The following is a 57,671-nucleotide window of genomic DNA, read 5'->3' as shown; positions in this document are numbered from 1 at the left end:
GACGGGGCAAATTATTTACCCCTGCCCGCCTATGGTCGTTACGATATCGAAATCCGTAATAATAGTCAGTCGGCCGATAGCTACAAAATTACCCGCAACCGCAAACAGAGCCTGACGTTATATCCTGGCAATGTCGCCGTTATTGAGCCACAAACAGAATTACGGATCACAGTGTTTGGCCGCCTGTACCGACAGGATGGGCAACCACTGGCCAATAGCCTGTTACGCAGCGGAACACAGCGCAGCTTTACCGATTCCCGCGGCGAATTTTCTATGGATATCGATAAAAAAAATCCCCTGATTCGCCTTGATACCGCCAGCCCTCCCTGCCAGTTCGTCCCTGACCTGCAGGGTGCCCGTGGTGCCGTATGGATTGGTGATATTACCTGCCGCAGTAAGGAGTCTGCCAATGAATCACCCTGATGATTATCTGAGACGGGTTGTGATAAACCGGATGCTGGCAACAGTTCTGCTGCTGTACAGCATAAACAGTTATCCGGTATTACAAAAAAATACCTGGCCGGATCAGCCGCCGATGAAGTTCGTGTTTGTCGAGAACAGTATCAACAATACCTATTTTGTGACCCCCGGCGGGGCGATTGATCCCCGGCTGACCGGCAGTAATCACTGGACCAGTAATAAATATACGGGGTCAGGGGTCATTAAACAGCAAAGCCTCGGTTATATGGATAATGGCCGTAATACCCTGCTGCGCGGCGGCCGCTATTTTGATATGTGGCTGGAAAATATCCCTTTTTCTCACCCGCTGACCGGCTTACGCTGCATTAACTGGTATAAAGGCTGTGACATCACCTCAGGGATGATCCCGCCACAGGCCACTGATGCTGCCGGATTTTATGGTGTCGTGGTTCCGCCCGGCGGCAGTAAGTGGATGCACGGTCTGCTGTCAGACAGTGTGTATCAGTATTTACAGCAAATGCCTATCGGCGGTCAGTTAACCCTGCAGGTAAATACCTGCGAAACGACCATCCCTTACAATGCTGCGGCAGGAGAACGCTGCACTGGCCAGGCCTCCGGTAGCTGGTATCAGACCAGAGTTACTCAGATAAAGGCCGCCCATATCCGTTTTATTCACTCAAGTGCGTTATCTGAAGTTTTCATCACCAGCGAGGGCGTCCCGGTACCGGGCACCGGCCAGAGTGACTGTAAATTACAGTCAGTCGGCGGCGATGACGGTCTCAGTTGTAAGATGGCAACCTATCGCCTGCAGACCTCCGGGCTGTCAAATTCGTCAATCCATATTTTCCCTGCAGTTACTCAGCCGGCACTGGCCGCGGCCCTGAAAGCAAATGATCTGCGTTTCAGCCTTAATGGCCGTAGCTGGCAGGCCATCAGAGGGACGGCAAATTACTATACCTTTGATCAAATGAAGAGCGCTGATGCGATATATATCTTCTTCAGTAATCGTTTTTTTAAAAAACTGGTCAGCCTGGGACTGAGTGACAACGATTCACGTAAATTAATCAGTTTCTATCTGCTGAATACACGGACCCCGGAGTCCGGCTGGTATGAGTTTCCGGCGTTAACGACTTTGCAGATCAAGCCGGCTGATCTCAGTGTCAGTATTACCGCCGATGATTATTCAGCCAGGCCGGAAAAAACAGGACAGGCAGGGGCGGGCCAGCCAGCGCTGGAGTTTGGTTATATTATCACTGCCAGCGGCAAAACAGCCGCCGATAAAGTCACTGTCAAGGTGACCGGCCCGCAGGTGACCCTGGCAGGTAACAGCTATTGCCTGTTCAGTTCTGCCGACGGCACCCTGCAAGTGCCTTTCCCTGGCTGGCTGAGTATGACTTCGCGTAATGGCTCACCACTGCGTTTAGCCGCAGGCTGTGATGGTAAGTGGTATGACATTACCGATGCTCTGTGGCAGCAACGACCGTGGAATGACGGCTACGGTAATCAGGGCATGATCAATGTGACCCGGCTGATTTTTTCTCTGCAGATGGACGATCCCCGTTCGCTGCGCACCCTTAACCAGCAACACTGGTATGGCGATGTCAGTGCCTCCGGAGAAATTCATGTTAAAGCGACATGGAAAAACTTACCTTAAACGGCTGCTGATCCTGATAACAGGCTTCATCCTGTTACTGCCGGTCCGCGTCGCCGGCATAGAATCAGGAAATCTGACCCTGGCTCTCCCGGCTGAACGTAATTTTATTGCCCGACAGGTGCGGAATAATAACCGCAGTGCCCGTATCTATCAGGTAACGCTGTATCCTGTCCGCCGGCCGGCCGAGCATGAGCAGCGTCTGCCTGCGACTGACGGGCAATTGCTGTTTTCACCAAAAACCATGATCCTGCAGCCAGCAGAGAGTGACAATTTTAAGTTCTATTATCGCGGCCCTGCAGATACGAAAGAACGTTACTATCGTATTTCCATTGAAGAGATAGCAACCCGTGACCTGTCGGTTCCCTACCGCGGTGGCGGCCAGATCAGTATGCAACCGGCAGTGGTTCTTGACACATTGCTTATTGTCCGTCCGCGAAAAATACATTTCAGCTATCAGTGGCAGCCGGATAATGGCAGGCTCATCAATAATGGAAATACTTATTTTAAGCTTATTATCAGACCCCGCTGTCAGAGCAAAGAGCAACAGGAACTTGCCTGGTATCTGCTGCCCGGAGAACAACTGCAAAACAAGCAGCTGGCCGGGGCTGCCAGCAGTTATCTTATCTATGATCAGCGCTTTATTACCTTAAACCAGCGCTGTCACTGAAACAACCGGCAAAAGGCTGCAACTAATAATAGCCGGGCTTGCAGGTTTTTATTTATAAAATCGCCCGATAACAGTCACCCGAAATCATGTAATATAGATGGCTGTTGTCAGAAAAATTACGGGAAAAAAATGAACGGCACTGTCTTTAGCTTTATTTTCAGTACAATTTTCTTTGCAGTTTGCTGGGGTCTGATTATGTGGTTCCGCCAATGGAAAAAGGCCGGTGTCAGAGTACCGCGGGCAATCAGTCTGTCTCTTTTTTCGGGGGTGCTGTACGCAGTACTACAGTCGCTGGTACAAAATATGTTGTGAAGTATGGCCGGCTGAGTGGTCGCGGGGCCGAGGCCTCCGGCCCTGGCCGATAACAGTACCAGAGGGAAACAGCGGCCGTAATGTGGCAGGACGGTATAATGGCAGCAAAAAAGTGATTAATGATGCGAAAACTACTTATTTTTATCTCTGCTAACACGGTCCGCAGGAAGAATATTATTCGTTAACGCTTCCCGTGTGGAGATTATTTTCTTGTCAGGAACGACTGAGATTTGTAAGTTATCTGACAGAGTATCGTTATAGCCGCCTGGTGTTATTCCGTCTTTATCGGTTTTATTCTTAAAATAACTTTATGACTGACCAATAATCCGCAGATATTTATCTCTCTGCACACAAATTTATATAAATTTCAATATTTTTATATTATGGCTATTAGTACAGATTACCGCTAATATTATTCCGGTAATTAAAGGAGCCACCGATGAATAGCTTTACACAGGATCTTGTCGACTGGATTGAGAAGCATCTGGAAGGCAAACTGACCATTGACGATGTTGCGGCAAAAGCCGGTTACAGTAAGTGGCATCTGCAACGTATGTTCAGAGAAGATACCGGATTTCAGCTGGCTTCTTATATCCGTTACCGGAAACTGCATAAAGCGGCGTTGATCCTGAAAATGACCGCCATGCCGGCGGTAGAAATCAGTGATTTACTGGGGTTCAGTTCACAGCAAACCTTTACCCGGGCTTTTACCCGCCATTTCGGTATTGCTCCGGGCAAATACCGTGCCACCCATGACTGGCATTTCCGCGGGATGGTTGGGAAAGCAACCCACGACCTGCTGCCAGTACCTGAGCCGGAAATAGTGACACAGGGGCCTGAATTTATCCACGGAACCGGCCTGAGCTATTACTGTGATCATAATGAACTTGAAGATATTGATTACCACTGCCGACAGCGGTTGCAAATTATTCAGCAGGTGCTGAGTATGCAAAAAGGGTTGCTGCACAGTTGTGTGGCCGAAGATTTCGAACCCGACCCGCGCAGCGGGAAAATCCGGTTCACCCTGACCTTTAAGCAGAGCCTGCAGGACCATGAGCTCAGGCAGGACCGGGCTGGCAGCTTTCTGCGTTTCCGTTTTTCCGGCACACAGCAGCAGTTCGTCGATATGCAGGCCAGTATCTATCAGAATGTGATGCCCTTCCGCCCGGAAGCACGCCGTGCCGGGCAGGATGTCTTTATCAGCCAGCAAAACTGCCCGCCAGATCAGCCGTTACCGGACACCTTTTCCGGCTGCTATTACATCCCGGTTTCTGCTGTCATTCCTCCGGCAGGGGAAAATTACCGGTAATTCAGGGTAGCGCTGTCGCTGTCTGCCGGGCTAAGATGCCGGCCCTGAGTTGTTTCTGACCACAGAAAAAACAGATCATCCGGAGAATGCGGTGAAAAAGCTATCGACCATGATTTTCGGCTACCTGACCCTCGGTGCAGCATTTTCGGCCGCGGCCCAATGGCCGCCGGAAACCGGCGCCAAAGTGCCGGGCAATGCCCTTGAGTATCCGACCCGTTTATCCGCAGTAAATGATTCACTGGAACATATGCTGAACCAGGGGGCTGCGGTCATTACTACCTCACCGGGTACTGACGGCCCGATGGTAACAATAAAGAAAGGTAAACATTATATTATCTGTGTACTGAAAGGGGCGGGGACAGGTGCTGATCAGAACGTGGCGACATCAAAATGCTATCAAATGAACTGATACTGTGCTGAGATTCACGAAGATTGGCAGGGACCGGCGCAATGCCCGGCCTGCCAGGTCACCATATTCAGCAATTATTTAAAATCAACTTCCATTAATTCAGCAATCGTTGACCCGCGGGTGGATAAATAGCACCGGTCCAGATAGTCAGTGAATTTTTTCGGCGGAGACATACCAAGATCAATAATTTTTGAATTATCAAATACCACATTCAGCTCAGAAAAATGCCCGTACAGATTCATCGCCCGCAATACAATTCGTTCATTACAGGGACCAAATAGCGAAGCGAATGTTTTTCGGCTGGCTGAAAGTTCCTTATAGGTGGCTTTACGGTAACGCTCAGCGACAGCCTCTTCGCCTGATGCCCTTGCCATCGCCTGATCGATTTCGGCAAAACTGACACTGTTCGAAGACCCGGCCGAAATATGGAAAATAGAGTCATTCAGGTTGTCTGCCAGCAGTAACATCACCAGCGCTTCGGCACAGTAATCGACAGAAATAACATCAATACGATCGCTGAGGTTACACGGGAAACGTCCCAGCATCAGAGCCATACGGAATACCCAGAAAATACTGGAAGAAGGTGTACACCCATATTCAGAGTGGCCAACCACGATGGATGGCCGGGCAATGATCAGCGGTAAATCAGGCAGTGTCTCAGCCATCATTTTTTCAATGGTGGCTTTGCTCCACGTATATTCGACAATATGCTGGTCACGTTCAGTATCGAGTTTATTTTCCGTTACCACCATATTGGGTTCAGGGGCACAGGACATGGCCGTACCAACGTGTAAGAATCGTTTCAGCCCTGCGACCTCACTCATGCGTTTGGCAAACTGTAACGTCCCTTCGACATTGACCTTCCAGATATAAGGGTTTTTACCAAATGATGCCACCGCGGCACAGTTCATCACATGGGTCACCGTGTCCAGCCGCGGATCATCGGCAAACTCCTGCGGAGAGGCTAAGTCACCCGGTAAAATATTGGCCGTGGTCAGGGTATTCAGTACTGACTCTCCCAGAGAAAACCTGGCTAAGTTTTCTTTAATTCTGACCAGTCCCTGTTCCGCGGATGCTGCTCTGACCAGTAACAGTAGCTGGCTTTTCTCTTTCTGTTTTAAAAGGTCAGCGACAACAGCGCCCCCCAGGAAGCCGGTCGCACCGGTAACTAAAATATGATTCATAATATTTAATTATTTATACACTCTGTAACATTTTAAGATCACCTGACAGACAGCACCCTCAGGCAGGAATAGTGGCAACGATATCGTCGGAAAATTGAAAAGCCGGGGTATTCTGGTGCCCCTTATATTAAATATTCTTTAAATAACAAAGAATAATAATTTCAGATTGCTTCTGGTAAAGGAATGACCGATAACACTCTCCTGCGCGGATTTTCAGATAACACAATGACGTTTAATGGTGCTTTTTCCGCAGCCCCTTTCCGTTCAATAATACTTTTCCTCAGCATTATTATTCAGTCAGTGATAATCGCTATTTTAACTTTTCATTTAACTAAGAACCCGAAAAAAAATCAATGCATTTATTATTTGTTTATATTTCTGTAAAAACAGAGATTCATAAGTTCATTAAAAAGTATAGCCTGAATCACTCGCGGTTTAACAAATGTTTATATTTTTCAGTCGAAACTGATATTTTAATTTAAAATAAATAAGTCTGTTATTGATTAATTTATTATTAAAGCCGCATTAAAACACTTTCAGATTATGAAATTAAATATAACACTATGTTTTAAATGGTTAATTTTTAAATTTTTTTATAAAAAAATCACAACTAAACAGCAAAAATAGTAAATCATTTAACAGGTAATAAGGCAATAACAGACACTTGACACTCAGACAGTCTCAGAAAGGCTGACAGATGATGTTATGACTGAAAAACCGCTTACATCCGTCAGCCGATAAACAACGCAGGTTTCTGACAGTCACTGTTCAGAAAAATGATAAGGGTTTCTTATTGTCGAATAAAAGCAGATGCAGAGATTTACAGGCTGTGCGATTCCGTATAATACCTTTAACAACCGGCTTTAGCTGCTGGTCATCCGCAGCACGGTGACTCAGCGCCTTGCGTATTTATCGAAACAATCCGGCAGATATTTTCTGTCTGTGTCGGGTCAGCAGCCCCGGGGGGATAAGAGACGCTGATTATAAAAAACAGCTTAATATCAATATATTATATATTATCTTCCCGGTAATAACAGAGTCTGCAGCGTATCCGTTTCAGAACCAGTGTTTTCCTGTACTGACCGGCAGTGAAACCGGAATAATCACCGGTAATATCGTCAGCCAGTCAGAAATTTATCAGGACAGGTAGTCACCTCTGCAACGCTGAAACTTCCGCGCTGCGGATTTGGGGTTTATCTGCCTTGTGGTGTCCGGCAGCCAGTCCGCAGAGTACAGCCGGCTTCCCTGCGGGGATAATCTACGGCCACAGGCAGAGGACAGAGAAAATTACAACGCGTCTGCACAGGCAGCAGCCGAACTCCAGGCCCATTGAAAATTATAGCCGCCCAGCCAGCCGGTAACATCCACAACTTCACCAATAAAATACAACCCCGGCACATCACGGGCTTCCATGGTGCGTGAAGAAAGCTGGTCAGTATCAACCCCACCCAGTGTGACTTCAGCGGTACGGTAACCTTCAGTGCCGTTTGGTTGTATTGTCCAGCAGGTCAGCTGTTGTACCAGCAGCTGTTGCTGTTTCTGATTCAGTTGCTTCAGGGTAATATCCGGTACTGTCTGCAGCTGTTGCAGTATCTCCGTCAGACGTTTTGGTAAAATTTTTGCCAGGCAGTTTTTCAGGCTGAGATTGGGGTGCGCTGTCCGCTGCGTGTCCAGAAATTCCGGCAGACTGATATCCGGCAATAAATTGATGGTCAGGGATTCACCGGGTTGCCAGTAACTGGAAATCTGCAACATAGAGGGGCCGGACAGTCCGCGATGAGTAAACAGCATCGCCTCTTTAAATAATTGTCCCTGTGCTGCACTCACCGTGACCGGCAGAGCGACCCCGGACAACGTCCGGAGTTGCTCCAGTAAAGGTTTATGCAACGTAAAAGGGACCAGTGCAGCACGGGTCGGAAATACCCGCAGCCCGAACTGCGCGGCCACTTTATAACCATACGGGGTCGCGCCCAGCCCGGGCATAGACAGTCCGCCAGAAGCGATAACAAGTTTGCGAGCACTTACTTCAGATTCGTTCACCTGCAGCAGGTAGTCACCCGTTTCCGTACGTGCAGTACTCAGAATGTCGCTGCGCAGCCGCAGAGTGACATTACCTGCCTGACATTCCGTCAGCAGTAAGTCGACAATCTGCTGTGCTGAGTCATCACAAAACAGCTGGCCGAGGGTTTTTTCATGCCAGGCAATACCATGACGCCCCACCAGCTCAATAAAATCCCACTGTGTGTAGCGAGCAAGTGCTGACTTACAAAAGTGCGGATTATGTGAAAGGTAGGCGGCAGGTTCAGTGTACAGATTGGTAAAGTTACAGCGCCCGCCGCCGGACATCAGGATTTTACGGCCCGCTTTTTTGCCGTTATCCAGCACCAGCACTTTCAGGCCGCGCTGTCCGGCCTGAGCCGCGCAAAACAGCCCGGCAGCCCCTGCGCCCACAACGATTACGTCAAACTTTTCCATACTTCCCCCGCCGAAAAACGGCTGATTGTAGAGATATGCGTGACCCGACTCCAGAATGAAAATTTCTCAGCCGGCGGGATACAACATAACTTGATAATTTTTAAGTGATTTTAAAACAAAATATTCCGCCACCGGCCACTGCCATGTAAAAAAAAGGAGATTTCTCTTTCCTGAATGGACCTCTGTCGCTGATAATGCGCGGGGTTCATGTCCTCAAAAAATGGCGTAACGTTTATGCTTCATCTTTTTGCTGGTATCGATTTAAGTACTGGCCTACTACTGATAGTTGCTCTGCTGTTTGTTTTGTTTTACGAAGCAATCAACGGATTCCATGATACCGCTAATGCAGTGGCGACGGTAATTTATACCCGTGCCATGCGTGCGCAGCTGGCTGTTGCAATGGCGGGGATCTTTAACTTTCTGGGAGTTCTGTTGGGAGGACTGAGCGTAGCCTATGCTATCGTTCATATGCTGCCGACGGATCTGCTGCTGAATGTCGGTTCAGCCCATGGCTTAGCTATGGTCTTTTCCATGTTGCTGGCAGCAATTATCTGGAACCTCGGCACCTGGTATTTTGGTCTGCCGGCCTCCAGTTCCCATACATTGATCGGCGCAATTATCGGCATTGCGCTGACAAATGCACTGGTCACCGACAGTTCACTGATTGATGCACTGAATATCCCGAAAGTCATTAATATCTTTATGTCGCTGATACTGTCACCGATCGTCGGGATGGTACTGGCAGGGGTATTGATTTTTCTGCTGCGGAAATACTGGAGCGGGACGCGTAAGCGCTCACGGATCCATATGACGCCAGCCGAACGTGAAAAGATTGATGGCAAGAAAAAGCCGCCTTTCTGGACACGGATTGCATTAATTGTCTCAGCAGTGGGTGTCAGTTACTCACACGGTGCGAATGACGGACAGAAAGGCATTGGTCTGATTATGCTGGTCCTGATTGGCGTGGCACCGGCCGGATTTGTCGTCAACATGAATGCATCCGGATACGATATTACCCGTACCCGTGACGCGGTTGATCATCTGCAACAGTATTACCAGCAGAACAGTCAGTCACTGCAGTCGATTATTGCGCCGTCGGTAACGCCGGTTGTGATCAGCACGCCGGTGGAAGAGTTCCATTGCAGTAATGAACGGGCACTGGAAGCTGTTGCCCATGCCCGTGCAATGCTGACAAACCTCAGCAGTTATGACCAGCTGACGGTCGAAAACCGTGCCCAGATGCGACGTTTGCTGCTGTGTATTTCGGATACCGCGGATAAAGTGGCCAAACTGCCGCAAACCAGCAGTCAGGATCGCCGTTTCCTTGATGATTTACGCCATGACCTGCTCGGAACCATCGAGTATGCACCGGTCTGGATTATCGTTGCGGTTGCGCTGGCCTTGTCACTGGGCACCATGGTTGGCTGGCGTCGCGTCGCTACCACTATTGGTGAAAAAATCGGCAAGAAAGGCATGACATACGCACAGGGGATGGCGGCGCAGGTGACGGCGGCTACCTCTATCGGTATTGCCAGTTATACGGGTATGCCTGTATCGACCACCCATATACTGTCATCATCCGTTGCCGGGACGATGCTGGTCGATGGTGGCGGCCTGCAAAGCAAAACCATCAAGAATATTGTGATGGCATGGGTCCTGACTCTGCCGGTCTCTATTCTGTTATCGGCGGGCCTTTACTGGATTGCGCTGCATATTATTTAATCAGCCACGTAAAGTTATCGCGACTAAAAGCTGCCTCTGCCGGGGCAGCTTTTTTTTCCCCTGGCCGCCGCTAATGCCAGATAATCAGCCCTGCCAGGCTGATCACTATAAGGGCACACAGGCTACTGGTCAGAATAAACTGCCGGCGCAGCCGTTCACAACGCCGGATAAATTCCTCATCATGGTGATCCAGGTAACGTTTTTCATAGATATAGCGTACCAGTCGCATCTGCTTCGAGGGCTGGCCATGTGCGGTAAAAAAACCGCCACCGTCCACAAACTGATACAGTAACGGATCACAGCCACGCATCACCACCAGCAAGGTACGTAATGAAGAAACATACCTCAGCATATTAATGACACAGACAATACAGAGCCCGATAAAAAGTGCCGTTGTGTTTATCATCATTCCCCTCTGCCTGTCCCCTTGTCACACCGCTATATCATACAGCTGGCCACAGCCGTGATGACTATTGATTAGTACAGATAATATTTTTCCGTCCGGTAAGTGAATATTCATTATAACCCGGGAGGAAAAAAGCACGCTGCTTTGACCCGTTTCATCGCTGGCGTACTGCCAGACAGGCGATAATCATTCTATACTCACTTCTGCCGCCCTATGGTAGGATAAATTCACAGCACACAGTAGAAAATCGCCATAGTGGTCAGCAACCTGTCGTTGATATGCCTTTGCTGATCCCTACCTTTTTCGTATTAAGGAGTCTGTCATGTCTTATAAACATATTCTGGTCGCCGTTGATCTTTCCCCGGAAAGTCAGCTGCTGGTTGAAAAAGCGGTCTCACTCGCCAGCCCTTACAATGCTAAAGTGTCATTAATTCATGTCGACGTTAATTACTCTGATCTTTATACCGGTCTGATTGACGTTAATCTGGGAGATATGCAGAAACGTATTTCCGAAGAGACTCAGTCAGCACTGACTCACCTGTCAACCAGCGCCGGTTATCCCATCAGTCAGACCCTGAGTGGCAGCGGCGATTTGGCACAGGTACTGATTGATGCGATCCATAAATATCATGCTGACCTGGTGATCTGTGGTCACCATCAGGATTTCTGGAGCAAACTGATGTCCTCGGCCCGCCAGTTAATCAATACCGTACATATCGATATGCTGATTGTGCCGATGAAAGACGAAGAATAACCGGTAACAGTCACAGGCCCTGATAAGGGTGTTCTCTGTCAGACGACAGTGACCGGAGAGTAAGTAATTACTCACTCTCCGGTCAGCAAATTGCCGGCTGGCCGGAAACCGTTACTCTGCCGGGGCCAGTGACGGATAGATATCAAACCGATGACTTTTGGTAACTACCGCCGAAGAGGTTGCAACCCCGTCGAGAGGTTCAGCATAGTCAGGGCGCTTCACTACAATACGTTTTTTGGCCAGTAACCGGGCCGGAGACAGTAACCCGTCAGCGTCTTCATCTGCCCCGACCAGAGACTGAAACACCCGCATTTCTTTCTTTACCATGGCACTTTTCTGCCGGTGCGGATACATCGGGTCCAGATAGACCACATCCGGGCGCGGGGTGATGTCGGCCAGGGCCTGATGACTGGTGGCATGGATCAGGGTCAGCCGCTGCCGCAGCCAGGGACCGATTTCCGCATCACGGTAACCGCGTTGTAAACCATCGTCCAGCAACGCCGCCACAACCGGATGACGTTCCAGCATTCTGACACGGCAGCCGGCAGACGCCAGTACAAAAGCATCACGTCCCAGTCCTGCAGTCGCGTCCACCACCTCCGGCAGATAGTTGCCTTTAATCCCGACGGCTTTGGCTACCGCCTCACCACGTCCGCCGCCAAATTTACGCCGGTGGGCCATGGCGCCGGATACAAAGTCGACATAAATGCCGCCCAGCTTTGGCTCATCACGTTTACGTAATTCCAGGTGTGACGCCGTCATCACCAGCGCCATCGGCGCCTGCTGATCATGGGTCAGTTGCCAGCGTTCAGCTAAAACAGATAAGGCGCCGTCTCCGGCGCCCGTTTCATCAATCAGACAAATATTCACCCGCGGGTTATCCCTTAATCCCGTAGTGTTCCAGCATCGCATCCAGCTGTGGTTCACGGCCACGGAAACGACTGAACAGCACCATCGGTTCTTCGGAACCGCCACGGCTCAGAATGTTGTCGAGGAAAGACTGTCCGGTCTCACGGTTAAAAATACCTTCCTCTTCAAACCGCGAGTAGGCATCAGCAGCCAGCACATCCGCCCACAGATAGCTGTAGTAACCCGCGGCGTAGCCCCCGGCAAAGATATGGCTGAAGGCATGCGGGAAACGCCCCCATGAGGGTGACGGTACTACCGCAACCTGTTTTTTCACTTCCTGCAAGGTTTCCAGCAGACGGGCCCCTTTGGCCGGGTCATATTCCGCATGTAACCGGAAATCAAACAGCCCGAACTCCAGCTGACGCAGGATAAACATGGCTGCATTATAGTTTTTCGCCGCCAGCATTTTCTCCAGCAGCGCTTCCGGCAGCGGTTCACCGGTTTCATAATGGCCGGAAATAAATGCCAGCGCTTCCGGTTCCCAGCACCAGTTTTCCATAAACTGGCTTGGCAGCTCTACGGCATCCCAGGGAACCCCGTTAATACCGGAAACCCCGGCGGTGTCGATTTCGGTCAGCATATGATGCAGGCCGTGACCAAATTCATGGAATAAAGTGATCACTTCATCATGGGTAAACAGTGCCGGTTTACCCTTCAGCGGACGGTTAAAGTTGCAGGTCAGGTAAGCGACCGGTTTCTGTAAGGTGCCATCGGCTTTACGCATCCGGCCAGCACAGTCATCCATCCACGCCCCGCCCCGTTTATGCTCCCGGGCATACAGATCCAGATAGAAGCTGCCCCGCAGTTCACCGCGTTCATCGTACAGTTCAAAGAAGCGGACATCCGGATGCCAGACATCAACATCCTTACGTTCTCTGGCGGTAATACCGTAAATACGTTTTACCACTTCAAACAGGCCACTGACGGCTCTGTCTTCAGGGAAATAAGGGCGCAGTTGTTCGTCGCTGATGGTGTACAGGTACTGTTTCTGTTTCTCAGCATAGAAGGTGATATCCCAGGCTTCCGGGTTCTCCACGTTATAGTGCTGTCGGGCAAATTCCCGTAACCGGGCCAGCTCTTTTTCACCCTGCGGGCGGGCACGTGTCGCCAGGTCTGACAGGAAATCCAGTACATGGCGGGGAGAGGTTGCCATTTTCGTTGCCAGTGATTTTTCGGCAAAAGAGCCAAAGCCCAGTAACTGAGCCAGCTCATGACGCAGGGCCAGTTCTTCTTCGATCAGCGGGCCATTATCCCATTGACCGGCATTCGGTCCCTGGTCAGAAGCGCGGGTGCTGTAGGCACGATACATTTCTTCACGCAGGGCCCGGTTTTCGCAGTAGGTCATTACCGGCAGATAGCTCGGAATGTCCAGAGTCAGTAACCAGCCCTGTTGCTCTCTGGCTTCGGCCTGCGCTTTCGCCGCCGCCAGTGCACTTTCCGGCATCCCGGCCAGTTCGGCTTCATCGGTGATCAGCTTACTCCAGCCCATGGTTGCGTCCAGCACATTGTTACTGTAAGCCGCACCAATTTCTGACAAGCGGGAAGCGATTTCGCCATAGCGTTGCTGCTTCTCTTCCGGCAGACCGATACCGGATAACTCGAAATCACGCAGTGCATTATCGACAGCTTTTTTCTGCGCAGTACTCAGGGTTTCATAACTGTCGCCTTCCTTCAGGCTGACATACGCCTGATACAGCCCTTTATGCTGCCCTGCCCAGGTGCCATATTCCGATAATAAGGGCAGAACCTGCTCATAGGCCTGACGGAGTTCAGGGCTGTTTTTCACTGAGTTCAGGTGACTGACCGGCGAGAACAGGCGGCTCAGCCGATCATCGCTCTCTGCCAGCGGCTCACATAATGTTTCCCAGCGATAAGGGCCGCCCTGTGCCACGACTTTTTCGACCGTGGCACGGCATTGCTGTAAAGCTTCAGTAACGGCCGGCACCACATGTTCAGGCTTAATCAACGAAAACGGGGGCAGTGTGAACGGAGTCAGTAACGGGTTAGTCATAACACAATCCTGTTGATGTTAGGGGGCGCTCAGCATGCGCGATAGGATCAGGATGGGGGCGGACCGACAGAAAATCAATGTCCTGCCGCCAGGCAGATCACGGAATTTTATCTGCAGACGCCCTGAGCGCCCGGCCGGCCAGCGGTGACCGCCGGATAAATAACCGCCCTGACTACTGTGCGTCAGCCAATACTGCTATACTCGCCGCCCGGCCGCATGACGCTGCCGGACAGGCTGAAATTTGTCTCTACCGTGAGGGTGTGACGATAGCCGGGTTTACATCTCACAGAACAAAAAATCCCACTAAGGTTAATAACATGCTGAGCTATCGTCATAGTTTCCATGCAGGTAATCATGCGGATGTTTTAAAACATACCGTACAGAGCCTGATCATTCAGTCACTGCAGGAAAAAGAGAAACCTTTCCTCTACCTGGACACCCATGCCGGTGCCGGACGTTATCTGCTGAACAGCGAACATGCTGAACGCACCGGCGAATATCTGGAAGGGATTGCCCGTATCTGGCAGCATCCGGAAGCTCCGCAGCAACTGGCCCCTTATCTGGCCGCGGTCAGTGCACTGAATCCGTCAGGTCGCCTGAAATATTATCCCGGCTCGCCACTGATTGCCCGTCATATGCTGCGCGGGCAGGATACGCTGCAACTGACCGAGCTGCACCCGTCAGACTTTCCGTTGTTGCGTAATGAGTTTCTTAAAGATGAACGTGCGCGGGTGTCCCGTGCCGACGGCTATCAACAGCTGAAATCAAAACTGCCCCCTCCTTCCCGTCGCGGGCTGGTGCTGATTGACCCGCCTTACGAGCTCAAAACCGATTATCAGGCCGTGGTGGCCGGTATTCAGGAAGGCTATAAGCGTTTTGCGACCGGGGTTTACGCTTTATGGTATCCGGTGGTATTACGTCAGCAAATCAAACGGATGCTGAACGACTTACAGGCGACCGGCATTAAACGGATTTTACAAATTGAACTGGCCGTGCGTCCGGACAGTGACCAGCGCGGCATGACCGCATCAGGCATGATTGTGATTAACCCGCCCTGGAAACTGGCATCCGATATGGAAGCGGTTTTACCCTGGCTGCACAAGCAACTGGTGCCCTCAGGCACCGGACACACCCTGGTTAACTGGGTCGTTCCTGAATAACCCTCGTTTTAAATCTCAAAAACCGCAAAATCATATGCCAGTTCGGTCGCCGGAAAGACCGACTGGCATTCTGCCAGTAAACGTGGCATATCCCCGGTACCGTAACGTGAGCTGAAATGGGTTGCGATCAGCCGTTTAGCGCCGGCATCCCTTGCGGTACAGGCTGCCTGAACCGTCGTCGAGTGGCCACGGCTATTGGCTTTTTCTGCCATCGCCGCCTCCAGTGTGGTTTCATGTACCATCACATCCACGTTTTCTGCCAGTAACCGGCCAGCGGCTGACGGGGCAGTGTCACCAAAAATAGCCACTGATTTGCCTTTAATCGCCGGCCCCAGATAGTCACGCCCCGCCACATGCCGTCCGTCCGGCAGAGTAATAGTCGCGCCCTGCTTCAGTTGCTGAAACCAGGGACCGGAAGGGATGCCTTCGGCTTTCAGCCGCGCGGCATCCAGGTAACCGGGTTTATCATATTGTTCAATACGATAGCCAAAGCAAGGCACCACATGGCTGAGGGGAAAGGCGGTCACCCGGTACCCGCCGTCATCGAAAATAACACCTTCATCAATTTCGATAATCTCCAGCGGGAAACTGACCCATGAGCCACTGAGTGACAGGGCATTATCGATAAATGCCCTGATACCGGCCGGACCATAGACAGTCAGCGGCTGGCTGATACTGCTCATGGAGCGGCTGGTCAGCAGGCCGGGCAAACCAAAAATATGGTCGCCGTGCAAATGTGTAATAAAAATCTTTTCCAGCTTGCCGGGTTTTAACGCACTGCGCATATATTGGTGCTGCGTGGCTTCACCACAGTCAAATAACCAGTCGCCTGCCGCTGGCAGCGTCAGCGCAATCGCGGTGACATTACGCTGCAGGCTGGGTGTGCCGGCACAGGTGCCCAGAAAGGTGAGGTACATGCTATGCTTCCGGATATTCAGTCAGAACCAGCCCGCATCCTATCACAACTATAGGTGCAAACTTTGCGGCATTTACCAGAGTCGCGTTACACTGGTAGCAATGAATACAGCACAGCAGAAACAGCCGCAGGCGCCCCGCAGTGGTCTGCATAACCGAATCACCCTCTGCGTAACCCGAAAACGGACGGACATTTTCAATGACTAAACATTATGACTATCTTGCCATTGGCGGCGGCAGCGGCGGCATCGCCTCAATCAATCGCGCGGCCATGTACGGTAAGAAGTGTGCCCTGATTGAAGCCAAAGCACTGGGCGGTACCTGTGTTAACGTCGGTTGTGTACCGAAAAAAGTCATGTGGCACGCTGCACAGATTTCTGAAGCCATTCGTTTATATGGCCCTGATTATGGGTTTGATACCACCATTAATCATTTTGACTGGGCAACGCTGGTCAAAAGCCGTACCGCCTATATCGACCGCATCCATACCTCTTACGATAACGTGCTGGGAAAAAATAACGTCGATGTGATTAAAGGCTTTGCCCGTTTTGTTGATGCACATACGGTCGAGGTGAACGGCGAACAGATTACGGCTGACCATATTCTGATTGCCACCGGCGGACGCCCGGCGCATCCGGATATTCCCGGCGCTGAGTGGGGTATTGATTCCGACGGCTTCTTTGAGCTGGATACATTACCGAAGCGTGTTGCTGTGGTCGGTGCCGGTTATATCGCGGTGGAAATTGCGGGGGTGGTCAACGGACTGGGGGCCGAAACGCATCTGTTTGTCCGTAAGCAGTCACCTTTGCGCCAGTTTGATCCGCTGCTGTCTGACACCCTGGTGGAAGTAATGAACGCCGAGGGACCGTCACTGCATACTCAGGCAGTGCCGAAACAAGTCGACAAAAACAGTGATGGCAGCCTGACCCTGACCCTGGAAAACGGCGAACAATATACGGTTGACTGTCTGATATGGGCGATTGGCCGTCAGCCTGCCACCGATAACCTGAATCTGCAGGCCAGCGGTGTGGCACTGAATGAGAAAGGCTGCATTGTGGTGGATAAATTCCAGAACACCAGTGTCAGTGGGATCTATGCGGTCGGTGATAATACAGGGGCCGTTGAACTGACGCCGGTCGCGGTTGCTGCCGGTCGCCGGTTATCCGAACGTTTGTTTAATAACAAACCGGCAGAACACCTGGATTACAGTAATATCCCGACAGTGGTCTTCAGCCATCCGCCTATCGGGACGGTCGGATTATCCGAACCGGAGGCACGCCAGCAGTACGGCGATGACGCGGTGAAAGTCTATACATCGTCATTTACCGCCATGTATACCGCCGTCACCCGCCATCGCCAGCCTTGCCGGATGAAACTGGTGTGTGTCGGTGCCGATGAAAAAATTGTCGGTATCCACGGTATTGGGTTTGGTGTCGATGAAATGCTGCAGGGCTTTGCCGTGGCACTGAAAATGGGTGCCACCAAAAAAGATTTCGACAACACTGTCGCTATCCACCCGACCGGTGCAGAAGAGTTTGTTACCATGCGCTAAAGTGGCCTGGCCGGACGATGGCTGTCCGGCCGCTACTCAATACTGAAGCCTGTTACCGGCTTTCAGTATTGACGCCACCTGCCGTTAGCCGGTTATATCACCCGGATATCCGCAGGGCGTACACCTGGTCGCAACAAAGCAATAAAACATCCTGTTTACCTGCCTGCCTGATAACAACCTTCGTCTGACGCTTTTTCGGGACGCCGGACCGGAACAATATCCCGAAATCCTTTTTACCGCGCTGGCCGGCGGACCGCCACACCTTGTCACTGGCCGAATTTTACAGCGTCGCTGCGGGTAAGTTCGCTAGTCAATCTGATGCAGTGCCTGACCCACCGCGTCAAACAGACGATCCAGCTCCGCTGGCCGGGTATTAAACATCGGCCCGAATTGCAGGGTATCCCCGCCAAAACGTACATAGAATCCGGCTTTCCATAGGGCTATTCCCGCGTCAAATGGCCGGATTACCGTATCGCCATCACGGGGTGCCAGCTGGATTGCACCGACCAGCCCGCAGTTACGGATATCAGTCACATTCGGACAGCCGCGCAACGCATGGAGTTTGGTTTCAAATACCGGAGCCAGCTCAGCCGACTGCCCCACCAGCTGCTCTCTTTCCAGTAATTGCAAGGTGGCAAGTCCGGCCGCACAGGCGACCGGATGCCCTGAATAAGTATAACCATGAGCAAACTCTGCCGCGTGTTCCGGTAATGCCTGCGACATATAGGTCTGATAGATTTCATGGCTGGCAACCACACCGCCCAGCGGAATTGCGCCATTAGTGATCTGTTTGGCAAAATTCAGGATATCCGGCGTCACACCAAAGAACTCAGCACCGGTCCAGCGTCCCATACGTCCAAAGCCAGTGATTACCTCATCAAAAATCAGCAGGATATTATGCTGGTCACAGATATCACGCAGCCGCTGCAGATAACCCTGTGGCGGAATAATCGCCCCGGCAGAGCCGGACAGCGGCTCAACAATCACTGCCGCAATATTCGACGCATCATGCAGTTCAATCAGCTTCAGCATTTCGTCAGCCAGTGCGACACCTCCGGTCGCCGCCATCCCCGGGGTAAACGCATGACCCGCCTGTAAGGTATGAGGTAAATGATCAGCATCCATCAGCTGACCGAACATCTTACGATTACCGCCGATCCCCCCGAGACTGCTACCGCCGACATTCACCCCATGGTAGCCCCTGGCCCGGCCGATAAATTTAGTTTTTGACGGCTGACCTTTAGCACGCCAGTATCCGCGGGCCATTTTGATCGCCGTATCGGCCGACTCCGATCCCGACCCGGTAAAAAAGACATGGTCCAGTGTACCGGGCATATGCTCTGCTATTTTCTCTGCCAGCCGGAATGATAAGGGATGGCCATATTGAAATGCCGGTGCATAGTCGAGAGAAGCGAGTTGTTTTGCCACTGCCTGCTGGATTTCACTGCGGCAATGGCCCGCACCACAGGTCCATAATCCGGACAGGCTGTCAAATAACTGACGCCCTTTATCGTCAGTCAGCCAGCGTCCGTTCGCTGAGACAATAAAACGCGGATCACGCTGAAAATGACGGTTAGCACTGAAGGGCATCCAGTGGGACTGCAAATTAAGACCGGAAGTTGCTATCGATTCAGACATAGTGGTTCCTCATAACAGGGATGAAGAACAGTGTGCAGCCAACCCGGCGTCAGGTTAAATGCATATTAGCGAACCTTTAGTTATCAAAATACTCATCTATATTAAAAACTTATCTCTTTGCCCCTGCAGGGAGATTATCATCAGATAATCCCCCTGTTGCCCGGCACAGACCCGGCGGTGCCGGGAACCGATTATCCCTGATGATAGACGGGGATAGCACCAAAGAGAATTCCGCCAGCCAGCAGCATCAAACTGATAAATATTCCCCATTTGATAGAAAATCGCTGATGATCACCAATATCCACTTTCGCCAGACCGACCAGCAGATAGACAGAGGGTACCAGCGGACTCAGTAAATGGAACGGCTGTCCGACAATCGAGGCCCGGGCAATTTCTTCCGCTGAAATACCATATCCGGCAGCGGTCTGGGCTATCACCGGCAGAATGCCAAAGTAGAAGGCATCATTAGACATAAAGAAAGTGAATGGCAGACTGATAACCGCCGTAAATACTGCCAGGTAAGGGCCAAAGCTGTGGGGTATCACCGACAGCAGACTTTTTGCCATCGCATCCACCATGCCGGTACCGGATAAAATACCGGTAAATATTCCGGCGGCGAAAATCAGTGACGTGACTGCCAGCACATTGCCCGCATGGGCGCTGATACGCTCTTTCTGCTGCTCCAGTGACGGATAATTCAGCATTGCCGCAATAGCAAATGCCAGCATAAATAATATCTGGATCGGTAACGTGCCCATCACCAGCATCACCAGTAATACTGTGGTCAGAATAAAATTAGGCCAGAACATTTCAGGCCGCCGGTTAGCCGCGCCGGCAGTTTCATCACCGGTGTCGGGGCTGATATTCCGGTTATCCGGAACGGCAACGGTGATCATGCCCAGCCGCCGCCGTTCTGCCAGACCAAACCAGACGGCAAGCCCGACCAGCGAACAACAGGCCACCAGCATCGCGGGGATCATCGGAATAAAAATATCCAGCGCATCAATACGTAAAGCTGCCGCGGCTCTTGCTGTGGGTCCACCCCATGGCGAAAGATTCATAATACCGCTGGCAAGGTTCACCAGGCAGGTCATCGCCAGTATGTTCATGCCGAGCTTACGATATAATGGCAGAAATGCGGCAATAGCAATCATATAGGTGGTTGAACTGTCGCCATCCAGCGAAACCAGTAAGGTCAGTATTGCGGTTCCCATCAGGACTTTTAATGGGTCACCGCGCACAATTTTCAGAATAAAACGTACCAGCGGGTCAAACAGGCCGGCATCAATCATCAGGCCGAAATACAGAATCGAAAATGTCAGCATCACACCGGTGGGTGCCAGTTTTTTCACCCCGTCCAGCATCATATCTCCCAGTCCATAATAAAACCCGCCTGCCAGAGCAAACAATGTCGGCACAATGATCAGAGCGATCAGCGCAGACATCCGTTTGGTCATAATCAGGTACATAAAGCAAACGACCATCGCAAAACCCAGAATCGTCAACACGCTGCTACCCTCCGGCATTGTTCAGAATAAAAAAATCTGCGGCGGTTATCTGTCAGCCTTTTCCGGGGCTGACCAGACCCTTTTTTCCACCGGCAAAGAAGAAAGTTTCTTGTTTTATCTGAACACAGCTAAACACAAAACCAGCTTACTAATTAACATTTAATAAACATTTAAATCAGAAAATCGATATACATCATGTTTTGCTTTTTTCGGCGAATAATTTTGTGATCAGAATCGGATAAACACCGGAGAGACGGCATTCAGAGAACCGGCCGGACAGAAAAGAGAGCCTGAAGGTATCAAAGCGGGGAACGGGAAGAAACAATAGCGCCCGGACAAGTCCCTCCGTCCGGTATTACTGTCATCTGCTTTATAATGATGCTGCCGTGGTAATACGCTGCTACATACCGTGATCAGTTGCTCTTTCTCAGCCTGATACGGCAGGCTTCAATCACCCAGGCAGAAAAGTTTTCGCTGCTTTCTTTCTTTAATGATTCCTGAATATCACTCAGGATATGGTGTGGAAAACGAATATGTTTAGCACGTGTTTTCGAGGTACTCATTTTCATTGTTTATAACTCCTTTAATTCTTCACTCACTGTAACTCAATCGTTATAGCCAAAAATAAAACCGGTACACCATTCTTTAAGACACGGCTGAGATCCTGAATAGTCAGAAAATCACCGAAATTAACAGCAAATGCCATCTTCTGGTAAACAATTACAACAGAATTTTATATTTCGATTAATGAAATTTTGTTCCAGAGGGTGTTTTACGCTGTTTATCTGCTGTGCGGTGCCTGACAAGCCCGCACGTTTTTTCAGCAATACAGCACAGGGACGGAAAACCGGACAAATTACATGGATAAAAATAGCCGGAGAGCGCTGTACCCACCGACAGGCGGCCAGAGAGTCTTAATAGCAGACTGTTTTATTCTGCCGGGGCTGAAAAACAGAAAAAATAATCTCAGAAATGAAACATAAAATAAGTTTTCTATTTCCGGTTCAGGTGAAAACTTATAAGTATGCTAAAAAAATACGCCTGAAATTAACTTATAGTACCTTACTTATACATTAATTTAACCTGCTGCCAGATATAAAAAATAAACACCGCCGATTATCCCGCCGTCAGAAAGCCTTAATTTCCGGAAATCCGTCCTTTGCTGCAAGACGCAAAATAAAAAAACCATTAATTTCATCAAGATAAAATTTATCAGCCATTGGCACGCCCGTTGCAATAGATAACCAGGATTAGCAAACGCGTTATTTCACTGGTTTTATTCTATTGTTTACAGGAGCTATATCATGACTATGGAAACAATTTCCCTTTCAGGCATGGATTTACTGCATAACGCAGCAGGGAATAAAGGCACTGCATTCAGCGAGCAGGAACGTAAAAGTAAACATCTGGAAGGGTTACTGCCACCGTCCATAGAATCACTTGACCTGCAGGTTCAGCGCGTACTGAATCATCTGGACAGCAAAAAAGACGACCTGGAACGTTATATCTATCTGATTGGCCTTGAAGAACGTAATGAGGTCGTCTTCTATAAAACCGTTATGTCCGATCCGAAACGCTTCATTCCGATCCTGTACGATCCAATCGTTGCCGACGCCTGCCTGGAGTTTGGCCATATCTATCGTCGTCCGCGCGGTATGTACATTACCCGCCATATGAAAGGCCGTATGGCCGAAGTACTGAAAAACTGGCCAGTCAAAGATGTTCGATTTATCTGTGTCTCTACCGGCGGACGTATTCTTGGCCTGGGCGATATCGGGGCGAACGGCATGGGGATCCCTATCGGTAAACTGCAACTGTATACCGCCTGTGCTGCTGTTCCTCCGGAATGTTTACTGCCGGTACTGTTCGATATCGGTACCACTAACGAAAAACTGCGTGCTGATCCGCTGTATCTGGGTACCCGCGAAGCACCTGTCAGCGAGCAGGAACTGAACGAACTGACCGAAGAGTTTGTGCAGGCAGTTCAGACGGTGTTCCCTGGTTGTTGTATTCATTTTGAAGACTGGAAAGGCACTGATGCGATCCGTTATCTGGACCGCTATAAAGATAAAGTGCTGTGCTACAACGATGATATTCAGGGCACCGCCAGCGTTGCACTGGCCGGTATCGCCAGCGCGATGAACATCACCGGTTCCACCCTGACAGAACAACGGGTGCTGTTCTACGGCGCAGGTTCTGCCGGTATCGGTATCGGTAAACTGATTTGTGCAGAGCTGCGTGACCTGGGCCTGTCAGAAGAACAAGCCCGTTCACGCATTGCCTACATGGATATCAACGGTCTTATCGAAACCTCCCGTCAGGATCTGAGTCCGGAACAACAGAAGTTTGCTCTGGATGCGAAACCTTCCCGTGATTTAGTGCAGGTGATTGAAGATTTCAAACCGACCATTCTGTTTGGTGTCAGTACCAGCGCCGGTGCCTTTACCCGTGAGGTGGTAGAAAAAATGAGTGAAATTAATCCGCGGCCAATTATTTTTGCTCTGTCTAATCCCACCAGCAAAGTGGAATGTACAGCTGAGCAGGCATATACCTGGTCCGGAGGTAAAGCCCTGTTTGCGGCCGGTGTCCAGTTCCCGGAATTTGATATGGACGGCAAAACCTTCCTGCCCGGCCAGGCAAATAATTTCTACATTTACCCGGCCATTGGCCTGGCAACCTACGCCGCCAGACCGCTGCTACTAAACGATGAATGCTTTATTGTGGCCGCTCATGCAACCGCTGAGCAGGTGACCGCCGACATGCAGAAAAAAGGCATGCTGTATCCGAGCCAGGACAATATTCTGGAGACCGAAATCACCACCGCAACCCGTATTGTCGAATACATGTTTGACAGCGGACTGGCACAGGCTGAACGTCCGGCGAATATCCGCAGCTGGATCGAAGAGATGCTTTATAAACCTCACTATTAATTCCCCGACTGAGGTTTATTTCAGGGACAGTATTTCAGGGGCGTTTACCCGCCCCTTTTTTCCATCAGGAGAAAATCATGAACTTCTTTATTTCCACTCTGCATGAGAATCCCGATATTGCGATTTACCTGACCCTCGCATTAGGCGCATGGTTTGGTACCTTTACCTTCGGAAAATTCAGTCTTGGGGTGGTCACCAGTACATTAATTGCCGGACTACTGATAGGTCAGCTCGACTTACATATTTCCCCGGTCATGCAATCGACGTTTTTTGATATGTTCCTGTTCGCCGTCGGTTATGCGGTGGGCCCGGAATTTATTCGTGCCCTGAAAAGTGACGGTCTGCCTCAGGTAGTGTTTACGGTAATTATCTGTCTGTCAGGACTGGGAACCGCCATTCTGTTAGGCAAAATCTTCCACTATGACAGCGCGCTGACCGCAGGGTTACTGTCCGGGGGATATACTAACTCGACGGTGCTGGGTGTAGCGTCCAGTGTGATGTCCCAGAATGCCGCGGCTGCGGCTGCATTACTGCCGGTCGCCTATGCGGTTACCTATCCGTTTGGTACCGCCGGTTCTGCCTGGTTCCTGGCAACCCTGGGCCCCAGACTGATGGGAATTAACCTGCCCGAAGCCTGCCGTGACTACGAAAAAACGCATAGCCGCCACCAGGAAATTAAAGATTCTGCGTACATTGCCCATGTCGCCAGAGCACTGACTGTGCAAAACCCCGATTTTGACCAAAAAACGGTCGCGCAGGCAGAAGATATGCTGGGACATAAAGTATTTATCCGCCGTATTCGTTATCAGCCACAAGGTCCGGTGACACAGTGCGAAGCCGATACCCTGCTGACTCAGGGCGCGGAAATTATTGCCTCCGGCAGCCTGCAGGATATTGTCGCCAGTCAGTCGCTGATTGGTCCGGAAAGTGCCGATATTAACCTGCTTAATTTTGCCACTGAGAAACTGGATATTGTCCTCAGTAAACAGGCGGCACGCGGTAAAACCCTCGGCGAGCTGGTCTATACCGAGTTCAGCCGTCCCGGCCATGGTATTTTTCTGCTTTCCGTCACCCGTGCCGATGAAACACTGCCGCTGGATATGGATTTAGCCCTGAAACCCGGCGATGTACTGACCGTCAAAGGTGAAGGCAAAGATGTCGCCGCCCTGGCCGCAAAAACCGGTTATGCTGACCGTAACAGCAATACCTCTGATTTAATGTTTATGTGTGCCGGTATTGCCATTGGCTGCCTGATTGGTGCCATTACTATCCATGTGGGCGGCATTCCGCTTAGCCTCGGTACCAATGTTGGTGCCATTGTTGCAGGGGTTATTTGCGGTTATATCCGTTCGGTCAAACGGACTTTTGGTAAAATAGCCAATCCGGCTATCTGGTTATTAAATAATCTGGGTCTGAATGGTTTTATTGCCATTGTCGGGATTAATGCCGCATCAGGATTTATTGGCGGACTTAAACATTACGGGTTGCCCTTATTTATCTGCGGGATCATTGTTACACTGGTTCCCCTGATCCTTGGATTGATATTAGGACGTTACGTTTTCCGCTTTCATCCGGGAATTTTATTTGGTGTCTGTGCCGGCGCCCGTTCCACCACGGCAGCCCTCGGCGCAATTCAGGATGCGGCCCAAAGCAGCGTTCCGGCCATCGGCTATACGGTAGGTTATGCGGTGTCGCGCTTAGTGATGGCAGTACTGACTATCGTGCTTCTTAATATTTATTAAGGCGCGGCCTTACTCTGAAACACTGATCCGGATCCGGTCGTCAGAAGAAGTGCTGCCGCCCGGATCCCCGCGATACAATCAGTAAAGCAGGAAAATGAGCAATGTTTCAGAAAGAAAACAAAATCCCCCCCGCCAGTGGTTTTTTTAACTTTTCGCGTCATAGTCTGTTACTGGCCGCGAGTATTATCCTTGCGGTATTGCTGACTGACTGGCTGAGTTACCTCTGTCTTCTGCCGCGAGCGCTGGCTAAAACCGAGGCACAGATTCAGCGAAGCCTGAAAAGTAAAATAAATACGTTCGAACGTAATCTGGATAAATACCGCTATCTGCCACTGACCCTGGCAATGGACAGTGACCTGCAAAATTATCTCCTCACTCCGCAACGCGTACCCTATACCGTCATCAGTCAGAAACTCAGAAATATCAGTCAGGTGATTGGTGCCGGTCAGGTTTTCCTGGCCTCACAAGCGGGCATTATCATCGCCTCAGAGCAGTCTTGCGGGCCGAATGCACTGCGCGGGCACGATATTTCTTTCCGGCCCTATTTTCGCCAGGCAGTGAGTGATCATGTGATGGCATTCTATGCGGTCGGCACCACAGAAAATATGCCCGGCTACTACCTCTCGACCCGGATGACGGCCGGAGGAAAAGATATCGGGGTGCTGGCACTGAAAATTAATATGGACCATTTATTCGTCGCCGATGCGCCGCTCAGTGAACCACTGGCCCTGTCAGATGCCAGCGGGATAATCATTGCTTCGAATATCCCGGGCTGGAAATACCATACTCTGGGGATTGCGGAAGCCGAAGACTTACAAACCGCAGTGAATACACGGCAATTTGGCGGTTATAAGATCACTCCGCTGCCGGAAGTCCGTGCTGACCGGCATCCGGCAGGTTTCACGCTTATGACGATTGCCGGTCAGCATTATCTGGCCGCCCGGGCGCCGATCCCCGGTACCAGTATGTATTTAACCGGTATGTTGCCGGCAACGCCGGTTTACCGCGATATCTGGCTGCGTATTGCGTTAATCGACAGCATACTCAGTTCAATTATTTTCTTCGGTTATTTTGTCAGCCAGCGTATGAAACTGGTCCGTAAGATTGCCGAGAATAACAACGCGATCAGGGATGCTTATAGTCAGCTGGAAGTGCTGGTCGCAGAGAGAAGCCGTGAACTCCGGACCAAAAATCTGGAGCTGGAAAAAGAAATTACCGAACGGCTCGGCTTTGAAGAACGGGAGCGGAATCTGCAAAAGGAGCTGATTCGTACAGAAAAACTGGCAGTTATCGGCCAGCTCTCTGCCGGACTGGCCCATGAGATTAATCAGCCACTGGCTGCTATCCGCGCCTATTCTGAGAATACGCTTATTTTTCTGCAACGCGGCAACCTGAAAGCCACCGGTGAAAATCTGACCCGGATCTCAGCACTGGTTGACCGTATTGGCGTGCTGACCGGCCAGCTGCGTTCTTTCGCCAGGCCCTCCGATGAGAGCATCAGCCAGGTACGCCTCAGCCACTGTATCGATAATGTGATGATGCTGCTGAAACACCGGCTGGAAAAGAAACATATTACGCTGCACAAAGTGTTTCCGTGTGACGAAATTTATGCGCAATGCAACGGCTTACGTCTCGAACAGGTGTTGGTAAACCTGCTGGCGAATGCGATTGATGTCCTGGATAACCGGCCATCCCCGGAAATTTCGGTGCGCTTATTCCGTTTCTTTTCAGAAGCGATTATTGAGGTTTCCGATAACGGTCCGGGGCTGGCCGCCGGGATTATCGAACATATTTTTGAACCCTTTTTTACGACCAAAAAAACCACCGGACTCGGACTGGGGCTGGCCATTTCGGCAGATATTATCAGAAGCTTTCATGGCAGCCTGAGCGCCGATAACCTGGCCAGCGGCGGGGCCAGATTTACCATCCGATTGCAGCTCAGTCCGGCACAGCAGGAGAATCTCATTGGCTGATTACCATGTATTAATTATCGAGGACGATGAGTCCGTGCGCACCAGCTGTATTCAGTCGCTGGAGATTGAAGATATCCCCGCCGCCGGAGCCGGCTCAGTTGAGGAGGCACAGAAAATGTTGCCCCCCGGTTTTAGCGGCGTGGTGGTGACTGATTTACGCCTGCCGGGCCTCAGTGGTATGGATTTTCTGCAGCAAATGCAGTCCGTCGCTCCTCAGGTTCCGGTGATTATGATCACCGGTCACGGCGATATTATGACGGCGGTCGAAGCTATGCGCAGCGGTGCCTACGACTTTCTGCCTAAGCCCTTTTCACCCCAGGTATTAATCCAGCAAGTACGCCGTGCGCTGGAAAAGAGAAAACTGACACTGGAAGTTGAGAAACTGCGCCAGAAACTGGCCCATGTCAGTGACCTGGATAGTCGTTTTATCGGCCATGCACAACCGATGTGTGAGTTGCGTGAAACTGTGAGGAATATCGCAGCAACGCCCGCGAATGTCTTGATCCATGGTGAAACCGGTACCGGTAAAGAGCTGCTTGCCCGCTGTATTCATGACCTCAGTGGCAGGCCCGGTAATTTCGTCGCCCTCAACTGTGGTGGTCTGCCGGAGACGCTGTTCGACAGCGAGATTTTTGGCCACGAACGCGGCGCATTTTCCGGAGCAACCCAGAAACGGATTGGTAAAATTGAATATGCTCAGGGCGGGACGCTGTTTCTCGACGAAATTGAAAGTATGCCGATGGCTATGCAAATCAAGCTGTTGCGTGTACTGCAGGAGCGAATGATTGAGCGACTCGGTTCCAATCAGGCGATTCCTGTGGATATCCGGGTGATCAGTGCCACCAAAGCCGATTTGGGATTGCTGGCAGAACAGGGACAATTCCGTGCTGACCTTAATTTCCGCCTGAATGTCATTGAACTGCCTATCCCGCCACTGCGTGAGCGCCGTGAAGATATTCCTCTGTTATTTAAATATTTTTCCGAAACCGCAGCCACAACCTTTGGCCGTGAGGTACCGGTAATTGATGTAATAAAAATGCAGAACTACCTGACCTGGTCCTGGCCCGGAAATGTGCGTGAACTGAGGAATGAAGCCGAACGTTGTGTCCTCGGTATGACCGGGGAAGCCGGGCGTCACAGCTCCGAGACAGTGCTGACATTACCGCAGCTGGTTGAGCATTTCGAAAGAGATTTAATTATTTCCGAACTCAGCAAACATCACGGTAATGTTTCCCAGGCGGCAGAAGCTCTGGGGATCGCAAAAAGTACACTGTTCGATAAAGTAAAAAAGTACGCACTGCAATAACCTGACGGCCACTGTCGGGCTCACCGGCCGGGCCGCCATTACCGCAGTACGGTAGATTCAGAAACGATAGTCAGCGCCTATCTGCCAGCTGCGATCCCGTCCTATCCAGCAATAGCTGCTACTGTAACAGGTATAGGTCATTTTATTGGTCAGGTTCTGGGCACCGGCTTTCAGTGTCAGCCCTTGCAGTGACTGACTTAATACCCCCATATCGTAGCTGACCGCCAGGTCATACTGCGTATTACCGCCAATCGCAGGTAACGCATTGTCCGGAGTGATTTCACTTTTACCGTAATAACGCATACCAGCCCCCAGCATCAGTCCGTTAAAAATGCCCTGCTCAAAGGTGTAGTCTCCCCACAGATTGAGGCTGTTTTGCGGAACCTGCGTCACCCGTTTGCCCTGGTAGAGGTCATCTTTCTTATTTACCGCATCGGTATAGGCATAGCTGGCAATCAGCGTCATATTGTCCTGCGGGCGGCTGACAATACTGAGTTCTGCCCCGTCGGACCTGACTTCACCGGTTTGACGATAATTCAGTAACCCGCCGGCAGTGTAGGTATAGTCAGTCGTCAGCACATTTTTTTGTCTGATCTCAAAGACCGATGCGGTCAGTGTAGTCGCATACTCAGACAGTAAATATTTTACCCCGCCTTCCAGTTGTTTACTGGTAGTCGCTTTTGCCTGGCTGGCCGTCAGGGTGCCCTGCGGCGCTACCGGCAGGAAACCTTCTGAATAACTGAGATAAGGTGCCAGGCCGTTACTGAACTGATACAGAACACCGAGCCGTTTAGTCAGTTTATGCTGGTCAATCGATGATTTACTGCCCCCGCTCAGGTAATCGGTCGTCGATGACTGATAATCGTCATAACGCAGACTGGCCAGCACATTCAGGCCACCCCGCGTCATTTGGTCCTGGAGATAATAACCGCTCTGGTGAAAACTGAGCCGGTTATTCGTCGAGGTATACAGCCCCGCATTATCTGTTGTTACCTGATCATAATCGGGGTTGAGCATATTAATGCCGGGGTTACGGGTGGCATAACGCCAGGTCATATCAGAGTTAAGGTGCTGATAATCAAAACCGGCCAGCAGATGATGCTGCCAGCCTGCCCATTCCAGGGTTTTGGTCAGCTGATTATCAAGGTTAATACTGTCAACGCTTTCATCTGTGGTATAGCCAAAGCGTGACAGTTGTGTGTCACTGGTGTCGGTGCCGGTGGCGTAAATGCTGCGCTGGTGACTGTTCAGGGTAAAATAACGGGCCCGCTGTACCACACCCCAGCCACTATTAAACTGATGTTCAAAACTGTAGCCGATCATCCCCTGCCGTTGTTTAAACCCATTCCAGCGGTCACCGGCATATGAGCGGCGTGACGCATAACCGCTGCGCAGGTAAGCCAGTGGTAAAGGATTTGACGGTGTCAGCCCGGGTTGATTCTCATACAACGCATCCAGCGTAAGGCGGGTATCTGAATCAGGCTGCCAGCTCACGGAAGGTGCTATCAGATAGCTTTCATGTTTGGTAGTGACCGGCTGATCACGGCCTTCACTGCCTTTCCCTGCCAGACGGTAATTCCAGTTGCTGTCAGCAATAGGCCCGGTCGAGTCCAGATAGCCTTCTTTCAGCCCCCGGTTACCGGTAGTCACACCAAGACGGGTACTGCTGTGTGACAGGGGTTTTTTCCCTACGATATTGACCAGTCCGCCGGGTGAGGCATTGCCATATAATACGGATGACGGACCTTTCAGAATATCCACGCGGTCAATCAGTAACGGGTCGATAAACGCTTTGGTATTGCCGACCACATTATAGGGGAGTGCCAGACCATCATAATATTCATGGTCTGCCGCAAAACCGCGGATTTTATATTCACTCATATAGGTAGTGGAGCCGCGCATTTCGGAAGCCACCCCCGCGTCATAGCGTAAAATTTCGTTCAGGGAATTCCCATGGCGCATGCCGATTTGTTGCTGGCTGATTGAGTCAACCGTCTGAGGGGTCCGGGTTTCCGGCACTGCCGATTTCGTCGCACTGTTGATATACGGCGCGACGGTATTTTGTTGCCCGCCCGCTTCCCCGCTGGCAGTCACCACCAGCGTCTCTGTCGCTGCCCATAACGGCGATGACAGCATCAATGCTGTACTCACTGCCAGCCGGTAACCACAGAGCCCCGGAGCGGTTTTTTTCATCTGCCTTGCCATAAAAAGTATTACCGTAATTTATTGATTTTCAGGCTGCTATTATTACGTTTTTCAACAGGATGACGCCTATGCCAGGTGACATGTTGTGTATGAAAAACGACAAAAGACAGACGGCAGGCGCACCGGTCATATACGTGACGCGGGGCTGCTGCACAGATGACTGGGGCTGATACCATAGCGACGCCGAAAGGCAGTGGAAAAGTTAGTAGCATGCTGGTAGCCAGACATCCATGCTGCCTGCTGTACACTGTAGCCCTGCTGCAGATAACGTCTGGCCAGTGCCAGGCGACAATCACGTAAATAGTTAAAAACAGAATCACCATAAGCCTGACGGAATTTAGTCCGCAGACTGCTGCTGCTCATGGCTGCTGTTTTTGCCAGGGATTCGAGAGAATGGTTTTTTTCCGGACTGGAGGCCAGTAACTGACGAACAACTTCCAGCCGGTGACGTTCACCGGGCAAGGTTCGTGTATTCTGCTGCCAGTCGGGGGGCGTTATCATCGTCCCCAGTAACTGCAGCATCAGTCCTTCCAGCATCAGTTCACGGGCAGCGGCCGTCGACTGATAACCGATAGCAAAGCGCATACTGGCCAGCAGAGAGTCGGGCAAATGCCAGACCGTAAACGGGGTACCGGTGCGTGGCCCGCTTTTCAATACCCTTGCCAGCGGAGACTGTGGCGGGGAGGAAACCGGGCTAAATCCGAGGGAAAGAGTGATTAGCCGCTGATCTTTATGATGACGGGCAGAGAGAACCGACGTTTTTCCCAGCGGGGTACTCAGCACCCTACCTGCTGACAGGCTGACGGGCTGACCATTCAGTTGTAAATCCACATGGCCTTCCAGTACCACCAGCATATACAGGGGAGAACTGCCCGCCGATGTTGACTCATAGGGATGCAGGATTTGTAAGTCAGAATGGGTCACACTCATCCCGGATGACAGTCGCCACTCTTCCACCCGCCCTCTGACCAGTTCGGTAGTATCGTCACCGCCGGGAAAACGATAATCAATCCCATAGCGGCTGCCGAATTCACGAAAATCCGCGACTAAAAATGAGCGCTGATTGATTTCAGACGAAAGACTGTTCATAGGGAAAGTTGCCGGTAAAGACGGAAGAGGCCCCGCTGATGAATTATTGCCCGGCATATTAGCATTGAGAATCACAGCGAGTAAATTAAATGATACTCATTTTCATTTAATGGCCGGTAACAGCACCCCGCGGTCAGTCAGTAAATCAGTAAGAAAGGCAATACCGGGAGCAGCGCCTCCCGGTACTAATATTAGTTATGCAGGTGGCGGCTGCATAAACGCACCACCAGAGCCAGCACCGCCGCAATCACTGACAGGATCACGACACCATTCCAGCCCCCGTGGGTCAGTGCCAGGCTTCCGAGGGCGGAACCGGCCGCCATACCGATAAATACGACCGTAAATAGCAGTGCATTCAGGCGGCTGCGTGCTTCCGGCGCCAGCCGGAAGACCAGGGTCTGATGGGCGACCAGTGATGCCTGGATCCCGAGGTCAAAAATAATGGCACTGACAACAATTATCCCCAGCTTCCCTTCTGCCGGGAATAACGGCATCAGCAGCATCAGCCCGAACGCAAAAATAACCAGTCCGGCACCTAACTGAGTGACGCGGGCAGGACCAATACGGTCCGCCATTCCCCCGGCTAAAGGTGCTGCCAGGGCGCCCGCGGCCCCTGCCAGACCGAATGCCCCCGCCACCGCACTGTCCAGACCAAAATCCTGATACAGCATCAGCGCCAGCGTTGACCAGAAAGCACTGAAAGCGACAGATAACAGACCTTGCGCAATCGCAGCACGCCGCAGTGTCGCGTGTTGATGCCACAGCTTCCAGAGGGAGCGCATCAGTGAAGTCCAGGGAACCGCTGCCGATGGACGAAAAACCGGTAATACCCGCCATAGTGCCAGAGTAATCAATAATACCGATGCCGCAGCAATAAAATACAGACTCCGCCAGCCCAGATATTCACCGATAATCCCGCTGACTACCCGTGATAACAGGATCCCGGTGAGTAGCCCGGTCATTACCGTGCCGACGGTTTTCCCGCGGCTGCGTTCCGGTGCCAGAGCCGCCGATGCCGGGACAATATCCTGTGCCATGGTCGCCGCCAGCCCGGTCAGCAAGCTCGCGACCAGTAATAAATTCAGTCCCGGTGCAACCGCACAGAGTATCAGTGCCGCAACCAGTAATAATCCTTTCACGGCGATCAGCTTACGACGATCAAAGCGATCCCCCAGTGGCGTCAGCAACAGGATCCCCAGTGCGTAACCTGCCTGAGTCAGCATCGGGATCAGTCCCGACTGGGCGGTAGTCGCATTAAACTGTTTTCCCATCAGTCCCAGCATTGGCTGGCTGTAATAAATAGCAGCAACACTTAGCCCGGCACCGGCGGCCAGGGTAAACAGTAGCGGGGCTGAAAGGTGTTCATCGTTTGTGGTCTGCTCAATTGCTGACATTATTCTTTCTCCGTATCAGGGTTGAGTTAAGTAAACCTGAACTCTTTAATGCATGGTAGACTCGGATTACACAAATCTGTTATGCGTGGTACGTATGAAAGTCGTCTCGTCCGGCAGTATTGACCGCATTGAATTGATGCAAACCTTTATCAGGATTGTGGAAAGTGGCAGTTTATCGGCCTGTGCACGGCAGCTTTCGGTCAGTCAGCCAACGGTCAGCCGCCGGTTACAGGCATTAGAAAATATGCTCGGCCAGAAACTGATTATGCGCTCAACCCACGCACTGAAACTTACCGATGACGGGGAACGCTGTTACCGCAGGGCCCGGCAGCTGGTGGGTAACTGGTATGCGCTGGAAGATGAACTGACTAACAGCCACGATGAACCGGTGGGTACACTGCGGGTGCGGGCTCCCCATGCCTTTGGTCAGGACCAGATGATTGCGCCACTGGTTGACTGGTTACAACAGTCCCCGGCCCTGAATATCGAGTGGATGCTGAATGATCGTACCCCTGATTTTGTGGCCGAAAATATTGACTGTGCTATCCAGGTCGGTGCGCTCAGTGACCCGGATTTAGTCGCGATTCAAATCGCCGAAGTCCCCCGCAGTCTGGTTGCCACACCACAATTGCTGGCCAGTGTACCGCCGCTGGAAACACTCGACCATCTGGCGGCCCTTCCGTGGCTTTCCCTGAGCACTTTTTATCGTACTGAAATTACCCTGAAACACACTCATCATGCACTCAGTCAGACCATCACCATCAGTCCCCGCCTGCTCAGTGACAGCATTTATGCTGTAAGAAAAGCGGCGGTGGCGGGAATGGGGGTCGCGCTGGTATCGTCCTGGCTGGTGGCTGATGATCTGGCGACAGGCCGTTTACTGGAACCTTTGCCGGAATGGCAGGCTCCGCCACTACCGGTCTGGCTGACTTATCCGTGGGCCAGCTATTACCCGGCCAGGCTACGCCATTTTTTCAGCATGATAAAGCAGGTGATGCCCACCCTGACAGGTACCCGCCCGGCGACAAAATAGTCTGTTCCGGTGATCCGCGGATCCAAACCGCAGGCTGGCAGAGAAGAAAACGGCCCCGTCAGAAAGCGGAGCCGTTGCAGCATCAGGTTAACGGTAAGGACTAATGGGCTGATTTGCCATAACGTGACATTTTATCCAGGTATCCCATCACAAAGGCTGACAGTACAAAGGTCAGGTGCAACAGGATATACCAGAGTATTTTGCTGTTATCGATACTTTTCATTTCCATAAATACTCTGAGCAGATGAATCGAAGAGATGGCGACAATCGAGGCCGCGACCTTATTCTTCAGCGAGCCGGAGTCCATTTTTCCCAGCCAGTTCAGCTTTTCTTTATGCTCATCAATATCCAGCGCTGAGATAAAGTTTTCATAGCCGGACAGCATCACCATAATCAGCAATCCCCCCACCAGCGCCATATCTATCAGCGATAATAACAACAGGATAAGTTCATTTTCGGTCACCGAGAGAATATGCGGCAGAACATGCACAATTTCCTGAAAGAATTTGATCGTTAATGCCAGCAGCCCGAGCGACAGTCCTAAGTAAACCGGCGCTAACAGCCAGCGAGTGGCATACATCATATTTTCGATAAAACGTTCCATAACAACCCGCAAAATATTAAATATATCCCGGCAGTATACCCGACTGGAGATTCAGCCTGTAACCCCGTGGTTGTTTTTCTCTGCACCGGCGGGCAACCCCGCCTGTCACCGCCGGCGGTTAATCTGTGCCGACAAAACCGCCGGTTTGTCGCTGCCATAAGCGCGCATAGACGCCCTGTTTTTCCAGCAACTGCTGATGATTCCCCGTTTCTGCAATTTTTCCCTGTTCCAGCACAATCAGCCGATCCATCCGTGCGATGGTCGATAGACGGTGGGCGATGGCTATCACCGTTTTTCCGGTCATCAGTGATTCCAGGCTTTCCTGAATTGCCGCTTCGACTTCTGAATCCAGTGCCGAAGTCGCTTCGTCCATAATCAGAATCGGGGCATTTTTCAGCAGTACCCTGGCAATCGCAATACGCTGCCGCTGACCGCCGGAAAGTTTTACCCCCCGCTCACCGACATGTGCATCCAGCCCGTACCGTCCCAGGGAGTCAGACAACTGAGGTATAAATTCTTCCGCCCGCGCCCCGCGGATAGCCGCGGCGATTTCAGCATCACTGGCATCAGGACGGCCATACAGCAGGTTGTCACGGATAGAACGGTGCAGTAACGAGGTGTCCTGGGTGATCATCCCAATCTGACTACGCAGACTTTGCTGGGTTACCCCGGCAATATCCTGCCCGTCGATACAGATACGGCCTTCATTCAGGTCATACATCCGCAGTAACAGGTTCACCAGGGTAGATTTACCCGCTCCGGAAGCACCAATCAGACCGATTTTTTCTCCGGGTTTAATTGTGATATCGATATCCGACAGAATTGGCCGGCCATGACCATAGCGGAAAGAGAGGTGGTCGAAGTGAATTTCTCCGGCAGTGACCTTCAGTTCCGGGGCTGCGGGCTTATCCTGAACACTCAGTGGTTGTGAGATAGTCGCCATACCATCCTGGACCATACCAATATTGGCAAAAATACCGTTCACCACCCACATAATCCAGCCGGACATATTCACCAGCCGGATCACTAACCCGGTCGCGAGTGCAATAGCGCCGACCGAAATTAACGACTGAGTCCATAAAATTAACGCCATACCGGTGGTACTGACGATCAGTGCGCCATTCAGTATCGAGAGCGTAACATCCATGGCGGTTATCATTCGCCCGGCATGCTGCGTTTTCACGGTCTGGTTATGAATCGCCTCGCGGGCCTTATTTTCTTCCAGTGAACTGTGGGCGAATAACTTCAGGGTCGCAATATTAGTATAACCATCAACAATAAAACCCATCAGTTTCGACCGGGCCTCAGAAGATACCACTGAACGTTGTTTTACCCTCGGGACAAAAAATAATAATGAGGAAACGTATATTACCATCCAGATAATTAACGGAATCATTAATTTCCAGTCTGCGGCCGCAAACAGTACCAGGGCGGTGATGGCATAGATTAAGACGTGCCAGATAGCATCCACCAGCTGTACTGCAGAATCACATAATGAATTACCGGTCTGCATAATTCGCTGGGCAATACGCCCGGCAAAATCATTCTGGAAAAAGGTCAGGCTCTGCCGCAGCACATATTTATGATGCTGCCAGCGTATCATACTGGTCATCCGCGGATTAATCGTCTGGTGGATTAACAGATCATGCAAGCCAATAAACAGCGGCCGGATGATCAATGCAACAGCCCCCATCCAGCTAAGTAATATCCAGTGGTCAGTGAATAAGGTCGCCGGTTTTGAGGCATTCACTAAATCGATAATCTTACTCAGATAGCCAAACAGCGACACTTCAATCAGCGCGCCGACTAAGCCAACCACCAGTAACCCGGCAAAAGATGGCCAGACCTGGCGCAGATAATAAGCGTAGAAGCGGCCAATGGTTTCAGGAGGAGAATCGGAAGGTGCTTCACGGAAAATATCGATAAATCGTTCAAAACGTTCAGATAGCATAGCGTATGACCCGGAGCTGAAGAATTAACCGATAGCTTAGTGCAAAACGCACCATCCTTCAGCATGTCAGCGGAAAACGGGCTGATGCCGCAGATCGGCGGCGGCCACAGGATCCGATCACGCGGATCCTGTGGCCGGACCGGCAATTCATCTCACCGGACCGGCCGTGATACTCTGCTACCCGATGAGGGTAATCAGTGTAAAGCCGGCAAATGTCATCAGTAAAGTACCGAACAGATGAAGGCAGGCACTGCTCATTGCCCAGAAATACTTACCGGATTGCAGCATGACCATCAGTTCCGCCGAAAAGGTCGAAAAGGTTGTCAGACCACCACAGAGTCCGGTAGTGATTAATAGTTTCCAGGCAGGATCCAGCTGAGGATGGCGAACAAACCAGGCCAGAGCCCCGCCGATAATAAATCCACCGGCCAGGTTGACCAGTAACGTGCCGAGCGGTAAGCCCGGAAATACCGGATTAAATCTGACCGAGCACCACCAGCGTAACAAACACCCGGCACCACCCCCGAGTAACACAGCCATAAAAGACTTCAGCATACCAGTTTCCTGAATATTATTATGCCGCGGGGAGACATGACCGGTGACAGGGGAAAGCACCTGACACAGCAAACTCCCCGCCAGGCGGGTTAAGTTTTATGTCAGGCGTCATCAGCTGTTCCGGTATCAGAACAGCGGTTGGTTGAGGCGGAACACCATCACCCCGCAGTGGCAGTAAAACGGCAGATCATGATGATCTGCCGTCACTGTATATACTGCCGGAAAATAATAGCCTGTGAAGGCGGATCAGACAACATGCCTTTGCTGAATACTGCCGGAAAGGCAGACCCGGGGAACCCGGTATCAGCTGAATATACCCAGATGTTCAGTAAGGATGGTACAGCCAATGCCTATCAGCACAACGCCGCCCAGAACTTCAGCCCATTTCCCAAGGATAGGACCGATAAACCGGCCAACTAAGACTCCGGTGGTTGCCATAATCGTCGTCGCCGCTCCGATAGCCACTGCGGTAATAACTATATTCACCTGCAGAAAAGCCAGCCCCACGCCTACGGCCAGTGCATCCAGGCTGGTGGCGACTGCTGTCATCGCCAGCACCATAAAGCCATGACGCTCAGGGGCAACACACTCCTCAGCGGCGCCATGCCGGAAGCCACCCATCACCATTCTGCCGCCCAGTATCGTCAGCAGGAGAAAAGCAATCCAGTGATCCCACGCCATCACATACTGGCTGGCCGCCAGGCCAATACCCCAGCCAATCAATGGCGTCAGCATTTCGATACCACCAAAGATAGCACCGGTACGTAATGCCTCTTTCATTCCCGGCCGTTTAAGTGCTGCGCCTTTTCCCAGCGCCGCGGCAAAGGCATCCATCGACATGCCAAAGGCAAGAATAATTGTAGTAATTACATCCATCAGGTTTATCGCTCAGACTTGTCTCTCAGGACAATTAAAGTTGCTCTGACTTCCGGCAACCGGGTGATGCGCAGTCTACCACGAAGGGATGGATTAAAAAAGACAATAAAATCATGGGGTTAGTTATAGCAAAGGCTATAACTTATAACATTCGCTAAGTTTATGCTAACTCAATGGAAAATAAGCAACTTCAGAAAGATCCTGCTGTCTGCAGGCATAAGTTCCGCCTTATGAATATCCCCTGATGATGATTGAAACCGGCCAGCAATTCCCGGAGAATGTCAGGCACTCTTCTTTTCCTGTTGCGGATCATTATGAAAAACCCTCTCGAAAGCTTGCTTATTCCCTGTGGCATATTATTAGCGGGGTTCTTATCAGCCTTACTGTTGCCGGCACCGGCATTCGGGTTGCCTGTCGCCAGAGCGCTGATGTCTGCACTGCATATTATGGATTTAAACCAGCTGTATACCATCGTCTTCAGCCTGTGGTTTTTGTTACTTGGCAGCGTGGAATTTTTTGTGATTCGCTTTCTGTGGCGTCGTTTCACCCGCCACTGAAATAAGCCTGCATTCCCCGCGATGCCGGGGAGGATAACCCGCAGAGGTGATACACAATTAAATAACAAATAACATACAAATATTGATCTTTATATCTCTTCCTCCTCTAAACAATAACAGAATAAATATATTTTATTATCAATTAGTTGAAAATTTTGTTTTTTTGAACTTCTTCACACTTTCTTTCAGACCGTTTATTTTTCCTTCCGCGAAGAAAAATATATAAACAGTTGAAATTCAACAATTTTAAATATTAATGCTGTCGGTAAAAGGCAGAAATTCCGCCTGTTTTTTTAATAAAAGATCCGCGACAAAGACTTGTTTAATTCTGAGGCAGAAATGTTATATTCATAGGTAAAACATATAACCTGGTATTAACGCCTTCCCCCCCGGGCAGGATATTACCGGATAACTTTTGGCCTGTCAGACAAGCTCCGGATGCTTAACGAAAGGCCTCTATTTTGCCCGCAAGCCTGTCAGGGAAAGACACCCGACAGAAGAGGAGATATTGCCTCATGTGTAAATCAACAATGAACCTTTCTCTCGCCATGAGCACTGCGGTCAGCGCAGGACAAAAGGTTCAGCAAGGAAAAGACATCGATGTATTACTGATCGGTGCTGGTGTGATGAGTGCCACACTGGGGACTTTTCTGCAGGAGCTGGAACCTGAATGGACTCTGGAGATGACAGAACGCCTGTCCGGTGTTGCTGAAGAATCCTCTAATGGCTGGAATAATGCCGGGACCGGACACTCGGCTCTGGCCGAACTTAACTACACTCCGCAAAAAGCCGACGGAAGCATTGATATCAGTAAAGCCGTGGCAATTAATGAAGCGTTTCAGATTTCACGACAGTTCTGGGCCTCCCAGGTCGAAATGGGACGCCTGAGTGAGCCGGAGCGCTTTATTAATACCACCCCGCATATGAGCTTTGTCTGGGGAAACGAGAATGTTCAGTTTCTGCGTAAGCGTTTTGAGGCACTGAAATCCAGTACCCTGTTTCGCGGCATGGAATATTCAGAAGACCCGCAGCAGATCGCTGAGTGGGTGCCTCTGCTGATGCAGGGCCGTACTGGCGGTGCCCCGATTGCCGCAACCCGTACCGAGACCGGAACCGATGTTAACTTTGGTGAAATTACCCGGCAGCTGATTAATGCACTGCAAAAAAATGATAATTTCACCCTGCGTACCCGCCATGAAGTCCGGGAGATCAACCGATTACCCGACGGGCGCTGGCAGGTCACAGTACAGGACCTGAACTTAAATACCTCAAAAAAACTGACCGCCCGCCATGTGTTTATCGGTGCCGGCGGTGCAGCATTACCACTGCTACAAAAAACCGGTATTCCGGAAGCCCGTCGTTATGCCGGTTTCCCGGTGGGCGGATCGTTTCTGGTCACCGACAATCCGCAGCTGGTGAAGCAACACCTGGCGAAAGTGTATGGTAAGGCCAGTGTCGGTGCGCCGCCAATGTCGGTACCGCATGTCGATACCAGAATGCTGGACGGTAAGCAGGTACTGTTGTTCGGTCCTTTTGCTACCTTCTCGACCAAATTCCTGAAGCAGGGCTCATTACTGGATATGTTCAGTTCCATGACACCGGCAAATATGCTGCCAATGTTGCAGGTCGGCAGTAAGAACCTCAACCTGATTAAATATCTGATTGGTCAGGTGCTGCAGAATGATAATGACCGGATGGAAGCGCTGCAGAATTATGTGCCGGGTGCCCGCCCGGAAGACTGGCGTCTGGTGACGGCGGGACAACGGGTGCAGATCATCGAAAATGATGAAAAGCAGGGAGGCGTGCTGCGTTTAGGCACCGAAATTGTCACGTCACAAGACGGTACCATTTCGGCCCTGCTGGGAGCCTCACCGGGTGCATCAACTGTCGCAAAAATCATGCTCGATCTGATCGCAAAAGTCTTTCCGGCAGAACTCAGTTCAGCACCATGGCAGCAGAAAATTCGCCGGATGATCCCGTCTTACGGAACATCCCTTGACGGTAACGTGGCAGCAACCGAACAGGTGCTTTCAGCAACCAGCCATCGTCTGAATTTACATTATGCAGCCCCGGAGCAACTCAGCTCCGCGCCTGAGAATACAGCGCCGGCCGCGGCTAATGATGAGGGTCATCACACGGCAAACGTCGTGGGAAAGTAACTCCGGAGTGAATACCCGCTCACCGTTAGCGTAAAGAGAGCGCTGAGCCGCTGGTCCCGCTTTCTGTCGCGTCACTGCCGGTTAGCGGGGCTCCCGTTTTCCCTTATCCCGGCGACCCGGGATGAGAGCATCGCAATCAGTACCGCCCTGCGGTGATACTCCGGTATAAAAGTAAGCACCAACTTATCTTTCAGCCCGCGGGGGATTTATTCCCCGCCGGGCTTCTTCATCTCCGCACGGATATTCACACCACAATATCACCGGCTTCTCTGTCAGGGATCAGGCCCCGTCACCGCCGGATCCGCTGACAAATCAATGTAATATAACCTGCTGTTATCCCGGTTAAAAAAGCGCCTTATCCCGGCCATCCGATGGCATACTGAGCTGTCGTCCACCCGCCAGGGGTTATCAATCGGTCACCATGGCCGCATTGTCATTGATTACGCCGGGGAAGAGGTGTGGATAGGTGGCCAGGTCACTACCCGCATCCGTGGAAATTTCCTGCTGCCCTGATACCGGTTCGTCTGTCAGGGAATTGCCCGCTATAATTATCCTGTTGTTTATTACATTACAAAAGGATCCCTGACCTCCATGGTGGAAAAAACACCCGTCACTGACGGAGAAAAAAAACAGCCGGAACCCGTGATTAAGACCGGCAATCCTTCCGTCGATCGCTCGATCACTAAAGCAACCGAAGGTATTCACTGGTTCAGAAATATACCTGCTGTCGCCCATTTTTTACGCGCAATTGAACGGTTTAATGACCGGATGGGTAGCCAGTTTGGCGCGGCGATTACCTATTTTTCCTTTCTTTCGATTATCCCGATATTAATGGTGTCATTCGCTGCCATAGGTTTTGTTCTGGCGTCGAATCAAAACCTGCTGGCTGAACTCATTGATAAGATAGTGAACAGTATCAGTGACCCTTCGCTGGCCGGAACCCTGAAAAGTACAGTAAACACGGCTATCCAGCAACGCACCACCGTGGGCATTACGGGGTTATTACTGGCGCTCTATTCCGGTATCAGCTGGGTGGGGAATTTACGCGAAGCTATCCGCGCACAGTCCCGGGATATCTGGGAACGGACCGAACGGGATCGTGAAAAAATCTGGCGGAAATATATCCGTGATTTTATTTCTCTGACCGGTCTGATGCTGGCGCTGGTGATTGCTCTTTCTCTGACATCGGTGGCAGGTTCTGCGCAGGCAATCATTGTTCATGCGCTGGGGTTAGATCATATCGACTGGCTGCGGCCGGTAATGACGATTATTGCCCTGACCATCTCTGTATCAGCAAACTTCCTGATTTTTTTATGGATTTTCTGGGTATTACCCGCCCACCAGCCACCCAGAAAAGCCTTACTGCGGGGCACATTACTGGCCGCTATTGGCTTTGAAGTGATTAAATTTATTATGACGATTATGCTGCCGAAGGTGGCGTCTTCGCCTTCCGGTGCCGCATTCGGTTCAGTGCTGGGCCTGATGGCATTCTTTTACTTTTTTGCCCGGCTGACATTGTTCTGTGCAGCATGGATAGCCACCGCTCAGTATAATACTGCACAGACTCAGAGTGCCGCCGCGGAAAGTGATTCGTCCGCCGAGATATCACAAAATGTAACCAGAGATTAAATCAGCGAGAAATTTTATCTCACGGATATTTTTAAGCCAAAAAGGCCGATCAGAGTGACAGAGCCACTTTTTTTCGGCCTTAAATTAGCGAAATACTCTGAAACCCCCCCGACTAACCATTGCCATCTGTTGGCAAAGAGAACACATCAAAGATTATTCACTTTATCGCCTGATATCCGCACCAGCTCAGGCTTTTTGGTGATTGAAGGCTATAAAACAGCTGCGTAATATGGTTCGTCCATCGTTACAAAAATAAGAATCTATTATTATGCAAACCAGCCATACTGAGCCTTACTTATCAGCCGCAGACTCTCCCACGGTGAACTCAAGAGGAAAAGTCGTTATCGCCTCCCTGGTGGGTACCGCCATTGAATTTTTTGATTTCTATATTTATGCCACTGCGGCCGTTATTGTATTTCCACATATTTTTTTCCCGCAGGGTGATGCCACTGTCGCGACACTTCAGTCGCTGGCAACTTTCGCCATTGCTTTCGTTGCCCGGCCCATCGGCTCAGCAGTATTTGGTCACTTCGGCGACCGGATCGGCCGTAAAGCGACACTGGTAGCCTCTTTATTAACGATGGGTATTTCGACGGTCGTGATCGGATTACTGCCTGGCTATAGCACCATCGGCGTGGCAGCGCCTTTATTGCTGGCCCTGGCCCGCTTTGGCCAGGGGCTGGGACTGGGCGGAGAATGGGGAGGTGCAGCTCTGCTGGCGACCGAAAATGCGCCGGCCAGAAAACGGGCGTTTTATGGTTCGTTCCCGCAGCTGGGTGCGCCTATCGGTTTCTTTTTCGCAAACGGCACTTTTTTACTGCTTTCCTGGCTGCTGACTGACCAGCAGTTTATGGACTGGGGCTGGCGAGTGCCTTTTATTCTGTCAGCCGTACTGGTGATTATTGGCCTGTATGTACGTGTGTCGCTGCATGAAAGCCCGGTATTCGACAAAGTTAAACAAGAGAATAAACAGGTTAAAGTGCCGATTGCCACCCTGCTTTCTGAACATTTCGGGGCCACAATTATCGGGACGTTTATTATGCTGGCCACCTATACCCTGTTTTATATTATGACTGTCTATTCAATGAGTTTCGGCACTGCACCCGCACCCGCCGGTTTAGGCTTCTCGCGTAACAGTTTCCTGTGGATGCTGATGATTGCGGTTATCGGATTCGGCATTACCATCCCGCTGGCCGGTATTATGGCGGACCGGTTTGGTCGCCGCCGCACCATGATCGCGATCACGTTGCTGATTATTGCCTTCGCCTTGCTGTTCCCTGCCCTGCTGGGATCCGGATCATCATGGCTGGTGATGCTGTTCTTACTGACCGGACTGAGTATTATGGGCCTGACTTTCGGGCCGATGGGTGCGTTATTACCGGAGTTGTTCCCGACCGAAGTCCGTTATACCGGAGCATCTTTCTCCTATAACCTGTCGTCAATTTTAGGTGCTTCTGTCGCCCCTTATATTGCCACCTGGCTGAATGCTAAGTACGGACTGTTCGCTGTCGGATTATATCTGGCGTCGATGGCGGTACTGACACTGCTGGCACTGGTGCTCAGCAAAGAAACACGCCATCAGACCCTGTTTGAAGTCTCCTGAGTCCTGAAACCTCTTCCTCGCCACAGGGGGAAGAGGTCACTTTTCTGTTTCCCTTTCCGTGTTCAGTGCCACAAAATTCAGGTTGTTCACTCAGGCTGAATAACAGTGAAGCGGCGTATAACCGCTCCCTGCCCGGCAATATTGATCAGACTTAGGATAATCAATACACCCTATTGCCTGATCGCCAGCACCAGTGGCAAAAGCAATAGCGGACAGAAAAGGTGACAGATGAAGGGCTGTATTTCGTCCCTGAGGTACGGGCTGTTACCTGGCAACAAAAAACCCGGCATTGCCGGGCTGTTTGTTAAACCTTGGTTAGCATTAACCGGCAACGGCAATGCGTTTCATATCGGTCATATAACCGCGCAGTTTACCACCGACCTTTTCAATCGGGTGCTGGCGGATAGCTTCATTAACTTCACGCAGCTGCGCATTATCAACGCCATTACCCTTCAGGGTTTCCTGACCTAAATCACCGGTTTGCAGCTGAGCCATAAAGTCTTTCAGCAGCGGAACCGCCGCAAAAGAGAACAGATAGTTACCGTACTCGGCAGTATCGGAAATAACGACATTCATTTCATACAGACGCTTACGTGCAATGGTATTCGCGATCAGAGGCAGTTCATGCAGTGATTCATAATATGCAGACTCTTCGATAATTCCGGAGTCAACCATGGTTTCAAACGCCAGTTCAACGCCGGCTTTAACCATCGCAATCATCACCACGCCCTGGTCGTAGTAGTCCTGCTCAGCAATTTTTCCTTCGAACTGCGCAGCATTTTCGAAGGCTGTTTTACCGGTCTCTTCACGCCAGGTCAGCAAATCTTTATCATTATTAGCCCAGTCAGCCATCATACCGGAAGAGAATGCACCAGAGATAATGTCATCCATATGTTTCTGAAACAGAGGAGCCATGATCTCTTTCAGCTGTTCTGACAGTTCATACGCACGAATTTTTGCAGGATTCGACAGACGATCCATCATCAGGGTAATACCACCAAACTTCAGTGATTCGGTGATCGTTTCCCAGCCAAACTGGATCAGTTTTTCAGCATAAGCGGCATCGGTACCTTCAGCCACCAGCTTATCAAAACACAGTAAAGAACCCGCCTGTAACATACCGCACAGGATAGTCTGTTCACCCATCAGGTCTGATTTTACTTCGGCAACAAAAGAAGATTCCAGCACCCCGGCACGGTGGCCTCCGGTAGCTGCTGCCCATGCTTTGGCAATCGCCAGACCTTCACCCTTAGGATCATTTTCCGGATGTACGGCGATCAGGGTAGGAACCCCGAAACCACGCTTATATTCTTCACGGACTTCAGTGCCCGGACATTTTGGCGCGACCATCACGACCGTAATATCTTTACGGATAGTTTCGCCGACTTCAACAATGTTAAAACCATGAGAGTAACCCAGTGCAGAGCCTTCTTTCATCAGAGGCTGCACTGCCTGAACTACAGCAGAGTGCTGCTTGTCCGGCGTCAGGTTGACCACCAGGTCGGCCTGCGGGATCAGCTGTTCATAGGTACCGACTTTAAAGCCGTTATCTGTCGCTTTGCGCCATGAGGCACGTTTCTCAGCAATCGCTTCAGCACGCAGGGCGTAAGCAATATCCAGACCGGAATCACGCATATTCAGCCCCTGGTTAAGGCCCTGCGCACCACAACCAACAATCACGATTTTTTTGCCTTTCAGAAAGCTGGCTTCGTCCGCAAATTCGTCACGGGACATAAAACGACATTTGCCTAACTGCGCTAACTGGTTACGCAGATTCAGAGTGTTGAAATAGTTAGCCATGGGTACTCCGGTTGAGTTGTGTTTGTATTTATAAGGTATTCAGCCGCGAAGGTTGCGTGACTGAGAATACCTCCATCATATGTCAGGATTTCTATTGCTTAAATTGATATATTAACAACGTTATATTGCAATAACTGCAATACACTACGGAGTCACTCAGCATGGATTTACGGGATCTGAAATTATTTCTGCATCTGGCCGACAGCCGTCATTTTGGCCAGACGGCCCGCGCTATGCACGTCAGTCCCTCCACCCTTTCACGTCAAATCCAGCGGCTGGAAGAGGACGTGGGTCACCCGTTATTTATGCGCGATAATCGTTCAGTTGCCCTGACCACCGCCGGAGAAAATTTCAGCCTGTTTGCCAGACAAACCCTGCTGCATTATCAGCAACTGCGTCACCTGATGGACCTTAATAGTCCTTCCCTGAGTGGTGAGTTACATCTGTTCTGCTCCGTGACTGCTGCCTATAGCCATCTGCCTCCTGTCCTTGACCGTTTTCGGGCCGAACATCCGCAGGTGGAAATTAAATTATCTACCGGCGACCCTTCTGATGCCGTAGAGAAAATCAGTTCCGGTGAAGCCGACCTGGCAATAGCCGGTAAACCTGAGTCTCTGCCTGCAGGAATAGCATTTAATCCTCTGGATGTGCTGCCCCTGGCACTGATTGCGCCGGCATTACCTTGCCCGGTCAGGAGCGAGGTCACCTCGGTCGATCCTGACTGGAGCCGGGTACCCTTTATTTTTCCTGAGCAAGGGCCGGTACGGCGCAGCGTCGATCTGTGGCTGCGCCGCAGAAAAATCACCAATCCGCTGATTTATGCCACGGTCGCAGGACACGAAGCGATAGTGTCGATGGTTGCCCTCGGCTGTGGTGTGGCTTTATTGCCGGTCGTGGTGCTGGAAAACAGCCCCGAGCCGGTACGTAACCGTATTATGTCCCTGCCACTCAGCGATACGGGTACTCCGCTGGAACTGGGGGTGTGTGTCCGGAAGAAGCGGCTCGGAGAGCCGCTGATCAATGCTTTCTGGGATTTACTCTGATCACCGGCCAGCAAGGAAAAACCGGAAGGCCGGATTATTACTTTCATCATGAAAATCATAACCCAGTGCGGACAGATGCTCCGCAAACCGGGGATCATTATTACCGAGTTCAAATGCAGCCAGTACCCGGCCATAGTCTGTGCCATGACTACGGTAGTGAAACAGGGAGATATTCCAGTGCGTGCCCAGGGTCTGCAGAAATTTCAGCAGAGCTCCCGGCGATTCAGGAAACTCAAAACTGTATAACCTTTCCTGCAATGGTTTACCCGGCCTGCCCCCGACCATATAACGCAGATGCAGTTTAGCCATTTCGTCGTCTGACAGGTCCACCACCAGGTAACCTTCGTCACTCAGTTGCCGGACAATTTCAGTGCGTTCGTCCAGCCCGCGGGTTAAACGCACGCCGACAAAAATGCAGGCATTCTGGTCATCCGCATAACGATAATTAAATTCGGTCACCGCACGGCCACCGAGGATCTGACAAAACTTCAGGAAGCTCCCCGGCTGTTCCGGGATCGTCACTGCCAGCAAAGCTTCGCGCTGTTCGCCCAGCTCACAGCGTTCTGAGACATAACGCAGTCCGTGAAAATTGACGTTAGCACCGGATAAAACATGTGCCAGCCGCTCATCTTTAATATCATGCTGCTGAATATATTTTTTCATCCCTGCCAGCGCCAGAGCCCCGGAAGGCTCGGCGATTGCACGCACATCTTCGAAAATATCTTTCATTGCTGAGCAGATAGCATCACTGTCGACAGTCACGATATCATCCAGGTACTCCCTGCAAAGACGATAGGTTTCGTTACCAATACGCTTAACAGCCACCCCTTCGGCAAACAAACCGACCCGCGATAAATCCACCGGCCCACCCGCCTTGAGTGCGGCATTAAGGCAGGCGGAATCTTCAGCTTCAACAGCGATCACTTTAATTTCCGGCATCAGTTGTTTAATAACCACCGCCACCCCGGCAGCCAGACCGCCACCACCCACCGGGACGAAGATACGATCGATATGTGCATCCTGCTGCAGCAGTTCCAGTGCCAGGGTACCCTGCCCCGCGATCACTGCCGGATGATCGAACGGCGGCACAAAGGTATAACCATGTTCTTCTGCCAGCGAGATAGCTTTCGCTTTTGCTTCATCAAAGTTTGCGCCATGCAGACAGGCCTCTCCGCCAAAAGCACGCACCGCATCTACCTTAATTTCTGCGGTGGCTACCGGCATCACAATCAGAGACTTGATGCCTAGCTGGCTGGCAGACAGTGCAACCCCCTGAGCATGGTTACCGGCCGACGCAGTCACCACTCCCCGGGTGCGTTGCTGTTGATTCAACCCGGCAATCATTGCGTAAGCTCCGCGCAATTTAAAGCTATGCACCGGCTGACGATCTTCACGTTTTACCATGATGGTATTGCCAAGACGCCGCGACAGTTTTTCCATCGTCTGTAACGGAGTGACCCGGGTAATCTCATAGACCGGGGATCGCAACGCTGCATGCAGGTACTCCGCACCCGAAGGTGCGGAAGAAAGAGGTTTGGAAGCTGCCATGATCGATTAACCTCCCAGTTTACTCTTGTCGCGAACGGCACCTTTATCGGCACTGGTCGCCAGTGAAGCGTAAGCCCGCAGTGCAAACGACACTTCACGCTGACGATCCTGTGGGGTATAAGCGGCATTGCCACGGGCTTCTTCCGCGGTACGACGTGTCTGCAGTTCTGCATCGCTGATATCCAGGCTGATACTGCGGCCAGGGATATTGATATCAATCATGTCACCGTCTTTTACCAGGGCAATAGTGCCGCCATTCGCTGCTTCCGGAGACGCGTGGCCGATAGATAATCCGGATGTCCCTCCGGAGAAACGACCATCAGTAATTAATGCGCAGCTTTTACCCAGGCCCATCGATTTCAGATAAGTGGTGGGGTACAGCATTTCCTGCATACCCGGCCCTCCTTTCGGGCCTTCGTAGCGGATCACCACAACATCGCCGGCAACAACCTTACCGCCAAGGATCGCCTCTACGGCATCATCCTGACTTTCATACACTTTTGCCGGACCACGGAAGGTCAGAATGTCTTTATCCACCCCGGCTGTTTTCACAATACAGCCATCCAGCGCCATATTGCCGTACAGTACTGCCAGCCCGCCATCCTGTGAATATGCATGTTCACGGGTCCGGATACAGCCCTGTTCACGGTCATCATCCAGCGTATCCCAGCGACAGTTCTGCGAGAAAGCTTTCGTGGTACGTATCCCGGCAGGGCCGGCACGGTACATTTCTTTCACTGCTTCATCTTTCGTCAGCATGATATCGTAATTATCCAGGGCTTCCCGCAGGGTGGTACCCAGGATATTCGGTACTGAGGTGTTCAGCAGGCCTGCACGGTCCAGCTCACCGAGAATACCAATCACTCCACCGGCACGGTGCACATCCTCCATATGGTATTTCGGGGTACTGGGTGCCACTTTACACAGATGAGGTACCTGACGGGACAGGCGATCGATATCTGAAATATCGAAGTCAATTTCCCCTTCCCGCGCCGCTGCCAGTAAGTGCAGTACGGTATTTGTCGACCCGCCCATGGCGATATCCAGCGTCATCGCATTTTCAAATGCTTCCTTGCTGGCGATATTACGTGGCAGCACAGAAGTATCATCCTGTTCATAATAACGCTTTGTCAGGCTGACAATTCGCTTACCGGCGTTGATAAACAGTTGTTCGCGATCGGCATGGGTCGCCAGCAGAGAACCATTTCCCGGCTGAGAAAGACCCAGAGCTTCGGTCAGACAGTTCATGGAGTTTGCCGTAAACATACCGGAGCAGGAACCACAGGTCGGACAGGCTGAACGTTCAATCTGTTCACTGTCGGCATCGCTGACATTCGGATTCGCACCCTGAATCATCGCATCCACCAAATCCAGCTTAATGATTTGGTCTGACAGTTTAGTTTTACCGGCTTCCATCGGGCCGCCGGACACAAAAATGACCGGAATATTCAGACGCAATGACGCCATCAGCATTCCCGGGGTGATCTTATCGCAGTTTGAGATACAGACCATGGCATCAGCACAGTGCGCATTTACCATATATTCTACGGAGTCAGCAATCAGCTCACGTGATGGCAGTGAATACAGCATACCGCCATGGCCCATTGCGATACCATCGTCAACCGCAATGGTATTAAATTCTTTAGCAACGCCCCCTGATGCTTCAATTTGTTCGGCAACCAGCTTACCCAGATCACGTAAGTGCACATGGCCCGGCACAAACTGAGTGAATGAGTTTACAACCGCAATGATCGGCTTACCGAAATCATCATCAGTCATTCCGGTTGCGCGCCACAGGGCGCGGGCTCCGGCCATATTACGTCCATGGGTGGTGGTGGCGGAACGGTACTTAGGCATGCTCTGTTTACTCCAGTCTGGAAAAAATTCGCGGGCAGTGACTACCCGCGTGATATCTCAATTATTATGGGTTGACCTGATCCAACCAGCCCCATTTATCTTCCGTTTCACCGGTAAACAGACCAAAGAATGCCTGCTGAATACGTTTTGTCACCGGGCCACAGCGACCTTCGCCGACCTGAATGCCGTCAACACTGCGCACCGGTGTGATTTCTGCTGCAGTCCCGGACATAAAGACTTCGTCCGCCAGGTACAGGGATTCACGGGACAGCACCTGTTCACGGACTTCGATACCTAAGTCTGCGGCCAGTTTAATGATGGCATCACGGGTGATCCCCGGCAGCGCCGAAGAGGTGAATGGCGGGGTAAACAGAATGCCATCTTTCACTTCGAACAGGTTTTCACCTGCGCCTTCTGAAACGTAGCCGTTCACATCCAGCGCGATCCCTTCCTGATAGCCATGACGACGCGCTTCGCTGCCCACCAGCAATGAGGACAGGTAGTTCCCTCCGGCTTTCGCCGCTGTCGGGATGGTATTTGCCGCAACACGGTTCCAGGAGGAGACCATAGCATCAATACCCTGGTCCAGGGCTTCTGCGCCCAGATAGGCTCCCCACGGGAAGGCGGCAATAATGACATCGGTACTGAATCCTTCCGGCGGGTTAACTCCCAGGCCGACATCTCCGACAAAGACTAACGGACGGATATAAGCACTTTTCAGGTTATTCACCCGCAGAACTTCACGGCATGCTTCCATCAGTTGATCAACGCTTTGTGACACAGGGAAACGATAGATTTTGGCTGAGTCGCGCAGGCGCTGCATATGTTCACGATGGCGAAAAACAACCGGGCCTTTATGCGAGTCATAGCAACGGATACCTTCAAATACTGAAGTACCATAGTGCAGTGCGTGTGACATCACACTGACTTTAGCCTCTTCCCATTTAACCATTTCCCCGTTGAACCAGATAAGCTCTGCTTTTTTAGTCGTCATTATTCTGTCCTTTTACGCTTTAGCGTGGATGTGTTGTGTTTGTCTGTTATTGAACCTGAACGCGGGTAACGTCCATCAGTTTTGTAAGTTGTACCGACAATAAATCAATCGGCCGCTGGCTGGCCACGGTCAGGTCAATACTGACCTGCTCATTGTCCGCTGCCCGGGCGACAACATTCATAGTGCATACCCGAAAACCACGATGGCGGATAACCCGTAAAATACGTTCTAAAATTTCAGGGCGGAACTGTGCTTCGATAGATAACTGATGCTGTTTCATAAACTGTCCTCCATCATATTGGCATTGCTGGCACCGGGAGGAACCAGTGGCCAGACATTTTCAGCTTCATCGATGGAGACATGCAGAAAGTAAGGCCCGTCGCTGTTCAGCATTTCGGCTAATGCACCATCAATCTGCTCTTTACGGCTGATTTGCTGCCCCGGAATACCGAAAGCGCTTGCCAGCGTCAGGAAGTCAGGATTATCGGTCAGAATGGTTTCACTGTAGCGTTGTTCAAAAAACAATTGCTGCCACTGGCGAACCATACCCAGTCGCTGGTTATCCAGCAGCAGGATTTTCACCGGTAATTTCCGGCGTTTAATGGTGCCAAGTTCCTGAATATTCATCATGATAGAGCCATCGCCGGATACACAAATGACGGTATCCTGCGGACAGGCCACCTGAGCACCAATGGCGGCGGGTAAACCAAAGCCCATGGTCCCCAGACCACTGGAGGTAATAAAACGATCCGGTGTATCAAACGTCATATGCTGAGCCGCCCACATTTGGTGCTGGCCGACGTCGGTTGTGATAATGGTTGCGGGCGGTTTTTTTTCTGAGAGGGTATTTAATAATGCAGGGGCATAGATGGCGTCACCGGGATGATTATACGCGGGGGCGAAATCCCGCTTCATCGACGCTGTGGCGCTGCACCATTCAGCGATATCCATTGGCTGGCTGATGGCGGGTAACAGCTGATTCAGGCATCCCTGCAGGCTGACATGGGCACGGCGCAGTTTATTCAACTCTGCAGGGTCAATATCCAGATGGATAACCGAGGCATCAGGCGCAAAAGTGTCCAGTTTCCCGGTCACGCGGTCATCAAAACGGGCCCCGACAGCAATCAGCAAATCACACTGCTGGACTGCCAGGTTGGCCACTTTACTGCCATGCATGCCCAGCATGCCCAGATAAGCCTCTTCCGTATCCGCAACTGCCCCTAACCCTTTCAGGGTACAAACTGACGGGATGCCGGTCACCCGCAGAAAATCACGTAACGCCGGAACCGCACCGGCGATCCCCACACCACCACCGATGTACACTACCGGTTTTACTGACCGGGACATTAACTGCCGGGCGGCTGCGATATCCGCGTCAGGCAGCTGTAGCGGCGGATTAACCGGTAACTGATGTGGCGTGAAATCAGCAGAACCCAGCTGGATATCTTTAGGGATATCGACCAGAACCGGCCCCGGACGACCGGAATTAGCAATATCAAACGCGCTTTCCAGTATCGCAGGCAGTTCTTCCAGTGACTGCACCATAAAACTGTGTTTAGTACAGGCCAGGGATAATCCAAGAACATCAATCTCCTGGAAAGCATCAGTACCAATCACAGCAGAAGAAACCTGTCCGGTGATGGCAACCACAGGAACTGAATCCATCATCGCATCCGCCAGCCCGGTGATCAGGTTAGTCGCTCCCGGACCAGAAGTTGCAATACACACGCCCGTATTACCGGTCGCTCTGGCATAACCAATTGCCGCCATTACAGCGCCTTGCTCATGCCGGCACAGCAGGTGTTCAACACCACCATCATAAAGAGCATCATACACTGGCATAATTGCCCCGCCCGGATAACCAAAAACGGTCTGAATCCCCTGTGTCCGTAATGCCTGAACTACCCACTGTGCTCCGGTCATGGCTATTCTCCTGCCTTTTGTCGGGAACAACAGAATTTCATACTACTTTTCATCATCTGCTCCACATTAAAATACTGTAATGCCTGATAACCAAAAAAAAACCCCCGGACCTTTCGGTGCGGGGGTTCTCTTTCGATTAAGGCTTGATTTTTAAGCCTTTCTTTCTCCGAGTGCAGCCCCGCACGATGGTAGAATAATCACCACCACACTAATCACGACCAGGCTAATCACTCGTAGAAGGGCTTTCATAATAAGTACAATAATTCGCTTAATTCGAAGTAATGCCTAAAGAGTTATCACAGATTAATGTGATGTGACAACATTTTTCTGTGTTTATTTTTTTGGGAACCGGTATGGTATTTTTTTAAGATATTGATAAGTATTAGTTATATTTAAAAAGATAATTGCCATCTTTTTATGTCGAAAAAATAGCAGTACTGTAAAACCGCTCATAATGACACCGCAAAAATTTTTTCCCCGGCCTGTTTCTTTGCGTGGTAACTTCTGAATTTTGCTTATTTTCTCACCGTATCCATGACCAGCATTTTACACTGGCGATGATCATAAGGAGAGAATATGTCATTAGCCAGAGTAATGACCCGGGCAAGTATCGGTATTGATGCACCCTTAGTCATGATTGAAGTACATCTGAGCAGCGGGCTCCCCGGGCTGACACTGGTCGGATTACCCGAAGCAACGGTAAAAGAAGCCCGCGAGCGGGTGCGCAGCGCCATACTCAATAGCGGATTCACTTTTCCCGCACGCCGTATTACCGTTAACCTGGCACCGGCAGATATGCCTAAAGAGGGCGGACGCTATGACCTGCCTATCGCCATCGCTATCCTGGCTGCGTCTCATCAAATACCTGCGGCACAGTTGCCCCGGCTAGAATTCCTCAGTGAACTGGCACTGAATGGCAGCCTGAGAGCAGTCAGAGGTGCAATCCCTGCCGTTATCGCTGCCCGGAATGCACAGCGAACCATGATCCTTTCTGCCGATAACGAAGCCGAAGCCGGGCTCATCCAGGGCGATACCGCCTGTATTGGCAAAACTCTGCTTGAAATCTGTCATTTTCTGCACGGTAAAGGCGAGTTACGTCAGGCAGAAAATCACCTGCCCGTTATCAGCAGGCAGTATCCCGACCTGCAGGATATTATCGGCCAGCAGCATGCCCGCCGGGCATTAGAGATTACAGCCGCCGGCGGACACAATATGTTGCTGGTTGGTCCGCCGGGAACCGGGAAAACGATGCTGGCAGCCAGACTTCCCGGCCTTTTACCCCCGCTGACAGCGCACGAAGCCCTGGAATGTACCGCCCTGCTGAGTCTGAGCCATAATGCCCCTGCTGCAACACTCTGTACCGATCGCCCGTTTCGCGCTCCCCACCACAGTGCTTCCATGTTTGCTCTGGTCGGGGGAGGCTCTCTGCCACTGCCCGGAGAGATATCTCTGGCCCATAACGGGGTACTGTTCCTCGATGAACTACCCGAATTTGAGCGAAAAACACTGGATGCCCTCCGCCAGCCTCTGGAGTCCGGAGACATATCAATTGCCAGAGCAAAAGCAAGGATCACTTTTCCGGCACGTTTTCAGTTAATTGCTGCTATGAATCCCGGCCCGACCGGACATTACGAAGGAGTGCATCGCCGGCAGTCAGCCAGCCAGTTACTTCGTTATCTGAACCGGTTATCAGGACCATTCCTCGACCGCTTTGATCTCTCTCTTGAAGTCCCCCTGTTACCGCCGGGTACACTGAGCAAAACATTCCAGCCTGGCGAAAGTAGCGGACAGGTCCGTGAACGGGTTATCAGGGCCAGGGAATACCAACAGAAACGGGCCGGTAAGATAAATGCTTTGCTGAATAATGCAGAGGTAAGGCGCTGGTGTCAGATCACTCAGCAAGATGCACAATGGCTTGAAGAGACGTTATCTGCTCTCGGTCTGTCCGTCCGGGCATGGCAGCGCATTCTGAAAGTTGCCAGGACGCTGGCTGATCTCAGGCTGCAACCGGAAATTACCAAAGAGCAACTGCTGGAGGCATTAAGCTACCGTGCGATGGACAGATTATTACATCGTTTACAACAGGAACGGACCTGATAAATAACAGACGAAAAAAAGGGCCGCTGGCCCTTTCACTGATACTATTAATCGTCGCTGTCATTAAACTCTTCGACGGTATCCATCTGCGGTTTACCGCCGGATAACGTGTGGAAACGTTTTGGACGTTTAATTCTGGACATGTATTTTGACCAGACGCGTTCTGCTTCGGTTGCCGGCTCACGAATACCGCGACAGACTTCTACAAATCTGTGTTCTTCTTCCGTTACAGGTTCACGCTTTGCCAAATCCAGCTCATTAAAAGCAAAGCCATGACGCTCAAGTAGCTGGGCTTCCCTGATGGTAAAATCACCGTGGCGTGAGAACCCTCGCGGGTAGTGTTTATTATCAAAAAAGCGATTGGTTGTGGTAAAGCTGTCCGACATTTTACACGCTCCTAACTCTTTTATGGTCGTGTGATTTATGGCGCGGAGTATTAGATACGCTTGACAAAGTGTAAAACAAAAGATTTAAATCATAACGATTAATGATTTTGGAGATGAAATTGTGGATACTGAATTGCTGAAAACTTTCCTCGAAGTCAGCAGAACACGCCATTTTGGAAGGGCTGCAGAAGCATTGTATCTGACCCAGTCCGCGGTAAGTTTCCGCATTCGCCAGCTCGAAAATCAGCTCGGTGTCAGCCTGTTTACCCGACACCGGAATAATATTCGTCTGACATCAGCTGGCGAACGCCTGCTGCCGTATGCAGAGAACCTGATGAATACCTGGCAGCTGGCAAAGAAAGAGGTATCCCTGTCACTACAGCACCATGAACTGACGATCGGTGCCAGTACTGCGCTCTGGGAGGCTTATATGACCCCCTGGCTGAAAAGCCTGTATCAGACCAGGGAAAACCTGCATATTGAAGCCAGGGTCGCCCAGAGGCACCTGCTGGTCAAACAGATCCACGAACGGCAACTGGATGTTCTGATCACCACCGAAGCACCAAAAATGGATGAATTATCCAGCCAGCAAATTGGCCATATTTCGCTGGCATTATTCCGTTCCCGTCACTCAGAGAAAAAAGAGAAGTACCGGTATATCAAACTGGAATGGGGGGCAGACTTTCATCAGCACGAGTTTTATCTGTCAGGAAATGAGGATACCCCGATACTGACGACGACATCCGCTCATATTGCCCGGGATTTACTGCACACTACCGATTCCTGTGCATTTCTGCCGGAATACTGGCAAACACTGTATAAAGATTTGGTTCCGGTGACCGATACAGCAACAGTTGTCAGACCTTTATATGCTGTCTGGCTGCAAAATAGTGATCAGCAATCAGCCCTGAAACAATTACTGAAAGTACCGGTAGTGTTACGTTAAATAATTATCAGATAAACATTTATTCAGGAAAATACAGAAAGAACAGGAACCGGCATCGCCAGACGGCGAATGTCGGTAAAAGACAGCTTTTTTCAGACAAAAAAAAATCCTTTGCCAGGCAAAGGATTATTTTTTCTGGCAGGGGCGGAGGGACTCGAACCCCCAACACCCGGTTTTGGAGACCGGTGCTCTACCAATTGAACTACGCCCCTAAATAGGGTGGCGGAACGGACGGGACTCGAACCCGCGACCCCCTGCGTGACAGGCAGGTATTCTAACCAACTGAACTACCGCTCCACCGATTCTGTACTGATTTCAGAAATTGTCTGAATTCAGGTATTTCACCTTTTACCCGTCACGGTAAAAGTCACGACCGTTATTACGGTCTGAATTGGATGCCTGGCAGTTCCCTACTCTCGCATGGGGAGACCCCACACTACCATCGGCGCTACGGCGTTTCACTTCT

At 51.0% G+C, this 57,671-nt stretch carries 45 protein-coding genes, 2 tRNA genes, 1 rRNA gene and 1 riboswitch (2 of these 49 running past the window's edge); of the genes, 21 read left to right on the top strand and 27 right to left on the bottom strand.

The window, feature by feature from the left end:
* The 5 genes from JK216_RS09985 to JK216_RS09965 form a co-directional block, all read left to right on the top strand.
* On the top strand, window positions 1-423 hold the end of the coding sequence (locus JK216_RS09985) for a TcfC E-set like domain-containing protein (protein ID WP_212711609.1). It extends 2,085 nt beyond the left edge of the window; 423 of the gene's 2,508 nt are visible here — the last part of the coding sequence; its start codon lies beyond the left edge, outside the window; it ends in the stop codon at window positions 421-423.
* A complete protein-coding gene (locus JK216_RS09980) occupies window positions 410-2,074 on the top strand; it encodes a hypothetical protein (RefSeq protein ID WP_212708691.1) in 1,665 nt (554 codons plus the stop codon). The genes JK216_RS09985 and JK216_RS09980 overlap by 14 nt, the downstream gene beginning before the upstream one ends.
* Complete coding sequence (locus JK216_RS09975; RefSeq protein ID WP_212708690.1) at window positions 2,043-2,741, top strand: fimbria/pilus periplasmic chaperone; 699 nt, start codon at window positions 2,043-2,045, stop codon at window positions 2,739-2,741. The genes JK216_RS09980 and JK216_RS09975 overlap by 32 nt, the downstream gene beginning before the upstream one ends.
* A gap of 751 nt (window positions 2,742-3,492) precedes the next feature.
* Window positions 3,493-4,362: a helix-turn-helix domain-containing protein gene (locus JK216_RS09970; RefSeq protein WP_212711610.1), complete on the top strand. Its 870-nt coding sequence runs from the start codon at window positions 3,493-3,495 to the stop codon at window positions 4,360-4,362.
* 91 nt (window positions 4,363-4,453) lie between these two features.
* Window positions 4,454-4,771 (top strand): hypothetical protein, encoded by a 318-nt coding sequence (locus tag JK216_RS09965; protein WP_212711611.1) that lies wholly within the window; start codon window positions 4,454-4,456, stop codon window positions 4,769-4,771.
* Between the two features lie 74 nt (window positions 4,772-4,845).
* Here JK216_RS09965 and JK216_RS09960 read toward each other — a convergent pair whose 3' ends face one another.
* Both JK216_RS09960 and JK216_RS09955 read right to left on the bottom strand, forming a co-directional pair.
* Entirely contained in the window at window positions 4,846-5,955 is a 1,110-nt protein-coding gene (locus JK216_RS09960; protein WP_212708687.1) for an SDR family oxidoreductase, read from the bottom strand.
* Between the two features lie 1,287 nt (window positions 5,956-7,242).
* Window positions 7,243-8,430 (bottom strand): NAD(P)/FAD-dependent oxidoreductase, encoded by a 1,188-nt coding sequence (locus JK216_RS09955; RefSeq protein WP_212711612.1) that lies wholly within the window; start codon window positions 8,428-8,430, stop codon window positions 7,243-7,245.
* Window positions 8,431-8,664: 234 nt separating this feature from the next.
* Here JK216_RS09955 and pitA point away from each other — a divergent pair, with 234 nt between their 5' ends.
* Window positions 8,665-10,152 (top strand): inorganic phosphate transporter PitA, encoded by a 1,488-nt coding sequence (pitA, locus tag JK216_RS09950; RefSeq protein ID WP_212708685.1) that lies wholly within the window; start codon window positions 8,665-8,667, stop codon window positions 10,150-10,152.
* A gap of 70 nt (window positions 10,153-10,222) precedes the next feature.
* Here the strand turns inward: pitA and uspB are convergent, their stop codons facing one another.
* A complete protein-coding gene (gene uspB, locus JK216_RS09945; protein ID WP_212708704.1) occupies window positions 10,223-10,558 on the bottom strand; it encodes a universal stress protein UspB in 336 nt (111 codons plus the stop codon).
* A gap of 322 nt (window positions 10,559-10,880) precedes the next feature.
* Here uspB and uspA point away from each other — a divergent pair, with 322 nt between their 5' ends.
* Entirely contained in the window at window positions 10,881-11,312 is a 432-nt protein-coding gene (gene uspA / locus JK216_RS09940; RefSeq protein WP_212708684.1) for a universal stress protein UspA, read from the top strand.
* A 111-nt stretch (window positions 11,313-11,423) separates the two neighbouring features.
* Here uspA and rsmJ read toward each other — a convergent pair whose 3' ends face one another.
* Together rsmJ and prlC are read right to left on the bottom strand one after the other, a co-directional pair.
* Entirely contained in the window at window positions 11,424-12,182 is a 759-nt protein-coding gene (rsmJ, locus tag JK216_RS09935; RefSeq protein WP_343876748.1) for a 16S rRNA (guanine(1516)-N(2))-methyltransferase RsmJ, read from the bottom strand.
* Window positions 12,183-12,189: 7 nt separating this feature from the next.
* A complete protein-coding gene (prlC, locus tag JK216_RS09930) occupies window positions 12,190-14,232 on the bottom strand; it encodes an oligopeptidase A (protein WP_212711613.1) in 2,043 nt (680 codons plus the stop codon).
* Between the two features lie 317 nt (window positions 14,233-14,549).
* On the opposite strand from prlC, the gene JK216_RS09925 reads away from it, so the two are divergent.
* Complete coding sequence (locus JK216_RS09925; protein WP_212708681.1) at window positions 14,550-15,392, top strand: 23S rRNA (adenine(2030)-N(6))-methyltransferase RlmJ; 843 nt, start codon at window positions 14,550-14,552, stop codon at window positions 15,390-15,392.
* An 8-nt stretch (window positions 15,393-15,400) separates the two neighbouring features.
* Here JK216_RS09925 and rnz read toward each other — a convergent pair whose 3' ends face one another.
* Window positions 15,401-16,309, bottom strand: coding sequence for a ribonuclease Z (gene rnz / locus JK216_RS09920; RefSeq protein WP_212711614.1), 909 nt, complete (start codon window positions 16,307-16,309; stop codon window positions 15,401-15,403).
* A gap of 197 nt (window positions 16,310-16,506) precedes the next feature.
* Between rnz and gorA the strand changes: the two genes are divergently transcribed.
* Entirely contained in the window at window positions 16,507-17,859 is a 1,353-nt protein-coding gene (gene gorA / locus JK216_RS09915; protein WP_212711615.1) for a glutathione-disulfide reductase, read from the top strand.
* Between the two features lie 306 nt (window positions 17,860-18,165).
* Here gorA and JK216_RS09910 read toward each other — a convergent pair whose 3' ends face one another.
* From JK216_RS09910 to JK216_RS09900, 3 genes are all read right to left on the bottom strand, one after another.
* Window positions 18,166-19,497, bottom strand: coding sequence for an aspartate aminotransferase family protein (locus JK216_RS09910; RefSeq protein WP_212708678.1), 1,332 nt, complete (start codon window positions 19,495-19,497; stop codon window positions 18,166-18,168).
* 191 nt (window positions 19,498-19,688) lie between these two features.
* Window positions 19,689-21,005: a CitMHS family transporter gene (locus JK216_RS09905; RefSeq protein WP_212708677.1), complete on the bottom strand. Its 1,317-nt coding sequence runs from the start codon at window positions 21,003-21,005 to the stop codon at window positions 19,689-19,691.
* 413 nt (window positions 21,006-21,418) lie between these two features.
* The gene (locus JK216_RS09900) at window positions 21,419-21,574 is read right to left on the bottom strand and encodes a YlcI/YnfO family protein (protein WP_212708676.1); all 156 of its coding nucleotides are present in this window, start codon (window positions 21,572-21,574) and stop codon (window positions 21,419-21,421) included.
* 735 nt (window positions 21,575-22,309) lie between these two features.
* On the opposite strand from JK216_RS09900, the gene JK216_RS09895 reads away from it, so the two are divergent.
* From JK216_RS09895 to JK216_RS09880, 4 genes are all read left to right on the top strand, one after another.
* Window positions 22,310-23,935 (top strand): NAD-dependent malic enzyme, encoded by a 1,626-nt coding sequence (locus JK216_RS09895; protein ID WP_212711616.1) that lies wholly within the window; start codon window positions 22,310-22,312, stop codon window positions 23,933-23,935.
* Window positions 23,936-24,012: 77 nt separating this feature from the next.
* Window positions 24,013-25,677: a hypothetical protein gene (locus tag JK216_RS09890; protein WP_212708674.1), complete on the top strand. Its 1,665-nt coding sequence runs from the start codon at window positions 24,013-24,015 to the stop codon at window positions 25,675-25,677.
* A gap of 101 nt (window positions 25,678-25,778) precedes the next feature.
* Window positions 25,779-27,650: an ATP-binding protein gene (locus JK216_RS09885; protein WP_212708673.1), complete on the top strand. Its 1,872-nt coding sequence runs from the start codon at window positions 25,779-25,781 to the stop codon at window positions 27,648-27,650.
* Window positions 27,643-28,956, top strand: a complete 1,314-nt coding sequence (locus JK216_RS09880; RefSeq protein ID WP_249213096.1) for a sigma-54 dependent transcriptional regulator — start codon at window positions 27,643-27,645, stop codon at window positions 28,954-28,956. Before JK216_RS09885 ends, JK216_RS09880 begins: the two co-directional genes overlap by 8 nt.
* Before the next feature lie 57 nt (window positions 28,957-29,013).
* Here JK216_RS09880 and JK216_RS09875 read toward each other — a convergent pair whose 3' ends face one another.
* The 3 genes from JK216_RS09875 to JK216_RS09865 all read right to left on the bottom strand — a co-directional run bounded on the left by JK216_RS09875 (window position 29,014) and on the right by JK216_RS09865 (window position 33,644).
* On the bottom strand, window positions 29,014-31,149 hold the full coding sequence (locus JK216_RS09875; RefSeq protein ID WP_212711617.1) for a TonB-dependent siderophore receptor: 2,136 nt from the start codon (window positions 31,147-31,149) through the stop codon (window positions 29,014-29,016).
* A 138-nt stretch (window positions 31,150-31,287) separates the two neighbouring features.
* Window positions 31,288-32,250 (bottom strand): helix-turn-helix transcriptional regulator, encoded by a 963-nt coding sequence (locus JK216_RS09870; protein WP_212710507.1) that lies wholly within the window; start codon window positions 32,248-32,250, stop codon window positions 31,288-31,290.
* 191 nt (window positions 32,251-32,441) lie between these two features.
* A complete protein-coding gene (locus tag JK216_RS09865) occupies window positions 32,442-33,644 on the bottom strand; it encodes an MFS transporter (protein WP_212708671.1) in 1,203 nt (400 codons plus the stop codon).
* A 94-nt stretch (window positions 33,645-33,738) separates the two neighbouring features.
* Here JK216_RS09865 and JK216_RS09860 point away from each other — a divergent pair, with 94 nt between their 5' ends.
* On the top strand, window positions 33,739-34,677 hold the full coding sequence (locus JK216_RS09860; RefSeq protein WP_212708670.1) for a LysR family transcriptional regulator: 939 nt from the start codon (window positions 33,739-33,741) through the stop codon (window positions 34,675-34,677).
* A 100-nt stretch (window positions 34,678-34,777) separates the two neighbouring features.
* Here the strand turns inward: JK216_RS09860 and JK216_RS09855 are convergent, their stop codons facing one another.
* From JK216_RS09855 to mntP, 4 genes are all read right to left on the bottom strand, one after another.
* Complete coding sequence (locus JK216_RS09855) at window positions 34,778-35,281, bottom strand: TIGR00645 family protein (protein WP_212708669.1); 504 nt, start codon at window positions 35,279-35,281, stop codon at window positions 34,778-34,780.
* 118 nt (window positions 35,282-35,399) lie between these two features.
* On the bottom strand, window positions 35,400-37,232 hold the full coding sequence (locus tag JK216_RS09850; RefSeq protein ID WP_212711618.1) for an ABC transporter ATP-binding protein: 1,833 nt from the start codon (window positions 37,230-37,232) through the stop codon (window positions 35,400-35,402).
* 177 nt (window positions 37,233-37,409) lie between these two features.
* Window positions 37,410-37,787: a fluoride efflux transporter CrcB gene (gene crcB, locus JK216_RS09845; protein WP_212708667.1), complete on the bottom strand. Its 378-nt coding sequence runs from the start codon at window positions 37,785-37,787 to the stop codon at window positions 37,410-37,412.
* A 95-nt stretch (window positions 37,788-37,882) separates the two neighbouring features.
* Window positions 37,883-37,959: riboswitch (Fluoride riboswitch) on the bottom strand.
* A gap of 131 nt (window positions 37,960-38,090) precedes the next feature.
* On the bottom strand, window positions 38,091-38,663 hold the full coding sequence (gene mntP / locus JK216_RS09840; protein ID WP_212708666.1) for a manganese efflux pump MntP: 573 nt from the start codon (window positions 38,661-38,663) through the stop codon (window positions 38,091-38,093).
* Between the two features lie 314 nt (window positions 38,664-38,977).
* Here mntP and JK216_RS09835 point away from each other — a divergent pair, with 314 nt between their 5' ends.
* From JK216_RS09835 to JK216_RS09820, 4 genes are all read left to right on the top strand, one after another.
* Entirely contained in the window at window positions 38,978-39,220 is a 243-nt protein-coding gene (locus tag JK216_RS09835) for a DUF1158 domain-containing protein (protein ID WP_212708665.1), read from the top strand.
* A 515-nt stretch (window positions 39,221-39,735) separates the two neighbouring features.
* A complete protein-coding gene (gene mqo, locus JK216_RS09830; protein WP_212711619.1) occupies window positions 39,736-41,379 on the top strand; it encodes a malate dehydrogenase (quinone) in 1,644 nt (547 codons plus the stop codon).
* Between the two features lie 591 nt (window positions 41,380-41,970).
* Window positions 41,971-43,008 (top strand): inner membrane protein YhjD, encoded by a 1,038-nt coding sequence (yhjD, locus tag JK216_RS09825; RefSeq protein ID WP_283092853.1) that lies wholly within the window; start codon window positions 41,971-41,973, stop codon window positions 43,006-43,008.
* A gap of 268 nt (window positions 43,009-43,276) precedes the next feature.
* Window positions 43,277-44,611: an MFS transporter gene (locus tag JK216_RS09820; RefSeq protein WP_212711620.1), complete on the top strand. Its 1,335-nt coding sequence runs from the start codon at window positions 43,277-43,279 to the stop codon at window positions 44,609-44,611.
* Window positions 44,612-44,932: 321 nt separating this feature from the next.
* Here JK216_RS09820 and ilvC read toward each other — a convergent pair whose 3' ends face one another.
* Window positions 44,933-46,411 (bottom strand): ketol-acid reductoisomerase, encoded by a 1,479-nt coding sequence (gene ilvC / locus JK216_RS09815; RefSeq protein ID WP_212708661.1) that lies wholly within the window; start codon window positions 46,409-46,411, stop codon window positions 44,933-44,935.
* A 161-nt stretch (window positions 46,412-46,572) separates the two neighbouring features.
* Here ilvC and ilvY point away from each other — a divergent pair, with 161 nt between their 5' ends.
* Entirely contained in the window at window positions 46,573-47,454 is an 882-nt protein-coding gene (ilvY, locus tag JK216_RS09810) for an HTH-type transcriptional activator IlvY (RefSeq protein ID WP_212708660.1), read from the top strand.
* On the opposite strand, the gene ilvA is transcribed toward ilvY, so the two are convergent.
* The 6 genes from ilvA to ilvL form a co-directional block, all read right to left on the bottom strand.
* Complete coding sequence (ilvA, locus tag JK216_RS09805; RefSeq protein WP_212708659.1) at window positions 47,455-49,002, bottom strand: threonine ammonia-lyase, biosynthetic; 1,548 nt, start codon at window positions 49,000-49,002, stop codon at window positions 47,455-47,457.
* Window positions 49,003-49,008: 6 nt separating this feature from the next.
* Window positions 49,009-50,859 carry a dihydroxy-acid dehydratase gene (ilvD, locus tag JK216_RS09800; protein ID WP_212708658.1) on the bottom strand — a complete coding sequence of 617 codons (1,851 nt, stop codon included), beginning with the start codon at window positions 50,857-50,859 and terminating at the stop codon, window positions 49,009-49,011.
* Window positions 50,860-50,923: 64 nt separating this feature from the next.
* Window positions 50,924-51,853, bottom strand: a complete 930-nt coding sequence (gene ilvE / locus JK216_RS09795) for a branched-chain-amino-acid transaminase (protein WP_212708657.1) — start codon at window positions 51,851-51,853, stop codon at window positions 50,924-50,926.
* Window positions 51,854-51,899: 46 nt separating this feature from the next.
* Window positions 51,900-52,133 carry an acetolactate synthase 2 small subunit gene (gene ilvM, locus JK216_RS09790; RefSeq protein ID WP_212708656.1) on the bottom strand — a complete coding sequence of 78 codons (234 nt, stop codon included), beginning with the start codon at window positions 52,131-52,133 and terminating at the stop codon, window positions 51,900-51,902.
* Complete coding sequence (ilvG, locus tag JK216_RS09785; protein WP_212711621.1) at window positions 52,130-53,776, bottom strand: acetolactate synthase 2 catalytic subunit; 1,647 nt, start codon at window positions 53,774-53,776, stop codon at window positions 52,130-52,132. The genes ilvM and ilvG overlap by 4 nt, the downstream gene beginning before the upstream one ends.
* Before the next feature lie 150 nt (window positions 53,777-53,926).
* Complete coding sequence (gene ilvL / locus JK216_RS09780) at window positions 53,927-54,025, bottom strand: ilv operon leader peptide (protein ID WP_071780145.1); 99 nt, start codon at window positions 54,023-54,025, stop codon at window positions 53,927-53,929.
* Between the two features lie 327 nt (window positions 54,026-54,352).
* On the opposite strand from ilvL, the gene JK216_RS09775 reads away from it, so the two are divergent.
* The gene (locus JK216_RS09775) at window positions 54,353-55,873 is read left to right on the top strand and encodes a YifB family Mg chelatase-like AAA ATPase (RefSeq protein WP_212708654.1); all 1,521 of its coding nucleotides are present in this window, start codon (window positions 54,353-54,355) and stop codon (window positions 55,871-55,873) included.
* Window positions 55,874-55,920: 47 nt separating this feature from the next.
* Here JK216_RS09775 and JK216_RS09770 read toward each other — a convergent pair whose 3' ends face one another.
* A complete protein-coding gene (locus JK216_RS09770; RefSeq protein WP_212708653.1) occupies window positions 55,921-56,259 on the bottom strand; it encodes a DUF413 domain-containing protein in 339 nt (112 codons plus the stop codon).
* Window positions 56,260-56,380: 121 nt separating this feature from the next.
* Here JK216_RS09770 and hdfR point away from each other — a divergent pair, with 121 nt between their 5' ends.
* Window positions 56,381-57,205 carry an HTH-type transcriptional regulator HdfR gene (gene hdfR, locus JK216_RS09765; RefSeq protein ID WP_212710512.1) on the top strand — a complete coding sequence of 275 codons (825 nt, stop codon included), beginning with the start codon at window positions 56,381-56,383 and terminating at the stop codon, window positions 57,203-57,205.
* Between the two features lie 136 nt (window positions 57,206-57,341).
* Here hdfR and JK216_RS09760 read toward each other — a convergent pair.
* The 3 genes from JK216_RS09760 to rrf form a co-directional block, all read right to left on the bottom strand.
* Window positions 57,342-57,417 (bottom strand) — tRNA-Trp (locus JK216_RS09760).
* An 8-nt stretch (window positions 57,418-57,425) separates the two neighbouring features.
* Window positions 57,426-57,502: transfer RNA gene (locus JK216_RS09755), tRNA-Asp, on the bottom strand.
* A gap of 100 nt (window positions 57,503-57,602) precedes the next feature.
* Window positions 57,603-57,671: ribosomal RNA gene (rrf, locus tag JK216_RS09750) — 5S ribosomal RNA — on the bottom strand; it runs 36 nt beyond the window's last position.

The sequence above is a fragment of the Tatumella sp. JGM94 genome, assembly GCF_018257595.1.
Lineage (GTDB): Bacteria > Pseudomonadota > Gammaproteobacteria > Enterobacterales > Enterobacteriaceae > Tatumella > Tatumella punctata.
This window is presented reverse-complemented; position numbering and strand designations above follow the sequence as displayed.

Coding starts and splice junctions, on each gene's coding strand:
- JK216_RS09980 (WP_212708691.1), top strand. CDS start 410: ATGAATCACCCTGATGATTATCTGAGACGGGTTGTGATAAACCGGATG.
- JK216_RS09975 (WP_212708690.1), top strand. CDS start 2,043: ATGTTAAAGCGACATGGAAAAACTTACCTTAAACGGCTGCTGATCCTG.
- JK216_RS09970 (WP_212711610.1), top strand. CDS start 3,493: ATGAATAGCTTTACACAGGATCTTGTCGACTGGATTGAGAAGCATCTG.
- JK216_RS09960 (WP_212708687.1), bottom strand. CDS start 5,955: ATGAATCATATTTTAGTTACCGGTGCGACCGGCTTCCTGGGGGGCGCT.
- JK216_RS09955 (WP_212711612.1), bottom strand. CDS start 8,430: ATGGAAAAGTTTGACGTAATCGTTGTGGGCGCAGGGGCTGCCGGGCTG.
- pitA (WP_212708685.1), top strand. CDS start 8,665: ATGCTTCATCTTTTTGCTGGTATCGATTTAAGTACTGGCCTACTACTG.
- uspB (WP_212708704.1), bottom strand. CDS start 10,558: ATGATAAACACAACGGCACTTTTTATCGGGCTCTGTATTGTCTGTGTC.
- uspA (WP_212708684.1), top strand. CDS start 10,881: ATGTCTTATAAACATATTCTGGTCGCCGTTGATCTTTCCCCGGAAAGT.
- prlC (WP_212711613.1), bottom strand. CDS start 14,232: ATGACTAACCCGTTACTGACTCCGTTCACACTGCCCCCGTTTTCGTTG.
- JK216_RS09925 (WP_212708681.1), top strand. CDS start 14,550: ATGCTGAGCTATCGTCATAGTTTCCATGCAGGTAATCATGCGGATGTT.
- rnz (WP_212711614.1), bottom strand. CDS start 16,309: ATGTACCTCACCTTTCTGGGCACCTGTGCCGGCACACCCAGCCTGCAG.
- gorA (WP_212711615.1), top strand. CDS start 16,507: ATGACTAAACATTATGACTATCTTGCCATTGGCGGCGGCAGCGGCGGC.
- JK216_RS09910 (WP_212708678.1), bottom strand. CDS start 19,497: ATGTCTGAATCGATAGCAACTTCCGGTCTTAATTTGCAGTCCCACTGG.
- JK216_RS09900 (WP_212708676.1), bottom strand. CDS start 21,574: ATGAAAATGAGTACCTCGAAAACACGTGCTAAACATATTCGTTTTCCA.
- JK216_RS09895 (WP_212711616.1), top strand. CDS start 22,310: ATGACTATGGAAACAATTTCCCTTTCAGGCATGGATTTACTGCATAAC.
- JK216_RS09890 (WP_212708674.1), top strand. CDS start 24,013: ATGAACTTCTTTATTTCCACTCTGCATGAGAATCCCGATATTGCGATT.
- JK216_RS09885 (WP_212708673.1), top strand. CDS start 25,779: ATGTTTCAGAAAGAAAACAAAATCCCCCCCGCCAGTGGTTTTTTTAAC.
- JK216_RS09875 (WP_212711617.1), bottom strand. CDS start 31,149: ATGAAAAAAACCGCTCCGGGGCTCTGTGGTTACCGGCTGGCAGTGAGT.
- JK216_RS09870 (WP_212710507.1), bottom strand. CDS start 32,250: ATGAACAGTCTTTCGTCTGAAATCAATCAGCGCTCATTTTTAGTCGCG.
- JK216_RS09865 (WP_212708671.1), bottom strand. CDS start 33,644: ATGTCAGCAATTGAGCAGACCACAAACGATGAACACCTTTCAGCCCCG.
- JK216_RS09860 (WP_212708670.1), top strand. CDS start 33,739: ATGAAAGTCGTCTCGTCCGGCAGTATTGACCGCATTGAATTGATGCAA.
- JK216_RS09855 (WP_212708669.1), bottom strand. CDS start 35,281: ATGGAACGTTTTATCGAAAATATGATGTATGCCACTCGCTGGCTGTTA.
- JK216_RS09850 (WP_212711618.1), bottom strand. CDS start 37,232: ATGCTATCTGAACGTTTTGAACGATTTATCGATATTTTCCGTGAAGCA.
- crcB (WP_212708667.1), bottom strand. CDS start 37,787: ATGCTGAAGTCTTTTATGGCTGTGTTACTCGGGGGTGGTGCCGGGTGT.
- mntP (WP_212708666.1), bottom strand. CDS start 38,663: ATGGATGTAATTACTACAATTATTCTTGCCTTTGGCATGTCGATGGAT.
- JK216_RS09835 (WP_212708665.1), top strand. CDS start 38,978: ATGAAAAACCCTCTCGAAAGCTTGCTTATTCCCTGTGGCATATTATTA.
- mqo (WP_212711619.1), top strand. CDS start 39,736: ATGTGTAAATCAACAATGAACCTTTCTCTCGCCATGAGCACTGCGGTC.
- yhjD (WP_283092853.1), top strand. CDS start 41,971: ATGGTGGAAAAAACACCCGTCACTGACGGAGAAAAAAAACAGCCGGAA.
- JK216_RS09820 (WP_212711620.1), top strand. CDS start 43,277: ATGCAAACCAGCCATACTGAGCCTTACTTATCAGCCGCAGACTCTCCC.
- ilvC (WP_212708661.1), bottom strand. CDS start 46,411: ATGGCTAACTATTTCAACACTCTGAATCTGCGTAACCAGTTAGCGCAG.
- ilvY (WP_212708660.1), top strand. CDS start 46,573: ATGGATTTACGGGATCTGAAATTATTTCTGCATCTGGCCGACAGCCGT.
- ilvA (WP_212708659.1), bottom strand. CDS start 49,002: ATGGCAGCTTCCAAACCTCTTTCTTCCGCACCTTCGGGTGCGGAGTAC.
- ilvD (WP_212708658.1), bottom strand. CDS start 50,859: ATGCCTAAGTACCGTTCCGCCACCACCACCCATGGACGTAATATGGCC.
- ilvE (WP_212708657.1), bottom strand. CDS start 51,853: ATGACGACTAAAAAAGCAGAGCTTATCTGGTTCAACGGGGAAATGGTT.
- ilvM (WP_212708656.1), bottom strand. CDS start 52,133: ATGAAACAGCATCAGTTATCTATCGAAGCACAGTTCCGCCCTGAAATT.
- ilvG (WP_212711621.1), bottom strand. CDS start 53,776: ATGACCGGAGCACAGTGGGTAGTTCAGGCATTACGGACACAGGGGATT.
- ilvL (WP_071780145.1), bottom strand. CDS start 54,025: ATGAAAGCCCTTCTACGAGTGATTAGCCTGGTCGTGATTAGTGTGGTG.
- JK216_RS09775 (WP_212708654.1), top strand. CDS start 54,353: ATGTCATTAGCCAGAGTAATGACCCGGGCAAGTATCGGTATTGATGCA.
- JK216_RS09770 (WP_212708653.1), bottom strand. CDS start 56,259: ATGTCGGACAGCTTTACCACAACCAATCGCTTTTTTGATAATAAACAC.